This is a genomic window from Geoanaerobacter pelophilus (genome assembly GCF_018476885.1).
Lineage (GTDB): Bacteria > Desulfobacterota > Desulfuromonadia > Geobacterales > DSM-12255 > Geoanaerobacter > Geoanaerobacter pelophilus.
Genome location: NZ_JAHCVJ010000008.1, coordinates 114,394 through 159,933, shown reverse-complemented (window position 1 = coordinate 159,933; position 45,540 = coordinate 114,394). Strand labels below are relative to the sequence as shown.

Here is a 45,540-nt window from a genome sequence, read left to right as displayed (position 1 = left end):
ACTCCGCTTTCCTGCTGCCCCGCCAAACGAATCGCGTTTATAACAATTCAACCCAATCCTGTCAATAAGTTTTTTTCAGCTTTTTTACTAACGAGCAATCAAGTTAACAGCCAATTGACATTTTCTGCGATAAATTGATTACTTGCAAAGTTTTCTAGTCAACTGATCGGTTACGTTTGCCGGCCCGGCAAGGTCTCGTTCGGCTACAGTGCTACCCGATTTCACGATAATGCCGGCAATATCTTCATAACCTGCTCTTGCGATTTCCTCGAGATACTGCTTTTTACAGTTCAGTTTCGCTACAGCCAGATCATACTGATAGTTATTGCTATTACGCTCACGCCGAATAGATACAGACACAAGACCTTTCCGGGGTTTTACATTCGTTTTATCGTAAAAATAGCTGGCATCACCGGTTTCGCCATATTTGACCCATTTTGAGTTGCGCCCCCGTTCAAGGGTACTTTTAATACTATTCCGATGCGCAACGTAATCGACAGATTTGCATATCGCCATGCTGTCACTCAAAGACTTGTTCAGCTCAGTTTTCTGTAAGTAGGCATTGCGTTGCAACTGACTGAGCTGGCGATACTGCATCATATCGAGCGTTTTCTGAGCAGACTTCCCGTAATATGGTTTTACGTCACTATTAACTCGAAAAATCGTCTTCTCATTACTCATATTAAACTTCAACATCTCAAGTTCTGAATTCAATGATTGCAGAGCATTGTCGCTTATCGCTGCCGCCTTTGCGTAATCTGCTGCAATTGCGTCGCAAAGTATCGTTTTTGCCAGAGCCGGTACCCTGCGAGTCGCTGCCCCGGTGTAGCCGGCGAATCGCGGGAATTCCTGAGATAGTAGATACTTTTGGTAGGCATCCCCTCGCGACTTGAATGTTTCATAAGATTCCTGGTGCTCTAGCGCCAGAGAATATTCATGCACAGCCCGGCCATATTCACCATTAACACCGGCTTTGTCGGCATTGAACTTATGTTGAGCTGCGCCTCCAGTATCCGACCCGTTACTGCCCGTCTCCCTATAGTTCATCAGGTAATCTATGAGCTGTGCGGCAGTTACCCCTTTTGGGGCGGCAACATCCAGTTCATAGCCCTTCTGTGAAGCCAGTGAGCGCGCGATATCAGACTCACTCGCACCTTTACCCAACAGACTGACCAGATCAATTGCTGAGGCTATCTTGATTGGGACTGCTTTTTTGTCTGAGGCACTAGCCGGCCACGACATCCCCAAAACCAAACCAAGCACTACCAGTGTCGCCAGTATCTTCATTATCTGTACCTGCCAAACAAACAACTGGTAGCGAAAACCAATTCTCGCTACCAGTTGTAGAAATCCATAACCAACCTTTAATATAAGCTCTCGGTTATTGGAACTTTGTGTCGAAATTGACGCGACTCCCCATCAATAGTCTCATTACAGGATCAGCATCCCTGTATTGATAAATTGTAGCGATAGGATCCTGTATCGGCAGGATTGGAGTCCCCCCAGGAGGATCAAGTCTGAAGTAAACCTTGGCAACTTCAGCACCTTTAACAGTAGCAGCCCCTCTGGCACTAGTGTAACTGCGAAGGGGAAGGAATGCACTGTTAACGATTGTGACCGTGAGCTTGCGATTTACCGTATTGTAAGAACCTGTAATGTCACTTGGTGATAACAAAACTGTCCCCGATGGAGAGGCAAACCCAGTACGCATCTCATAAGTATTGGGGGGGAGTCCTATCGGTGCCGGTGAAGAATAGTTTACCAGTACCCCATCAGGGACATTAATCGTTGTCATAGCATTGGCTATTTTGCTATTACTGACCGAAGACATTTGACCAAACAGATATAGGGTCGTTACCGCTTGGGTGGTTGTTCCCCCCCCACCTCCGCCTCCACCGCAACCGGCCAAAGTCAATGCAAAAACAGAACTAAAAATAACCAGCAAAATGTAGTTTTTCATAAAAAAGGACCCTCCGGAATTATAGCCGCCCCCCGCTTGAGCGGGAGGCGGTTTTATTTTAGAAAGTTGCTATTACCCCCAGCAGATGAAGCAGTATTACCGAAACATCTCCCAGATCGATTCTACCGTCAGGCTGCGACGCCCCCCTTGAATAAGGGGCAACATCAGCATGAACCAGGTCAAGCGGACCGGGAGAGATAAACCCTTTGGCAATTTTCAACGCCTTGATGGCACTGGCTAGATGACTGCTGGTACCGGGGATCAAACCATCCTTGGTGCCTAAGAGAATGGTAGCCGTAATCGGCGGATAGGTTGTGCCGCCACCAAGGTTGGTATCGGTAAACCTAATATACACTGTTTTCAGCCCCTCGCCGCTGGTAAGAGTCCAACTCGGAGTAATGGTTAAGTTCGCTCCGGCAGTGGTGTCCGGCGATGCGAACGGCCCTGACCAAGTACTGCCGTCGTTGGAAAGCCCATAGCTGGCAACACCAGAGGGGTCAGAGACATTCAGGGTCAAAGTGACATTAGTAATTGGCGTCCAGGTGGCGCCACCATTGATCTTGGCACTGGCAGTCAGATCGATGGTAGCCATGCTCCAGACGCTGGTCTTGACCGTTTCCACATTGCCGGCACTGTCTATGGCAAAGTACTTGATGGTAGTCGAAGAGCCGGCTGCAGTATTTATCTGGATCGGAGCGGCATAGACCAGTGAAGCCGTCGTCGGGGTAGTGCCGTCAATAGTATAGTAAATAGTCGCCGTCTCACTGGCCGTCAGACTGACAAAAAGCGAAGAACCATTGGTATAGGTGCCAGGATCAGGACTTGGCGTAGTGATCGGAGCCGTTGTATCCAGGGTTATGGCAGCGGTTATAGGCGGGTACTGGACCCCGGTCGGCAACGATTTGTCACGGAAGCGGGCATAGACCGTGCGCGGCCCATCACTGCCGGTGGTAAGGGTCCACTGCTTGGTTGTAGCATAAGGCTCTTCACCACTCCAGTTGGTGCCGTCGTTGGAAAACTCCATGGTGGCAACTCCGACCGGATCAAAAGCATTGACGTTCAGAGTAACGGCCAGCCCCTTGGCAAACGTAGCGCCGTTGTTGATCTGCATGGTAGCTACGAGATCCGGCACGTGGATGTACCAGGTGTCGCTATGAACCGCTTCTGCAGTGCCGTTCACATCCACAGCAAAGTAGTTGATAGTAGTGGTCTTAGTCAGCGTTATCGGCCCGACATACGGCGGCATGGCGGTAGTGGGCAGACTGCCGTCCAGCGTATAGTAGATACCCTGTACCGGAACAGCCGGGTTAGGGGCAGTAGCGGTCAAGGTAACGACAACCGGCTCAGCCGAGTAGACGGCAGGGACCGGGCTGGCAACCGTCGTCGGCGGATTCGGCGGGTTTATAACCGCGTGGGTTATGGTAGTGCTTGCTACCGGATTCTGGCTCGCACTGGTACGGGCCTCGACGGTAATGGTATAGCTGCCGACAGCAGTTGTGTCAGGCAGAGTATACAGGTTACTGCTGCCAAACGGCTGCACCTCCACCCCATTGACCAGGAACCGGTACTGATAGGCGACATTCGTCGGCTGTGGCGTGGCAGTAACGCTAGCCGCGGCGGTGAAATGGACGTTGGTCCCCACAACATGCCCGATAGGTTTGCTGTCGGTTACGGCCACCCCCGTTGCCGGGAGCCAAGCTCCGGTGGTAACAGTGGCACTGGTTGCAGGCGCGGCCGACTTGGCATTGGAAACCAGGTAATCGTTCAATGCATAGATATTATAAGCATACTGCGTTCCCGGATCCACAGCGGTATCGGTGTAAATCGCTGGCCAACCGGACAGAAACGATATTTCAGCCAGGTCGGCGAAAGCGCCGCCGTTCACCGAACGTTGGACGAGGAAACGACTCGGCGTTGTTTCCGGAGAGCCGTCAGACCACTGAAGCACTATCTGGTTGATATTGGGATTGTTATACGCATTTACGTATCCGGTTTTGCCCGGCACCTGCTGGCCAAACAGGAAAGCCCCGCCCGGCGTTGGCACCGAAGGGTTAGTCCCTGCATTTATAAGTGCAGTAAATGAAGGATTCGGTGGCAATGCCGTTGATGCAGTGAAAATAACCGGTCGCATGAAATCATTTTCTTCATGCCCCAGAATATGGCAATGCCAGACATACTCGTAACCATAGTCAACAGACTTGTTAAGTATTACAACGGCCTGACCGGCGTTAGGGGCTCCGGCAACCCCTTGATTGATGGTAAAGCCTCTTGAGACAAAGTTACCGATATCGGTGGCCGGAAGCATGGCGTTCACCGGCTGCGTTGGATCTACCAGCCGGGTACTGGTCGGCAGAGTAATGGTCGCGGGCAGGGTCTGGTTCTTTGGCCGCAGGGCGACGATGATATCCTCCAACGGATTCATCCGAACGGTTTCCTTCCATCCCAGCTCATTTTCGTCAGCAGGCCGGATGGCGCCGTCCCAGCCAACCCGGTTGATTACCTGCACATCGAACATATGGAAGTGCACCGGATGAGTATCAACTCCGTTATGGGTGACTTTCCAGATCTGGGGATGGCCATCAACGATCATCTCGGTGGCCGGTTCTGCATACCCCATGGGGATAGTGGTCTGGTTGAACTGGCTGGTGAAGGGCAACTCAAGCCCCAAGGTGGCGTTCATCCGACCATACGGGTCCCACAGTTCCTGGATGGCCTTGGACTGGAACGGGATGGTAGCCGGAATCGTGCTCTGGGTATAGTCCCTGTTGAGCGGCTTCAGGGTTATGGAGTAATCCTGAATCTTGGCGTACTGTTCCTGAGGCGTCGCCACTCCCCATGCCGTGGTCGGATAGGTCGGCTCCGGCACCAGCGGTGCAGGCTGGCTGGCTTTGAAGGCTAACGGCAACTCGGTATTAAGTTTGGACAGCAGGGTAGGATTGGGTGCAGGAGTCCCTGCTACCCTGAACTGCATTACAGTACGGGTGTTGGGACCGTAACCGCGCAGCGTTGAAGGAGCCCCACCGCTAGCTGTCTGGTCAGGATTCCCAGTGTAGTAGTCCTGGCGAGGATCTCCGGCAGGAACCGGTGCCGGAGCATCATTATAAAGGATAATATTCTTGCCAATATACTTGGGATCCGAGAAGTCGATGACAACGTCGGCCCGCTCAGCAGACCCCAGGAAGAGGTTTTTCTCCTGGACATTCAGAACGACGATGTCGCGACGGTTATAGTTGTAATTGACCGGCTGGTTTGGATGAACTACCGGATTGGCAATGAAACCACTCTCGTTACCAATCTGGATGATATTTGGCCCTCTCGTCGCGGGGTCAGGCACCCCACCAGCCCGGCCGTCAGTGGGCCAGACTGCCTCGGTAGGATACGGTCCAGCCGGGAAGGTCGGCGTCGGGGCTGCCGTCACCATCTTGACCTCAGTGCCGAGCGGATCGTTCTGGTCGGCAATAAACAGGCTCAAGTTGAGCATCCGGTCGTTGGTCGCGTTCAGTATCCGGAACCGGTAAGGTTTCGGTTCTACCGTCATGTATGGGTAGGCAGTACCGTTGACAACCATGGTGTCCATGAATGCTTCAGGAGTAGTGGACGGATCAGGAATCGTCCGCTTTGACGGATCGACCGAAACCGGGGGCCAGAACCAGGGACCATAGTCCCAGCGGCCAAAGGGGTTGGCACCGGCCGGGCTGGTCGGATCCTGGTTCGGTTCATAGACATGCGGGAACCAGAGATCACCGGGTATCCCCCATTTGGTTGTATCCCACTTGGCGTCCTGCACAGCAATATTCTGAGGAACAAAGGTCTTGTCCTGGATTATCAGAGGGACTCCGTAGCGATACTCGCAGACTGCGGCCCCGCCACCAGGGCAGATATTCGGCAGGATGCCCCTGGTAATCAGGTCTTCTTCAACCGCATCGGTAATCAGGTAGCCCGCAGCCTCGCCGGCATAGACATTCAGTCGAGTGATCCCCAGAGAGTGATCATGGTAGAACATCAGCCGGTTGCTCTGCTGATTGGTCCAGAGGAAGGTCATTGATCCGGCACCCGGGTCGGTAGTAGCGGCAGGCGTCCCGGCGGCAACCGAGTTGCCATTGATATCAAACCACATGTCCGGCACATTGCTCACCGCCGCACCTTTGCGCATTGAAGGTGGAACCGATGTCTCGCCGGCTGGAGTTATCCACTGGTGCGGAGTACCGTCGCTGATCCAGGGAGAGTTGCCGCCATGGAGATGGATGGTGGCCCGGTTCTGGGTGTACTGGATGTTGGTCGAGCAGTTTTCGTTGATCGTCTGGGTATTAGAATAGGGGCTCATCATTGTTGTCGAACAGGTAGTTGTCCCCGCGAGGTCGGAGTATGGTCCGGGACCGGCCCCCATCAAGGTGGTGTCAACCGGGATGAAGAGCTTGCCGGCATTGCCGGTGGGGAGCATGTTGGTGAACTTGACGCGTACCGGCTTGTCTTTGCTAGCGATAATAAGTGGCCCGAGGTACTGGGTGGACATGTTGGCAAAGGAGGCGCTCAGATCCCGGTAGCCGCGCAGCTTGGTCTTTTTGGGTAGATCCGAGTGCATTTTCTGGTTGTACTCAACCAGACCGATCTCGTAATAGTCGTTGCCGGTCGGCAGATCAGCCGGAACCCCAGGGCGACCGGTTATTTTAGAAGCCACCGGGATGTAGTTGCCCAGGTTGTTTTCGTTGCAGGTGCCTATTCCCGGGGGGCTGCTCTTGGTGCATCCAGGAAGCCCCACCCCGGGGAGCTTGTCGACGAACTTGCGCAGGGCAGCTCCCGAAGCGCCACCGGCAGGGCTATTCGCGTAATATGTCCCTCCACCCGGCCCAGCCTGGGCATTGGACCCAAACAGTGTGACTATTGCCGTGATTACCAAGACTGCCCATCCGGAAAACAACCTGTTTCGACTCATAGTCCCCCCCAAGCTCTTGTGTCCATCGTAGATTATTTCAATGCCTTTGCATTTTCTTTCAATGACAGCTGTTTTTCCACTGCCTGTTTGCGGCGAATTTCGCTTTGAAAGTTAATCACGGCGCTACGCAGCTGTTTTTCATCCACCAAAAGCCGCTCGCCGGCCAAACCGTCCTTGAGCCCCTGTATCAGCAGATCCAGGTTGACATCAACCCCCTGGTTCTTTAGATTCCTCGCCGTTTCCACACCAATGCCATAATTCAGGAGGTCCAAAGAGGTCTTCAACTCTTTAGGCTCTCCGGCCGCAACAGGGCTTGCGTAAAGAAGCCACGCCGAAGAAAGCGCCCAGCAAACTTGTAGTAAACGATTACTTCGTACTTTCCGGGCTGCTTGCCTGCTGGCCATCGTTCCCCCTATTAAACTGTCCCTCAATTATTTTCATACGAGACTGCCTTGCTTCATCCATCAATGAAGGCGATGGACGTGCTTTGCCTCGACGCATCATTTTGTCGGCATCAGTTTTATTATCCGTTGGCACGCCGTCCCCTTCGCATAAAAGCTCAACATTGTCATCATGCTCAACAACCTTGCACTTTGTTGCGGCATCTGCCATAAGCGGCGTAATCGCCAAGACCATAGTGACCACAAGCATCTGCAACACAGCCCCGTCTCTCCCAAACTCCTCAAGCTTCATGGCCAGGTCACGCGCTTCTAAATTATAGCGCACAACTCAAACATTTCTTAAAAACAAGCAATTAAACAACCTGTCAGATACTAGTTTTCAGGAGTATCACCGCTGAAAACTAGATAGGCAACCAATCAAATACCTATAAACATCAATAAGCAGATTGTGTGCCTGTGAACCTATCACGCCTAACCAACAGAAATTACAGGCCTTCACTGACTACCAACGTAAAAAGCCATGGCTGACAGTCAAATTCTTTTACTGCCGGCCATGGCCTTTCTTTACAGATGTAAACTATTGTTGCATGATTTAGATGAGGCAACTGCTCATTCCACACGACTTCCGACAACACGCAAATTAAACACTAACAGCAAGTAATTTCCTTAAGTGAGAGCTTATGGCCAACGGCCATTGACTATTTCTTGGTTTGCAGACGCTTATTGAGCGTTTGCCTGGTTATGCCCAAGAGATTTGCCGCAATCCCCTGATTGCTTTTGGCCCGTTGCATCGCTTCCGTAATCAGATAATTCTCGACTTCGCTTATTGTCGGGAAATGGCCGAACAGCTCTTCCAAAGGATTACCGCCAGCAGATTTTTGCACTGGCGTATGCTTAGCCACTCGGGCAATCCCAATGGCATTGCTGAAACTTTCCATGGATAACACCCCGGAATTGTGCCGAGCAACCGCATCATGCACCATAGCCTCAAGCTCACGCACATTACCGGGGAAAGGATAGGTTTCGAGCAGAGTGACCAGTTCTGCCGGCGGAGTGGGCGCTTTCTTACCGAATGATTGAGCGGCAGCTTCAAGAAAATGATCCAGCAACGGGGCGACATCTTCCAACCGCTCCCGAAGCGGCGGAATCACCAGGCGATGGGCGCACAAACGGTAGTAGAGATCCTTGCGGAAGCGCTTTTCATCGATCAGTTTCTGCAGGTCGTGATTCGTCGCCAGCAGCACCCGGGCACTGCTGATACAAGGATTATCAGACCCTACCGGATAATATTCTTTCTCCTGCAACAGGCGCAAAAGCTTGATCTGGGATTGGTCGCTCAGATCGCCGATTTCATCGAGAAACAGGGTTCCCGACGCCGCCTTAGCGACAAGGCCATCCCGAGGGCGCTCGGCACCGGTAAAAGCACCTTTCTTGTGACCAAACAAGGTGTCGGCAAAAACAGTGTCATCGAGCCCTGCCACATTTACCGCAACGTATTCGCCGCTACAGCCACTCAAATTATGCAGGGCCTTGGCTACCAACTCCTTGCCCACGCCAGTTTCGCCACAGATCAAGATCGGCTGCCGCGATGGGGCAATAACTTCCATATATTTGAAGATCGTATGCATCTTGCTGCTGACTGTCACAATGGGGCTGAAGGCCTCCGCATGGTCCAGGGTCTCGGAAAAAAACCGTTCACGCAGCGAATCAAGCTCGCGGCAGATGGCTCGATGTTCAATGGCCTTGCGGATCGTGGCAACCAGACGCTCGGTTTCCACCGGCTTAACCAGGAAGTCGAACGCGCCTTTCTTCATGCAGTTGACAGCAGTGTCGGTCTCATCGACAGCGGTCATGACGATCACCGGCGTAGCAGGGTACTCGTTGACAATTTCCGGCAGCAGATCAAAGCCGCTCAACTTGGGCATGTTCAGATCCAGCACGATTATCGCAACGTCATTAGACTGGAGATAATCCATGACGTCACAGCTATTGCTAAGGGTAAACACGTTTTTGAACCCCTTGCTCGCCAGCAACAGCTGCGAAGCCTTAAGCAGCCGCAACTCATCATCCACTAGTAAAATCGGGATTTCATTCATCAAAAAACCTCTCTATATATTCTATTGTGCCAGCTGAGGACTATCATACACCGGAAGAAGTACCGAGACCGTGGTCCCCTCACCTGGACGGCTGCTAATCTGCATCTCGCCATGATGCGCCGCAACAATCGATTGCGTAATGGAAAGCCCCAGACCGGTGCCTCCGGAATCGAGCCTTGTTGTAAAGAAAGGCTCCATAACCCTCTCCCGAACCCCGTCAGGGATGCCACACCCTTCATCAGATATGGACATACAGACCATCCGTTTTTCCGGAACATAAGAAGCACGGATGGAAAGCCGTTGTTCCCTTACGGTAAGCGACTGCAGAGCATTCATAATCAGATTGACCGCCACCTGTTCCAGTTGCTGAGCGCTTCCTTGTACCGCTGGGAGCGCCTCATCCAGTTCGAGCAGAAAATGGTCGGTGTACTTGTTTATATGGTGGCCAAGGAGAATCATTGCCGAGTTGATGACACTATTTAAATCGACGCGCTCTGTTGTTTCCTTGCCGTTTCTGGAGTAATCCTTGAGGCTGCCGATTATTTTCTTGATCCGCCTGGACCCTTCGTTGATAGCAGAGACCATCTCAGGCAGCGCTGTTTCAAGCCGCGAATAGGGAAGCCCACCAAGGAAGAAATCTCCACGAATTTTCGATTCTTCACGCAACATCGGTTCCAGGTCGTGCACTATCTTATCCAGCATCTGGGCATTGGCCATTATGTAGTTGTTAGGGTTGTTGATTTCATGGCCGATTCCCGCTACCAGCAGCCCGAGAGAGGCCATCTTGTTGGTCATTATCAGCTGGGACTGGATAGAGCGCGCCTCTTCCTCCATGCGCAAGCGTTCGGTAATATCCCTGATGGTGCAGTAAACGGCATGCTCACCTTGCAGCTTTATGACCTTGGCCCGCACCGAGACGTGGATTTCAGAGCCATCGCGCCTCAGGTTCAATACCTGATCCATATTGCACGTCTCTCCAATCTCCAGCAAACAGACCCTGTGAATAAACTTGTGATAATCCTCCCTGGTCTTGAACACATTGAACCTAAGGTCCGTCAATTCCGATTTGCTGAAGCCGTAAAGCCTTTCAGCCGTGGGATTCAGGTCGATAATCCGGCAACTGCCCACTTCAAAGAGGACAATTGCATCCTCTGACTGCTCAAATACCTGGCGAAACCGTTCTTCGCTCTCGGTGAGGGCCTGTTCAGACCACTTTCTTTCATTGATGTCGACAATGGTTCCCAGATAACCGGTCGTGCTCCCGTCCTCTCCTTTCAGAGCAACAGCACTACCGAAGACCCAGTTTTCTTCTCCGCGAGGTGTCTTGAACCGGTATTCGAGCCGAAACTCCCGTTCCCCTTCCACAGAGCGATACCACTCTTGCTTGATCACGGCAACATCATCAGGGTGCAGTGCGGCAAGCCACCCCTTGCCCAAAGCCTGCTCGAAGCCGATCCCGGCAATGCGGCACCACTCAGGGTTGACATAGATGCAGTCACCTTCACAGTCAGTCTCAAAGATCCCGACCGGCACATTGGCCGCAAGCTCCTGGAATCGCTTGACGCTTTTCCTTAAGCCCTCCTCGGCCCGGACATGATCCGTTATATCCCTGAAACTCCAGACCCTGCCGACGCTTACACCATCGATCAACTGAGGTCTGGAGTAGCGATCGATGATCCTGCCGTCCTTCAGGTAGAGCAGATCCCGCGAAACCTCTTCCTTGTTGGAATAAAGGGCATCAAGCCGCTTTACATAGGCTGCAGGGTCAACCATCTTGTTGGCAACAAATGTGACTTTCTGGCTATCGGCTGAGAGCAGAATCTCCTCAGGGATACCGAGCATATCAACATATTGCTTGTTATAAAGATCCACCTTGCGACCCCAACTCACCGCAAGGATGCCATCGGCAGTCGATTGCACGGTTGCATCCAGCAATGCCTTTTCACTTCGCAACGATGCCAGCAGCGGCCGAATTGCAAGCAACCAGATCGACGGCGTGCTCAGCAAAAAAACACAAACAGCATCCCAAAACACCTGCAGCGTACCCCCCACCGGGGTCAAGAAAAGCGGCAGCAGCAGATCCACCGTCAGTTCCGCAGAAATGGTAATGATAATTACCCGGACCAGCAGCGCAAATGCTGTGGGGCTAGAGCCGTTTTTTACAAACCATGCAGCCATGATTGATTACCCATGCAACTTAATTAACATTCATCAAACTGGTTTACAGCCGGTACCGGCCTTTAAAAGCAGGCCGGCGTGAATTATTGCCATAATCGAGTCAAGATACTTGACAGCAGCATCCGGCAGATATTCAAGCAATCACTGTCAGCCTGCAGAAATCAAGCCTTGGCAAAACCCCAACTATTGGCACCCCTTGTGCTCTTTGCATTCCGTAAGAGTAACTTTATACAGTTTTCTTCAGGCTGCAACCCCATGGGTGAAGCTTATCGGTAATGGGGCTACGACAATGAGCAATGGTGCCCAATGAGCCAACAGTCAATTTTTGCCGCGACACTCGGGCTAGCGCCGCCGTGGCAGGTCACCTCCGTAAAATTCTCCAAGAATGAACGAAGGTTGGACATCTTCATCGACTACAACCTGGCGACCATGCTCCCCTGTCCTGTGTGCGGCAGCGAATCGGAAATCTGCAGTGAGAAAATTGAAACATGGCATCACAGCGATTTTTTCCAGAACGATGCCTATCTCCATGCCACGGTGCCAATGATCCACTGCCGACACCATTGTGGCTGTCTGAATGCATCTGTTCCCTGGGACCACTCCAGGTCCCGCTTCGTCCTGCTCCAGGACAGCTCGGCGCCCCCCCTGGTCAGCTAGCGCACCGTGATTATAGCGGCGGCAACGATTAACAACATGTTGCTACTGCCTGACGATATGATAACCTTTTATCAGTTGGAACGACATATCATGGAGCATTAGCATTATGCCGAAAAAGCTTGTTACTTGTGCTTCAGTGACCGTTGCTCTGCTGCTGACAACAATTACCTTGTTGCATGCCGGCAACACAATGCCCGTCCCCACGGCAAAGGACAAGTGTCCGGTCTGCGGCATGTTCGTCAAAGGGTATCCAAACTGGCTCGCTGCCATCCGCCTGAAAAACGGCTCGGCAATATATTTCGACGGGCCGAAGGACCTGTTCAATTATTACCTGAACCCTGGGAAATATGCCCCGGCCACCAAACAGTCCGAATTCAGCGAAATCCTGGTCAAAGACTACTACGCGGTAAAGCCGATCGATGCGCGTCAGGCATATTTCGTTGCCGGGAGTGATGTTTTGGGCCCCATGGGTAAAGAACTGATCCCTTTGGCGAAAAAAGAGGATGCCATCGAGTTTCGCGCTGATCACAAGGGTAACAAGGTTTATCGATTCCAAGAGGTTACGCCAGCAGTTCTCAAAACCCTTGAATAAAAGGCATAGCCGAAACAATGCGCAAATCGACATCGTTCTTACTCGTTACCGCCATGAGTCTCCTGGCTTTTGCCATGTTCTCTCTGCATGCGGATTACCGCATGACTAAAGCTGAGTCGCAGCGCAGTTACCGTTCGCAACTCGTTAAAGAGTTACGGTTGACTGATTTATGCCTCTTCACCGAGGCCCGTTACACCAGGCATCTCTCCATGGCAGACATCCATTCGGCTTTCCAGGACCATCCGGTGGCACTGGAACATTTCCCTTCCGGGGCGCTAACCAGACCGGCGGTAACCTCAACATTCAAATGATCACACCCCTTAACCGCCATAAAAATATCCTGGAGTTCGCCCTGTCTTCTCTTCTCAGGAGAAGGGCCAAGAATCTCTCGCTGCTTGGCCTGTATACCATGGTCGTCTTTGTCCTGGCCTCACTGATTTTCTTTGTCCACTCCCTGAAGCGCGAGGCAGCCGCAGTCCTGAGCGGTGCACCTGAAATGGTCATTCAGCGCCAGATAGCAGGGCGCCACGACCTGATCCCTCTCGAATACATTGAAAAAATCAGCGCCATCCGTGGCGTGGCAACCGTTGAACCCCGCTATTGGGGATACTATTACGATCCGGTCTTTGGGGCCAATTACACGGTCATGGTTTCTGAAGCAAGGAAGCTGACGCCTGGTAATATTATCATCGGCAACGGCGTTGCCAGAACGCAACGAATCTCGGCCGGGGACATGGTAACCTTCAGAAGTGCTTCAAAGAACCCGCTGCTTCTGAATGTCCAGGAACTCTTAAACTATGAATCAGAACTCGTGGCGGCCGACCTCATCCTCATCTCTGGGGAAGACTTCCAGGCGATGTTCAACCTCCCTCGCCACCAGGCAACAGATCTGGCGGTCACCATCAACAACCCTGCCGAGCTGGCGACAATTGCCGCCAAAATAGCGGAGCGCTACCCGGATGTCCGGCCAATCCTCAGGAATGAAATCCTGCGCACCTATGACTCGCTCTTTGACTGGCGGGGCGGCATGATGACCGTCATCCTGTTCTCGGCAATACTCTCATTTGTAATCTTTGCCTGGGACAAGGCGTCGGGCCTTTCTGCCGAAGAGCGGCGCGAGATCGGCATACTCAAATCAATCGGCTGGGAAACTTCGGATGTGCTGCTGCTCAAGTTCTGGGAGGGGACCGCTATCTCCCTGACTGCTTTTCTGCTGGGCAGCAATCTGGCCTATGTCCATGTGTTCTTCCTGTCAGCCCCTCTTTTTGCGCCGGCTCTCAAGGGGTGGTCGGTTCTTTACCCCGAATTCCGCCTGATTCCAGCGATCGACTTTTTCCAGCTCGCCGTGCTCTTCTTTCTCTCGGTGGTTCCGTACACTGCCGCCACCATCCTCCCTTCCTGGATGGCGGCAACGGTTGACCCCGATGCGGCAATGAGATCGTGACCATGATCAGACTCGCCAATGTCGTCAAGACCTTTAATGCCGGCAAGCACAACCAGTTCACTGCGGTGAACGATGTCAGTGTCGAGATCCAGCCGCTGAATCTCACCGTGCTCAAAGGTCCGAGCGGTTCGGGCAAGACCACCCTCTTGTCCCTGATCGGCTGCATGAGTCGGCCCAGCTCAGGCAGGATCTTTCTGCACGGCATTCCTACCAGATTTGCGCCAGACAGCGAGGATTCCTTTGAAATAACCAGCCTGCCGGAAAGGTTCCTGAACGAAATTCGGCGATCGACCTTTGGTTTCATCTTTCAGCAATTCAATCTGATCAAAGGGATTACGGTCCTGGAAAATATCATGCTCCCCGCCTATCCCTCAGGCGAAAACCACGCATCACTAAGAAAAAGAGCAGAACAGTTGCTGGAAATGTTTGATATGCAACGGCAGGGGTCATCAAAAGTGGAGTGGCTTTCCGGCGGAGAACTGCAGCGCGCGGCCATTGCCCGGGCGATGATCAATAACCCATCGATCCTGGTGGCCGATGAACCGACAGCCCACCTGGACAGCAATCTGTCGATGGAGTTCATGAAGATCATCGCTACCTTGAAAGCTGAAGGAAAGACGATCCTGATCGCAAGCCACGATCCGATAGTCTATGATTCCACAATAGCGGATACGATCATTGAAATGCGCGACGGTCGCATCACCAACGCCGGATCTGAGGCATGATCCAGCATCCGGCTATCCTTTCCCTGCTGATGACGTCGGCAATAGTCAGCGCCATGATGCTCTTTGCCGGATGGAAAGGGCTTGTTATCCTATGGGACTGGGACATCAACAGCGGCAGTGAACACCAGTTGCAGCTTGAACGTTCAACCTACCTGATCTCCACCATCCTGGCCTCAGTGCTCTTCTTTCATATAATCTCGTTGTTTTTGTATATCTTCACAGCAGACGACATCCGCACCATGTTTGTCGGTGCGATGTGCGCTGCCGGTTCTTTGAATGCCAACAGCTTCGGCTATCCGGTGCTATTGCTGAAAATCGGCAGTTGCATCTGCGCCGGGATCTGGCTGGTCATCAACCACGCCGATACCCAGGGGTATGACTACCCGCTCATCAAGGCTAAATACGCACTACTGCTGGCGCTGGTACCGTTCATCATTGTAGAAACAGGGCTGCAGTTCCTCTACTTCAGCGGCCTCAAGGCCCAGGTAATCACCTCCTGCTGCGGAAGCCTGTTCAGCGCAGGGGCAGGCACCATCTCTTCAGACCTTGCAGCACTACCCAGAGTGCCAATGATGGTGACCCTGGTTGCGGCTATTGCAGTTACCTGTTTCAGCGGGATTTGGTTCAGAGCAAAAATGAGTGGGGGGTATCTGTTTGCTGCGGCGAGCATGGTGACGTTCATCATTGCAGTTGCGGCGCTGGTCTCGTTCATCAGCATCTACACCTATGAACTGCCAACGCACCACTGCCCGTTTTGCATGCTTCATAAGGAGTACGGCTACATCGGTTATCCCATTTATGCGGTGTTGCTGCTCGGGGCAATCTCCGGTGCAGGGGTCGGCGCCTTGATGCCGGGCCGTAAACAGCCAAGCCTGGCGCAGATAGTGCCGGGCATTCAGCGCACTCTGGCAGGGGTCTCGGTGCTGGCGTATCTCGTTTTCGCCATTATTGCCGGGTATCTGGTGCTGTTCTCGGGGCTGCAATTCACCCCTTGAGATTACGCGCTGAACCGAACCCGGGCAAAACGTCTCTTGCCTACCTGCAGGACATACTCACCTGAACAGGCGAGCTCGCAATTATCGTCCGCTACCTTCTCGCCATTGACCTTGACCCCGCCCTGCTGGATCGCCCGGCGTCCTTCGCCGTTGGAGGTAACAACCCCGGCCTTTGCCAGGACCTTGCACAGCAGCATGGTTGAGCCTTCAGGGACCACATCGACTTCCGGCATCTCATCCGGGGTCTGATTGTCGCGGAACCGCTTCACGAAATGCTCTTCAGCCTGCTCAGCGGCAGCAGCGCCGTGATAGCGGGCGACAATTTCCCGGCCGAGCTGTTTCTTGGCATCCATCGGATGAATCTCGTGGGCCTTGATCCCCTTGCGCAGCTTGTCGATCTCAGCAAGGGAGAGATCGGAGAGCAGCTCGTAGTAGCGGAGCATCAGTTCATCGGAGATCGACATGACCTTACCGAAGATCTCGTCTGCCGGATCGTTGATGCCGATGTAATTACCGAGCGACTTGGACATCTTATTGACGCCGTCCAGACCTTCCAGAAGCGGCATGGTAATGACCGATTGCGGTCTCTGGCCGAATTCGCGTTGCAGCTCCCTGCCGACCAGCAGGTTGAACTTCTGGTCGGTCCCGCCCAGTTCAACGTCGGCCTTCATGGCAACTGAATCGTACCCCTGGATCAGCGGGTAGAGAAACTCGTGGATACTGATCGGCATCTGGTTCGCATAGCGCTTGCCGAAATCGTCACGTTCCAGCATCCTGGCCACGGTGTATTTTGCCGCCAACTGGATCATCTCGGTAGCATTCATGGCTGCCAGCCACTCCGAGTTGAAAACTACCTTGGTCTTTGCCGGGTCAAGGATCTTGAACACCTGCTCCTTGTAGGTTTCGGCATTGCGCAGCACATCCTCGCGGGTCAGGGCCTTTCGAGTCTCTGACTTGCCGGTCGGGTCGCCGATCATGCCGGTGAAGTCGCCGATCAGGAAGTTGACCTCATGGCCGAGCTGCTGGAACTGCCTCATCTTGTGCAGCAGCACCGTATGGCCGAGATGAAGGTCAGGAGCGGTCGGATCAAATCCAGCCTTGATTTTGAGCGGCACCCCGGTATCGATCGACTTCTGGAGCTTTTCCTCAAGCTCCTTTTCCAGCAGGATCTCAACCGCGCCGCGTTTTATCAACTCCATCTGTTCAGCAACAGAACCAGCCATGATAGCCCCCAAAATATATTCTTGCTCAACCGCAGGCGATATTGACCCGCTCTATGGTCAATGCCTTGCCGGTATTCTCATCTACCCCGATCACCACCCCGTTCAGGCGAAGATCCTTCTTAGCAACCTCGAACTTTGACGGCCGCTGGGTAAGGAACTTTTCGATCGGTTCCTCCTTGCGAACACCGATCACCGAGTCAAAGGCACCGGTCATGCCGGCATCGGTGAGATAAGCCGTCCCGTCAGGGAGGATCCGCTCGTCCGCTGTCTGCACATGGGTGTGGGTACCGACCACCGCAGATACCCGGCCATCAAGATACCACCCCAGCGCCGTCTTTTCCGAAGTTGCCTCGGCGTGGAAATCAACGAAAATGATCGGGGTCTCCTGCTTGAGCTTCTCAATCTCACTGTCAGCCGTCCTGAACGGGCATTCCAGGTAATTCATAAATACCCGCCCTTCCAGGTTCAACACCCCGATCTTGACCCCGCCGGCGGTCCTGACTATGGCACTCCCCTGTCCCGGTGTGCCGGGAGGGTAATTGGCAGGCCGTATCAGGCGCTGTTCCCTGGTTATGTACTCCAGGGCATCCCTCTTGTCCCAGATATGGTTGCCGCTGGTAAAAAACTGTACCCCGAGTTCGAACAGCTCCTTGGCGGTCTCAACCGTCAGGCCGAACCCGCCGGCGGCATTTTCGCCATTGGCGATTACCAGATCAACGCGGTAGCGGTCCACCAGGCGATGCAGTTCGCGGGCAATCGCCTGGCGCCCCGGTTTACCGACGATATCTCCGATGAAGAGGATATTAACGGGCATACTCTACGGCGCGTGTTTCCCTGATTACATGGACCTTGATCTGGCCCGGATAGGTCATCTCGGCCTCGATCTTCTTGGCCACGTCCTTTGCCAGCACCACTGCCTGATCGTCACTGACCTGGTCGCTCGATACCATGACCCTGATCTCGCGGCCGGCCTGGATGGCAAAGGAATTGGTTACCCCGTTGAAGGAAGTGGCGATCCGCTCAAGATCCTCAAGCCGCTTGACATAGGTCTCCATCATCTCGCGACGGGCTCCCGGACGCGCCCCGGAAAGGGCGTCTGCAGCCTGTACCAGTACTGCCAGGATGGAGTTCGGCTTTTCATCCTCATGGTGAGCCATGATGGCATGGACGATTTTCGGCGACTCGCCGTACTTGCGGGCGATATCAGCGCCGATCACTGCATGTGACCCCTCAATTTCATGGTCAACTGCCTTGCCCAGGTCGTGGAGCAGACCGGCACGCTTGGCCTGCTTGACGTTTATTCCGAGCTCGGCAGCCATGATGCCGCAAAGGAAGGCAACTTCCAGCGAATGGAGGTAGACGTTCTGGCTGTACGATGTCCGGTATCTGAGACGGCCGATCAATTTGAGTATTTCCGGGTGAATGCCATGGACTCCGAGGTCGAACGCTGCCTGGTCGCCGGCTTCCTTGATCGCCTGCTCCACCTCGGCCTCGGCCTTGGACACCACCTCTTCGATCCTGCCGGGGTGAATCCTGCCGTCGCCGATCAGTTTCTCCAGAGCGATCTTGGCAACCTCGCGACGGACCGGGTTGAACCCTGAAAGGATAACCGCCTCCGGGGTATCGTCGATGATCAGGTCGATGCCGGTTGCGGCCTCAAGCGCCCTGATGTTGCGCCCTTCGCGACCGATGATCCTGCCTTTCATCTCATCTGAAGGAAGCGCCACCACGGAAACGGTCCGCTCGGCAACATACTCACCGGCATAGCGTTGGATGGCAAGCGCCATGATTTCCTTGGATTTCTTGTCTGCAGTTTCACGGGCCTCTTCTTCGATCGCCTTGATTCGCTTGGCAGCATCCATCTTGGCTTCGTTTTCCATCTCCTCCATCAGGACCTTTTTCGCCTCAGCCGCAGTCATGCCGGAGATTGTCTCCAGCTTGGACCGCTGTTCTTCGATGATCTGGCTGACCTTCTCCTCTTTCTGCTGCAGGGCCTGATCCCTGCTGGATATCGACTGCTCGCGCTTGATCAGTTCAGCATCACGCTGATCAAAAAGATTCATCTTTTTATCAAGATTTTCTTCTTTCAGTTGAAGCCTTTTTTCAAGTGCTTGCAGATCCTTCTTCTTCTCCTTGGCCTCTTGCTCGGCCTCGGTTTTTGCCTGTAACACGGCATCCTTTGCCTTTAACGAGGCTTCTTTCAGGATGGTGTCTGCTTCACGGCGGGCATTTTCAACCAGCCTGCCGGCATCTTCCGTAACCGGCTCTTTCTCAACTACCTTGCGATTCATCAAGCTGGCGATGACAACACCAGCTCCGATTGCAACAACAGCGATTATAACCATTAACACGATTGATACTTGCAATGTCCAGTTCCTCCTCTATGTGAATTGACCGGGAAAGCTGATGACTCTCCGGTCGGTTATGACCATATCCATCTGCACGTCGTGGGGAGCAGCAGGTATTGCTTCCACAACCTGAAAGTCGTAGCAGAAACCTGCCATCCGCCCTTGCCCCTCGAGTTCGTGAAGCGCCTTGTCGTAATAGCCCTTACCGTAGCCAACCCTGCGACAGGACAGATCAAAGGCAACCCCGGGAACCAGGAAAAACTCAATATCATTAGGTTGATAAAGATCGCACTCTGCTGTCGGTTCCTTAATCCCGAATTTCCCCGGGCAAAGGGCAGCAGGAGTTGAGACCCTGCGAAATTCCAACCCTTTTTCCGCTACAACAGGGAAAAGCACCCGCTTGCCTGCGGCAAGGGCTGTTGTCAGGAGCAGGGATGTTTCCACCTCATTGTGAACCGGCGCATACAGCGCAATAACTCCGGCAGCAACAAATGCAGGGAGTTCCAAACACATTTTCTGGGCATGAAGCCCCAGCAAAGCCCGCTCCGGGTCAGAAAGACGCCTGCGCTGTTCGAGCATGGCGCGCCGTAGGTGATGCTTGGGCATGGTGGCCCCTGAATTACCGGCCTGCAACAATATGGGAATAGGCCGGGCGATTGTCTGTCAAATCAAAGACAGACGGAAAACTGCCGGCTCTCGGGGAAAGGCTGAGTATGGAAAGGAGGTTACGGAGTTGCCTTGTCAGGCACCGCCCTTGATAAAGACTCTGTCGGACGCGATCCAGTTAGTGCTGGTTTGACTCCTGGCATAATTAATAGTGGACTTGCGGCCACCTATCAGTGAAACAGGGACCAAACCGGCTGCAAAAACCTGCGCCCCTGCTGGAACTGACTTAAAAATCCAATCCATTGAACTCATATATAAAATCTCCCGCGAGAGACCGTGAAACCTACAGCTGGGTACTATCCATCCTGCGTATCAGGCCGGCGAGACGCTCGGCATTATCCTGCTCCCTACGGCCCCAGTCATCCTTCAGTGACATATACTCACCGGCCAGGTTAAGGAGGGCCAGGCTTACAACAGCCTGGGTATCGCCAACTGCGACTCCCTTGGCAACCCCATCCAGCCGGGCATTCAAAAACTGCTCTATCTCGGCGACCCGCTCCGGCGATGCCGGGCTTTTGACGACAAACTCCCGCCCCATTATGGTCACACGATGCGAAAGAACCTGGCCCATCAGAGATTCTCAAGCTTTTTAAGGAGCCCGTCAACACGAGACCTGACCGCATCGCGATCAGACCTCAGCTTGGCATTCTCTTCAGAAAGGCGAAGATTATCATTTTTCAGCGAGGCATAGCTTGCCAGCAATGCCTCTATTCGCCCTTCTAGTGCCGTGATCAGCTCATTATCCACAAAAGACCCCTCGACGGGCTGGAATTCTAATCGACGACCCCGCAAAAGTCAAGGGGATTCTAATAGTTACCCGTTAATCAAAGAGTGCTGCCACAAACTGCGACGGCTCAAACGGACGAAGGTCCTCCGCTTGCTCGCCAATGCCGATAAATCGCACCGGCAGCTGAAACTCGTTGCTGACCGCCACAACGATCCCGCCTTTGGCAGTCCCGTCCAGCTTTGTCAGGACAACGCCGGACACTTCTGCGGCCTCCTTGAAGAGCCGCGCCTGCGACATGGCATTTTGCCCGGTCGCAGCATCAAGCACCAACAGCGTTTCATGGGGCGCACCGCTTATTTCGCGCCCCATGACCCGCCTGATCTTCTTCATCTCTTCCATCAGGTTGACCTTGGTATGGAGCCGGCCGGCAGTATCAACGATAAGAACCTCGCAACCGCGGGCAACTGCTGCCTTACAGCCGTCAAATACCACCGCCGACGGATCGGCACCGGCCTGATGGCGAATAACATCAACCCCTGCCCGCTTTCCCCACTCCTCAAGCTGCTCGGCAGCCGCAGCCCGGAAAGTGTCCCCTGCTGCCAACAGCACCTTCTTCCCCTCGGCAACATACCTGTTGGCCAGTTTGCCGATGGTAGTGGTCTTGCCAACACCATTGACCCCGATCACCATGATCACGAAAGGCTTGGCCACTGTCACATCAAGAGGAGCGGAGTACCGCTGTAACCTGGCCCCGATCTCCTCCTGCAGAGCCTTTTTCAAGGCGGCGCCATCCTGCAGCTCGTTCCGACCAAGCTTGGCCTCCAAGGTGCGGATCAGCTCCACAGTTGTCTGGACGCCGATATCGGCGGTGATCAGAATCTCCTCAAGCTCTTCCAGGGTGTCGGCGTCGATCTGCTTCTTGCCGAGCAGCAGGGTATCGATCCGTGCCACCAGCCCCTCATGGGTCCGGGCCAGCCCCTGTTTCAGCCGCTGAAAAAGGCTCGGCTTTGCCTGCGGCTCCGCAGCCACTTGAGAAACAGGCAGCTCGTGCGCCTGGACAGGCTCCCCTTCGGCTTGAGGCATACTTTTATGGGGTTCTTCAACGGCAACGTCCGGCGCAGCTTCAGCACCAGTCAGTTTGCCCCACAATCCCTTGAAAAACCCCTGATTTTCTTCGGCCATCTCAACAGATCTCCTTCTTAAGCTGATCCACCGCCAACCTTGCCATGCGTTGCGCCAGCCCGGACAGCGCTGAACGCTCCATGGTCATAACCAGGAAGTATTCCGGGCCCACCGGTGCCACCAGGTGCTTTTGATTGCCGGCAGTGATCATAAAATCTTCCAATTCGCCAAGTTGCAGACCGTCATGGAGTTCGCGCAGGCGAGTCAGGATAATCCCTTTATGGGCACCGATCACCTTCATCTCGAACTCGTCGAAATGGCAGAACTGCTCCACCGCCTCACCTTCCCAATCAACCAGGATGGCGCCGGTGGCGCCGGGAACGGCATCGACCAGCTCTGTCAGTATCCTCTTGAAAGGCACATGCGCCTCCTGCACAGCAGAGATAACAAGTTCGACATTTTTGCACGTTTCATGTTGTGTGGCAAGTGTTGGGGAAAATAATCGATGAGTACCACATCCGGTATCCCACAATAGACAAACATGAGGAGAGATTCGGCATCAGGTATCGTTTATACCATGAGCTCGTACTTGCGATCGTAAAAGAGCAGCGCCCTCTTAACCCTCGCTATTATCGTTATTTCGCCGAATGGCTTGGGAATATAATCGAAGAACCCCTTATCGAAGGCGATGGCTTCTTCCTGCTCCGATTTCTGCCCAGAAATGAGAAGGACCGGGATCGATCTGGTCTCCGGCAGTTTTTTTAGAGAGGCGAGCAAGGCGTAACCATCGATCTTGGGCAGCACCTTATCGGTAATGATTACATGCGGATTCTTGGAAATTGCCTCCTTAAAACCTTCCATGCCGTCTGAGGCGGAAATAGTATTAAACCCGTGCTTGTTGAGCAGCATAGACAGCATTTTGACAACCGAGTCATCGTCATCTACAACCAGGATCGTCCGATCCTTCGGCTCTTCCATCTCGCGGCCGTAATAGTGCTTGCAGATCGCTGCCAGAATATCGCGCCGGGTTGCCACAAAAGGAACGATGGTGAGATCCGAATTGATTGCCATATTGGTGACAATCTTCATGTCAGTCGGGTCGGCCATTGCCAAAAAAAGACGATTTTGTTCGAGTTTGAGCGGGAAAATGATATATTGCAGGGCATTCTCAGGGGAAATAATCTTCAGGAGATCTTTAGGAAACGAATATTTCATCAGGTTGTTGACAACCTTGGCCCCGTGCTGCACAGCCAGCACTTCCGCCACCTCTTCAGCAGTGGCAATCTCCATCTCCTCCAGCAGCGTCCCTAACCTCTTATTGTGCCGCTTGGCAACGATCAACATCCGATCAACGGTTTTAGGGGTTAAGATCCCTTTCTCGACAAGGATTTCGCCAATCTTTTTACGCGATTGCATACAGCCTCCCCGGCCATGTTCATGGAACGTAGGCAGAGTATAACATCTCCCGGCAAATAGTCACCGGATCAATTGATATATAGGTATTAATGCCTGAGAGAGCTTACTGCAACCTGACCGAAACGACCTTGGAAACACCGGGTTCTTCCATGGTAACGCCGTAGAGGGTGTCGGCAACAGCCATGGTGGTCTTGGAATGGGTGATGAGGATGAACTGGGAGAAGGCGGTCATTTCCCGGATCATTTCGTTGAAGCGGCCGATGTTGACATCGTCAAGCGGTGCGTCCACCTCATCGAGCAGGCAAAATGGCGACGGCTTGACCAGAAAGATGGAGAAGATCAGCGCCACTGCGGTGAGCGCCTTTTCTCCGCCGGAAAGGAGCGAGACATTCTGCAGTTTTTTGCCCGGCGGCTGGACAATGATCTCAATACCGGTCTCAAGCAGGTCCTCCTCGTTGGTCAGCCGCAGCTCGGCCTGACCACCGCAGAACAGCCGTGGAAATACCTCGCGGAATTTTTCATTCACCAACTGGAAGGTCTCCAGAAACCGTTTACGGGTGGTCCGATTGATGCGCTGGATCGCCTTCTGTAACTCCTGCAGCGAATCTTCCAGATCCGCCTTCTGTTCGGAGAGAAAGGTGTGCCGCTCGTCAAGCTCGCGGTACTCGTCGATCGCCATCAGGTTTACCTCGCCGATCTCATCCACCTGGCGCTGCAGCTCCCCTTGGCGGGCGCGCATCGCCGGTTCGTCGAATTCAGCTTCAAGATCAACCGGCGGCAGTGCGGTGAGATCAATCCGATACCGCTCTTGCATCGAAGACTCCAGGTGCCGGAGCTGCATGGATAGCTCCGCTATCTTGAGTTGCCGCTCCGAAGCGGAATCCCGCTCACCGCCAAGCTGTTCGCGAAGGGTTTTTAACGCGGCTTCCTTCTCCTGGAGAAGTGCGGATTGGGATTCGAACCGGTCGCGCAGCCCGGCATGTGCAGCTTCTGCCGCTGCCTGCTGCTCCAGCAGCAGCTTGAGCGCCGCTTCGCCCTCTGCTATTTCGAGTCTGAGACGCTCCTGATCCTCAACACCCTTTTCCTGGTCGTCATGAACGGTTGCCATCCTCACGGCGATATCGGCCAGCAGGGCTTCAACCCGCTTTACCGAACGCCGGTTCGCCTCGCGCTTTTCCTGCAGGGTGGCAACCAGCACCTTGATGCCGGTCACCCCTTCGCGCAGCACCTCGATCTCTTTGCGCCTAGCGGCCAGGTCGCTCTGCAGGGTCGCTGATTCGGCCTCAAGCCGGGTCTTGTCGCTCTCCAGCTCACGGCGGCCGGAGTCGGCATCTGCCCGCTCCTTTTCCAGCCCCAGCTTCTCCTCTGCCAACTGTTCGTCCTCTACCCCTTTGACCTCGATCCGCTCCTCGATCCGCTGCACATCTTCCTCGCCGCGCAGCAGGTCCTTTTCCAGGGCTACAAACCTGACTTCAGACTGGTGCAGCTCCTGCCTGGTCTTGCGTAGCGAATCCTCGGCAGTCAGCAGCTCGTCTTTCAGGTTGCCCCGGTCTGTTTCAAGAGCAGCAACCTGTTCCCCAAGTTCGGCAACCTTGACGGTCAGCTCCCTGATCTCCCGTTTGGTGTGGATCAGCCCCTCACCACCACCCTCTGTAACCCCGCCGGTGACAATGCCCCCCTGTGCGGCAAGCTCGCCGGTCCTGGTGACAAACGAGAACCGCGGGTAACGCCGGCTAAGAGCAAGAGCCGAGGCAAGATCAGCAGCGAGATAGGAATTGGCCAGGAGCGGCTCGATCAGCGCTTGCTGCTCGACAGTAATCCGTACCAGGCCGAGAATCGGGATTGCCGACTCCGGAGGATTATCAGCCGTGGCGTCACCCCAACCAGGGGTGATGAAACTGCATTTGCCGCCGGATTGACCGGCCAGATGGCTGACAGCAGCCAGGGCATCAGCTTCGTCCCTGCAGACGACATACTGCAGACGCTCCCCGAGCAGCGCCTCTACAGCGGCCTCATACTCGGGATCGGTCTCGACCAGGTCGGCAACCAGGCCGTGAAAGCGCCCTGTGAATGGCTCTGCCTTCATGATGGTCCGAACACCCTGACCGTAGCCGGCAAACTGGGCCTCAAGTTCATTGAGCGATGCCAGGCGCGACCGGGCAGAGCTGAGTTCCTCCCGTACCGCTTGCAGCGACTCTTCCACTGACCGGAGCCTGCTCCCCAGGTCACCGCTCAGAACGACAAAGTCTTCGACGGTCTTGGCCAGAGCCCTTTTCTGCTCTGCCGCAGCAGTGCAGGTGATGCGCAGCTCGGCCACCCGAGCGGCAGCTGAGCCAAGGCGGCTGTTGAGCTCCCCACCTTCACGGGTGCTTCGTTCTATCCGCTCGGCAAGCCTTGCCAGACGGCGATCCGCCTCTCCGAAGCGATTGTTGAGTTGGGAAAGTCGATTCAGTATGGCGATCAGTTCCTGGCGACCGGTTTCCTGCCGCCGGACAAGGGCACCTTCTTCCGCCACAAGCAGTTCAAGCGCCGCAGAGCGGGAGGAGAGCTGTTCCTCTTCCCCTTTTTCCTCGACCAAGAGCGCTCCGTACTGCTCTTCCAATGCTTTGGCTTCAGCTATGGCCTCGGTCTGGCGGGCGCTCAGCGCAGCCAGCTCCTCGATGGACTTGACCTTGCTGCGCTCCCCGTTTTCCAGCTCCTTCCGCTGGAAATCAAGGCGACTGACACACCCCTGGGCATCAGATTTGATCCGGAAGATCTCCTCCTGGGCCGCTGCCAGGGCACGTTCTTCTTCCACGATCTTTAACCGCTGTTGCTCCAGCGAGGCCTCGGCACCGGAGAGCTGCCCGGAAAGTGACGACAGATTGTCGGAGGCTCGGGTGCGCTCCCCTTCCAGCCGGGCGACCACTTCACCGAGCTCACGGTGACTGCGGACGGCAAAAGACACTTCAATGCTGCGCAGTTCGTCGCGCAGCATCTTGAAACGCTCCGCCTTCTTGGCCTGCCGCTGCAGGGAGCCGAGCTGGCGCTTGATCTCGGCAACCACGTCGCCGATCCGGAGCAGGTTCTGCCGGGTACTTTCGATCTTTTTCAGGGCAACCTGTTTGCGGGACTTGAACTTGGTGACCCCGGCAGCCTCCTCGATCAGGAAGCGCCGCTCTTCGGGCTTTGCCATCAGGATCATGCCGATCCGACCCTGTTCGATGATGGAATAAGCCCGGGCGCCGACGCCGGTATCCATGAACAGTTCATTGATATCAAGCAGCCGGCAGGGAGTTTTGTTGAGGAAATATTCACTGTCGCCGTCGCGGTAAAGGCGCCTGGTTACCTGAATCTCACTGTAATCGAGGTACTTGGCCGGAACCCGGCCGTCCTCGGTGGAGAACACCAGCGATACCTCGGCCATGCCGAGCGAGCGGCGGTTTTCGCTCCCGGCAAAGATAATGTCCTCCATGGCCCGGCCGCGCAGGTTCTTGGCGGACTGTTCCCCCATTACCCAGCGAATGGCATCCACCACGTTGGACTTGCCGCAGCCGTTGGGACCGACCACTGCCGTAACCCCGTCCGGGAACTCAAGAACCGTGCGGTCTACGAACGACTTGAAGCCGATTATCTCGATGCGTCTGATTTTCATGAAGGGGGGATATTAGCAGAGGGTAAGACGAGATGCAACTTGCCTGATACAGCCGCTTACTCGCCGACGGTAAAAAAGAAGGTGGCCCCTTTGCCTTCGGCGGCTTCGGCCCACACCCTGCCGCCGTGACGATGGATGATCCGTTGCACCGTTGCCAGGCCGATGCCGGTTCCTTCAAACTCACTGGCATCATGCAACCGCTGGAATACGCCAAACATCTTTTCCGCGTATGCCATGTCGAAGCCGATGCCATTGTCTTTGACAAAACAGGTCTTTTCATTGTCACGTACCGCGGTGCCAATTCGGATTACTGACTTATCGTTTTTTGCACTGTATTTCCAGGCATTTTCCATCAGGTTCTGCATCACCATATGCATCAGCGCTGGGTCACCGGTCACCACCACATCATCTTCAATTTCGAAACTGACATTCCGTACCGGTTCGGTCTCTTTGAGCAGTTCGGCAATATCCGTTGCCAGGGCAGACAAGTTGACCGGGAGATGGTTGATTTCGGCCCGCGACACCTTGGACAGGTTGAGGATCTCATTGATCAGGATCTCCAGTTTCCCCCCGGCATCCGAGATTCTCCGGAGAAGGAGTTCTGCCTCAGTGTCGAGCTTGTCGGCATGATCCTCCATCAAGATATTGATAAAGCTCTTAATGTGGCGAACCGGGGCTCGCAGATCATGGGAGACTGAATAGCTGAAGCTCTCAAGCTCCTTATTGATGGTTTCCAGCGAGAGCGCCCGGCGATTCAGATCTTCGTTGAGACAGATAATCTCTTCCTGGGCTTCGGCCCGGTTCCTGATTTCCACCTGAAGCATCCTGTTGGTTGCTTCCAGTTGCGCAGTCCGTTCGGCGACCCGTATTTCCAGTAGTTCGTTGATCTCCCGGAGCCGGCGCTCTTTCTCGTCCAGACCTGACATCAGGCTGTTGAACACTGTAGCTAACTCCCGAATCTCGTCGTTGGTCGAAACTTCAACCTGCCGGTCGTGGTGATCTTCGCTATGAATCGTTCGAATCTGATCGGTAAAGGAGATCAGCGGCGCGATGAGCTGCTTCATTATCAGCCACAGCACGCCACCGATCATGACCCCGCCGAGCAGCACCAGTGACCAGGCAAGGTAATTTGCCCGGCGAATCGGAGCCAGCGCCTCGCGTTCCGGATAATTGGCCGCCAGAATCCAATCGACGGTCTTGAGCTTCCTGAAGGCGCTTATCATGTGCATGCCCGAGGTGTCTATCGACTCGCCGCTACCTTCGAAACCCTGCACGGCCTTGTCATAGAGCCATTCGCGACCAGGGGGGAAGGCCGTCATGATGCTGTTTTTGACCGGGTGCATGATCACGATCCGGTCTTTGGTAGTAAGATGAAAATAGCCATCTTTGCCGATTTTGGCCTGGGCCAGGGATCCGAGAAAATTTGGTTTCATCAGATCAATGCTGCCGGCAAAGACCGCAATTAGCCGGCCGTTATCGCCGAAAATCGGCACAGTAAACATGATTGCCGGGTGATGGTGGGACATTGAAGAGACAAATGGGGGTGAAATGACACTTTTTCTGGTAGCCACAGTCCGAATCATGTATTCCCGGTATGAAAAGTCCATGCCGGTCCGGCTCGGTCTCTGGGTTGTCTCGGCGATCATCCTGCCGTCCGGGCCGAACAGAAAGACCCCGTTGTCAAAAATGGAGAGCAGGGCAAGGTTGTTGTCCAGGAAATCTTCACTCCTGGCAGGATCCGATACGATCTTGGCCGTTACCCGCCGGGCCGCGCTGATCAGGGCATCCTGCGAGAAGATCATCTTCTGGTCCAGTTCTTCGGCAATTCGACTCACCAGCATGAACTGTTGCTCTTCAACGCTCTGCTCGACAGCCCCTCGGTAGTGATTGAGTGACAGGTAGACAATTCCCGGCGACATCAGCGCAAAGAACACCAGGATATACAGCACCATTTTTGTCTTCAGGCTTACCGGTCTCAATCTCTTAACCACCACCCTATACTAGTCCGTTGAAATACGCAGTCCTGCAAAGAGACATGCGCTTGTCAGGCAGCAAGCTTGAACTGCGACACCAACGTGTTCAACTCTTCCGACAATCTTGACAGTTGCTCTGCTGCCTGGGCTGACTCCTGCGCCCCTTTTGCCGTCTCGCCCACCCCCACGGTAATATGCTGAATGTTACTGTTGATATCTTTGGTGGTTGCGGTCTGTTCCTCGGCAGCAGTGGCTATCTGATTTACCTGCGTCGTCACGCTATTGATCTGACCGAGGATCTCCTGCAGCGCCTCGCTGGACCTGGCTGCCTCGGTGGTCCCTCGCTCCACCTGATGCACGCCCTCTTCCATCTCGCCAACCGCGTCCTTGGTCTCTTTCTGGATGGCGCGGATCATATCGCCGATTTCGCGAGTTGCCTTGGTAGTCCGCTCGGCAAGAGCTCGGACTTCATCGGCAACAACAGCAAAACCGCGCCCCTGTTCTCCTGCGCGGGCTGCCTCGATTGCGGCATTAAGTGCCAGCAGGTTGGTCTGATCAGCAATATCCTGGATTGTCCCGACAATCTCCCCGATCTGGTCCGAACGGCTACCGAGATTTTCAATTGTCTTGGCGGTGCGCATAACCCGTTCGGCAATATGGGACATGATCTCTATAGACTGTTCAACCACCTCGGCACCGTTCATTGCCACGGTATTTGCCTGCTGCGATCCTTTGGCAGCCATCAGGCAGTTGCGGGCAATGTCCCCTGAAGTGGCCGCCATCTGTTCTCCGGCAGTGGCAACAGTGACTGTCTGGCATGCCATCTCTTCCGAGCCGTTTGCCATCTGTTGAGAAGTTGCCGAGAGCTGCACTGCTGCGGAAGCCACCTGAGTCGAGTTATGCGCAACCTTGTAGATTATCCTGTGAAGCTTGTCGACAAAGGAATTGAAGGCCACAGCCACATCGGTCAGCTCATTCTTACCTGATACTTCTAACCGTTTGGTAAGGTCCCCTTCACCATCAGCTATGTCGCGGAGCATCTCCAGCATCCGAGATAACGGTCTGGTGCAGGAGCGCGAAATAACTATTCCCAAGATTACCCCGCAGACAATTGCCGCCAGCATCAAGATGAGCATAAAGGCAAATGTGTTGTGGTATTCGGCAAGGCTCTCTTTATAAGCGTCTTCGGCCTCTTTCAGGTTAAAGGCAACTATTGTCGCTACTGTTTCTCCCGGCTTTATGTAAAGCGGGGCAACAGAATTGGTCGCATAACCGGTTGCAGCGGCCCTTTCTTCTGCTTTGCCGCTCAGTGCCGCACTCTGGGCCATTTCAGCAAGCTTGAGACCGTTTACATAATAGGCCTCGAACCCCTCAGTGAATTGTTTGAGTAACTCTTGCTCCTTGGGTTCCAGACCGGACCGGGAAAGTCTTGCTATTATCCCCCTGATATTTTCGGCCCGTCTTGCCATATCATCGGCTTTTTCCTTCAATTTCCCTGGGTCAGTAAGTGCCAGCATGTACACAAGATTAAGGCGAATCTGGAGAAACTGCTTGTCCATATCAGACAGCATCGCAATATGCGCCTGCCCTTCATCGGAAACCTTTAGATCATGATTCGCTCGTTTCAGACTGGACAAGCCGGCTGCGCCAACCGCAACCAGTGCCAAGGAGAAAACCGCAATAAGAATCATTAGACGAGTAGCAATACGAACATTTGAAAACATGCAAATCCCCCAACAGGTTAAGGATCAGGTCTCCACATAACTCTCTAGTCAGGCCTGTCAGACCAAGGGTATCACTGTAATTAAATATAACTAATTACATTTTCTTACATGTCCTGACCACACCTTACGAGGTAACTGCAAAGATGTATGAGGTGATTGATTTGCTGGGGGAAATGGCAGAGATTGAATTACATCGGAGGATTAAGAAAAACGGAAAAGGAGGAGCCGGTGCCGAGGATGCTGGTACAGGTAGCCGTGCCACCGTGGATTTCAGCGATCTTCCTGACGAGGTGCAGCCCAAGTCCGGCGCCGACAACGCCTGAAACCTGCCACGTGCGGTAAAATCTTTTGAATATCCGTTCGAGCTGGTCAGGAGGGATGCCAATCCCCTCGTCGGAAACCTCGATGCAAATGCCGTCATTGCCCAGCCCATAAGCTCGGAGTCTTATTTCTCCACCTTTGGGCGAGTATTTTACGGCATTGTCGAGCAAGTTATCGATCATGACCTTGGTCAGCATGGCGTCACAGGTAAACTGGTCAGGGAGTTCGGCAAGAGAGACATTTATCTGATGGATACGGGTAGCAGCCTGGGCATGGTTAGCAGCATTTTTGACAATCAGGCCGATGTCGTGCAGGCACATATCCGGAGACCAGCCACCGGAGGCAAGCCGTTCGTCGGTGAGGCAGCTGTCGATAAGGTTGCTCAGCCGCGCAGCGCCGCCCCGAATTCGCTCCGCCTGTGAAGAGCAGGGAGAATCGGGGGGAGCACTGAGAAGTATCAACTGCGCAGCGCCGTCTATTACGGCCAGCGGAGTGCGGATCTCGTGAGACACCAGGCCAAGGAACTGCCGCTGCTCTTCGTTCATCATTCTCTGGGCTTCCAGGGCTACCCGGTCCTGTTCCGCCTGCTTACTGGCTGTTATGTCGGTGATCATCACCTGCTTTGACATGATCCCATCGGCATTGCGAATCGGCACGTTTGAGATGTGATACCAACGGCCATCCTTGGAACTCTGGATCTCCCATTGGACATTTTCGCCATTGAAAACCCGCTCGTTGACACACCAGGGACAGACCGCCTCGAAATTGTGAAGGGCCTGGTAACAAAGCTCTCCGGTGGCATCATGCCCTATTCGTTCAATCATCTGCCGGTTCATAAACTCAATCCGGCGTTCCTGGGAACAGATATAGATTAAACCGTCAAAGGCGTCTATCATCGCCCGATAACGTGCTTCGCTCTTGCGCAGGGCTTCCTCTGACTGCTTCCGCCTGGAAATATCACGTACCACGCAGACATGGCTTACATAAGCACCGGTTTCGTCGCGGATCGGCGTGACGCAATGCTCGGAAAAGAAGGTGGTGCCGTCTTTGCGCCTCATGCTGAATTCGGTTTCGAAGTACCCCTTTTCCCGATACCCCTTCTGCATCTCTTCACCGAAGATACGCGACATCTCCTCAGAAATGTGGAGCATTGGGGTATACTTGCCGATCACCTCTGCCCGGGGGTAGCCAAACATTTTCTCAACCGTAATATTGCAATCAAGGATCTTCCTGGTGCCGGTTTCGACAATGAACACCGTCTCGTTGAGGCTTGACAGGGTTTTTTGCATGAGGTTGCAGGTATCGATCAACGCCCGTTCAGCACGCTTCCGCTCAGAAATATCAATAAAAACCCCTTGCACGACATTGGTATCACCAATTTTCGTCAGTGAGCTTCTGATCAGCACCGGAATTACCTTGCCGCTCCGGCTGACCACCTCAGCTTCCATATCCCCCTGTGGTTCAGTTAAGCTTGTTGCCTGCGCAAACAGAGAGGCCACCTGTTCCGTACTATCGAGAGGATGCAGGGAGGTAAAATGTTGACCAATGATCTCATTGCGGGGTGCTTCCAGCATCTCCTCAGCCGCACGGTTGCAATTGACCAGGATGCCTGACTCGGCATTGACCCAGAAGATGGCATCAACAGCCCCTTCAAATGTCAGCCGGAACATCTTTTCTATTTCCAGCTGCAGCTCTGCTGCCTTTGCATGTTCGGTAATATCGGTGTAGATGCCGATTATCCGGCCCAAAGCGATGTGAGCACTGACGATGACGTGTTTGACCGCACCGTCCTTGCAGGTAACTTTTGCCTTGAATGGAGATGGGGTTGTGCCGCGGACCAACCGGGGGATTTTTTCCGAATACCACGAGGTTATTTCTTGCCGGTAACCGGGGTCCGGATATGCCTTGGTAAACCAGTCATCGATTGACCTGATTTCCTCCAGGGAATAACCGAACATTTCGACAAATGTCTTGTTGAGATACTCGCAGGCCCCCTGCCGATTCACCCACCGTATGCCAACCGGCATGAAGTCCATCAGTGCGAGAATGTCCCTGAACATGACATCTGAGTCGGTTTTTCGGCGATGAGGGCTCATTTCAAACCGTCTCGACTTCGGCAAGGAATGCGTAACCGAGATTGTGCCGGGCGCGCACCGGCAGTGCCGATTCGGGGTCAACGGTGCGCAGCTTTGCCCGCAAGCGGCTGATCATGGTTTCGAGACGCTTGTCGGCATAAAGGTCATCGGGCTGTCTGAGAGCCTCAAAAATCTCCCGGCGCGGCACATTCTCACCCGGCGTGGCAAGCAGCTGCCGCATCAGAATGCACTCGTGGGCAGTCAGCAGCACCTCTATTCCCCGAGGCGTTGTAAGTTTGGAGATCAGGGGTTCAAAGCGCCAAAGAGCTCGATCTGCCCTGAATATACGCCTGGCAAGGCTGCGCAGTGCCGCGTCAAGCTCACGGATATCAACCGGTTTGACATAATAGAGATCAGCGCCAGAGTCAAGACCCTTAACGCGTTCGTCCAGTTTGCCTCTGGCCGTTATAATTACAATTCCGCAGTTGCATGCGCTACGCAAACGAGTTGAGATCTTGATGCCGTCCTCGTCCGGTAATCCCAGGTCCAGAATCACGATATCCGGGGAGGCAATGGCCAGTTCAGCATCCAGCTCTCTTCCGCTTGCGGCGCCACGGACAGCATGGCCGAAAAAGCGCAACCCGGAAACCAGGATGTCCTTCAGCTCAGGATCATCTTCGACAACAATAATATTGAGCTGGCGTAATGGTGATGCTTTTGGCATTTTCACAGTAATTAATTTTCCGTAAATAGCGTCGTGCACTAACAGGTTAATGTATACGGGATTATATTGCATTATGCGATTATTATAAGCAGAAAATACTGACAGTTTCTCACATTAAAATATAATGGCCAGTGTCTCTGCTGCAAAAACCCTTGCTGCAAAACTGACGGTATGATAAACGGTTATAAACTACCAACGGAGGATACAGCCATGGATATCAAGGTACTCCCGCTTCCCGAGGAGAGCAAAAAGAGCAAATTCACCGATGAGTCTAAGCTCGGTTTCGGCAAGATCTTTACTGACCGGATGTTTATTGCTGAATGGAAAGTCAATCAGGGCTGGGTGGATGCCCGGGTCCAACCATATGGTCCGTTCTCGCTTGACCCCGCAGCACTGGTCTTTCATTACGCACAGGAGATCTTCGAAGGTCTGAAGGCTTACAAATGGCAGGATGGCTCTATAGCCCTCTTCAGGCCGGAAATGAACGCCCGCAGATTTAATATTTCGGCGGACCGTCTCTGTATGCCTGAAGTCCCGGAAGAGCTTTTCCTTGAAGGGGTCAAGCAGCTGGTAAGCCTGGAGCGGGACTGGATACCAAGCGCAGAAGGCACGTCACTCTACATCAGGCCAACCATGATGGCAGTGGAGCCGGTGCTCGGGGTCAAGCCGTCCGACCATTACTACTTCTACGTCATTCTCTCGCCAGTTGGTGCGTACTACGCATCCGGGTTTAATCCGATAAAAATCATGGTGGAAGATAGCTATGTCCGCGCCGTGCCTGGTGGTACCGGCGAAGCCAAAACCGGTGGCAACTATGCCAGTTCGCTGAAAGCAGGGCTCGAAGCCAAGAAAAAGGGATATGACCAGGTACTCTGGCTCGATGGCGTAAACAAACGCTATATTGAAGAGGTCGGCGCAATGAACATGTTCTTCGCCTACGCCGATAAAGTGGTTACCGCGCCGCTGGCAGGATCGATACTTAACGGCATCACCCGCGACTCGGTCCTTAAATTGTCCGACAAGCTTGGATTTTCGGTAGAGGAGCGGCCGATCGACGTAAACGAGCTGATGGCAGATATCCGTTCCGGAAAGATAAAAGAGGCTTTCGGCAGCGGCACCGCCGCAGTCATTACCCCTGTCGGATCTTTGTGCTATAAGAATGAGTCCGTTGACGTTGGTAACGGCGGAGTTGGCAGCCTCACCCAGAGGTTGTATGACACACTCACTGGCATCCAGTACGGAAAGATTGCTGATCCTTTCGGCTGGATCCAAAAACTTGGCTGAACTTGCTTGAGGGGGCCTCATGGCCCCCTCGTGACCACTATCCAAACAATGAAGAGTCCACCGGCTGAATTAAATCCACTCTGCGTATCATGCCGCAAGCGCTGCAAGCAACCGTGCCATGCGCTGATTGCATCCTGCCCAAGCTACTCGCCTCTCCCTAAAGATCTCAGGTCCCCCTGGGTCCAGATGGAACTGAAATTCAGCAGCCAAAAATGAAAGATGGCAAACGCTCCATAATTGTTGATACATCGCGATGCACCGGTTGCGGCAGGTGCGTTAGCGCCTGCAGTTCCAGGCTGATCACCCTTGACACTATCGGCAGCCGCAAGGTGGCCTGGGTAAAGTTTCCCGAGCGGTGCTCATTATGCGGACGGTGCATTACCGAGTGCCCAATCGGAGCAATGGCCGAGTATCCCCCAAAGGCCGCGCCACAATAAAAACGGCTGCAACGATAACTCGCTGCAGCCGTAAAAAAGCGATATCCTGTTAAATCTTAGTTATTCCGCCAAAGCTCCTTACGCTCAGCTTTAGCAAGTTTCCCATCAAGCATCGATGCCTTTGCCACAAGAGTCTGCGAATCGTTGTGCTTTTTAGCCGGTCGTGCCTTATATCGTTCGGTTTCAACGCTAATTGTATCTGCGGCAAACTCCCTGAGCGTTGCCTTACCGATCACCTGAAGTTCGCTGCACCCTGTCAAGACCACACACCCTAATATACATATCGCAAGCTTTTTCATGGGATGCCTCCGTTTTACTGTCAGTACATACGGAGACATTTCCGAAAATCATGCCACATACAATTTTGCATAACACCTCAAATTTATTAACTATATTTCTCTTAGCCGCTTCGGCCACTGTTCGGATATTGAACAGCAATTCCGGCCTCCGGTTGAAACTAATTCAATTCAAAGGCCTTTTGCTATATCCGCAGCCAGTGTGCCAAAGTTGGACAGAGGCAACCGGGCAAGCCTTGACACCCGGACTGTCCGCTATTATGTTTCAGTCATGAGGAAAGGAGTTAAACCATGATCAGACCGGAAAAGATGACCATAAAAACCCAGGAGGCCCTTTCAGCTGCTCATGAAAAAGCAGCTTCAAACGGCAACGGAGCGATAGAGCCGGAGCATCTTTTTCTGGCCCTCATGGATCAGGAGGGTGGGTTGGTTCCTGCGCTCCTGCAAAAAGTGGGGTTGACTGCCTCATCATTAAGGAACAAGGCTGACGAGGCGGTTAAGAAGCTGCCAAAAGCCAGTGGCGATACGGTCCAGGTGCATCTCTCATCAGGACTGAATCGAATCCTGAATGCGGCACAGGCTGAGGCAGACAAGATGAAGGACAGCTTTGTCTCGACCGAACACCTCCTTTTGGCTATCGTCGCTGACAAATCCAGCAACCCGGGAAGACAGCTCATCGAAAGCGGGGTGACAAGGGAAGCGATCCTGTCCGCCCTGCAAGAGCTGCGCGGTGACCAGCCGGTTACCAATCAGAACCCGGAAGAAACCTACCAAGCGCTTGCCAAGTATGCACGAGACCTGACTGACCTTGCGCGCAAAGGGAAACTCGACCCCGTAATAGGCAGGGATGACGAAGTCAGACGCGTGATCCAGGTACTGTCCAGAAGAACCAAGAACAACCCGGTCCTTATCGGCGAACCTGGGGTCGGCAAGACAGCAATCGTCGAAGGCCTTGCGCAACGGATCGTTGCCGGCGATGTACCGGAGGCGCTCAAAGACAAGCGGTTGCTGGCTCTTGACATGGGTTCGCTAATTGCCGGTGCCAAATACCGCGGGGAATTCGAAGACCGGCTGAAGGCAGTGATCAAGGAGGTGGAGAAGTCAGACGGGATGATCATCCTGTTCATTGACGAACTCCATACCCTTGTCGGCGCAGGAGCCGCAGAAGGGGCCATGGATGCCTCGAACATGCTTAAACCGGCTTTGGCGCGCGGTGAACTGCACTGCATCGGAGCAACTACTCTCAATGAGTATCGAAAGTATATCGAGAAGGATGCCGCTCTGGAGCGCCGCTTCCAACAGATATACACCGGCGAGCCAAGCGTTGAAGACACCATAGCCATCCTGCGAGGGCTCAAGGAAAAATATGAGAACTTCCACGGGATCAGGATCAAGGACAGTGCGATAATTGCTGCGGCAACTCTGTCTGATCGCTACATTACCGACCGGTTTCTCCCTGACAAGGCCATTGACCTGATTGACGAGGCGGCATCAAGACTCAGGATCGAAATAGACTCAATGCCGCAGGAGATTGACGAGGTCGAGCGACGGATTATCCAGCTGGAAATCGAGAAGCAGGCGTTGCTCCGTGAACAGGATCAGCACGCCCAGGAGCGGCTCAGAAAGCTCGCCGATGAGCTGGAAGAGCTAAAAGCACAGTCCGCTGGGCTCAAGTCACACTGGAAGCAGGAAAAAGACCTGCATGCCAGGATCAGTGAACTCAAAAAGCAACTCGAAGAGAAGCGGGAAGAATCCAAAAAATGCGAACGGGAAGGCAACCTTGCCCGGACAGCGGAGCTTCGTTATGGGGAGATCCCTGCCATAGAGAAAGAGATCTCAGAGCGAAATGATGAGATGACCCAGAGGCAAAAAGAAGGGAAAATGCTGCCGGAAGAGGTTGATGGCAATCTGGTGGCCGAGATAGTTGCCAAATGGACCGGCATTCCGGTCAACAGGATGATGGAATCTGAAGCAGAAAAGCTGGTAAAAATGGAAGAACGATTGAAAAGCCGGGTGGTCGGCCAGGACGAAGCGCTGATTCTGGTGTCGAATGCGGTACGTAGGGCACGAGCCGGATTGTCAGACCCAAACCGGCCGATCGGCTCCTTTATTTTCCTCGGGCCGACAGGTGTCGGCAAAACCGAAACGGCCCGCGCCCTGGCATCGTTCCTGTTCGACGATGACCAGGCCATCGTCCGTATCGACATGAGCGAATATCAGGAGAAGCACACTGTTGCCCGGCTTATCGGCGCCCCTCCCGGCTATGTCGGCTACGAGGAGGGAGGCCAGCTGACAGAAGCTGTCAAGCGTCGTCCCTATTCGATAATTCTGTTTGACGAGATTGAAAAGGCCCACCCGGAGGTATTCAACGTCCTGTTGCAACTGCTGGATGATGGCAGGCTGACCGATGGCCAGGGCAGAACAATCGATTTCCGCAACACGGTAATCATCATGACCAGCAACCTCGGCTCCCAGTGGATACAGCAATACGGGACTGAAGAGTATACCAAGATGCGAACAATGGTCATGGAGACCCTCAAGGAGCACTTCAAGCCTGAGTTCCTTAATCGGATCGACGAAATAGTCATTTACCATGCCCTGCCATTGGAAAGGATCAAACAGATTGTCGGTATACAACTGCAGGGCCTGGAAGAAAGACTGGCTGAACGTAACCTGAAAATGGTGGTAACCGATAAGGCCCGCGAGTTTGTCGCGCACGATGGCTATGACCCGGCCTTTGGCGCACGCCCATTGAAGCGGACCATCCAGCGACGGATCCAGGACCCGCTGGCACTCATGATTCTGGATGGGAAATTCCAGGAAGGAGATACAGTCAAAGTAGATATTGATATGCAGGGGCAAGGATTGGTGCTGGCAAAGAAACTATAAAACGAAAAGGGGCGCAGTTGCGCCCCTCCCCAAAAAGACATTAGTGACACACTAAGTAATTATTTTTTCTCCTGCTCCCTCGACTTGAGAACAAAGTCATATAGGTCGCGACAGAGCTGCAGACGCTTGCGAAAAACCTTTTTAGTGCTCTCGTCCTGGGCATCAATTACTGGCTTGAGCTTGTCGCATCTTGCCACAAGAGACTTCAGCTCTTCGGTTGGCAGTGCCATCGAATTCTCGGTTTTGTTACAGATATCTTCAAACTCTTTTTTCCAGTCATCACCGGCACACATCCCTGCGCCGGCCAAAGCCAAGGTCAGTACTGCACAAAGCGTAAGCTTTATAAAGATTCTGTACATTCTTAAACGCCCTTTCTGATGCCGGGATGACACCGTTTGCAATCATCCATCGGGAAAGCCACGTTAACGTGACAAACCCCGCAGTATTCGCCCTTGAGGATTTTTGCCATGGTGAACTTGGTGCCTTTTCTCTTGATATTGAAAATCTCAGGGTGACAGTTGTTGCAGTCAAGCCAAGCTGTGTGGGCCCTATGCGGAAATATGGACGGCGGGATCATGTTCCACTCAGCATCAAGACTCAACTTCTTGTCAAACTGGATATCCTGAGATTTGGTCTTGAGATAGCGATTCGGGAAGATGAGACGCACCTTCATGGCCTCAACCCAATCGATCCTGTTACCATAGTCGGTACGAGGGAAGTCGAACCGGGAAAAGATTGAGAACTTGTCGCTATTCGAGTTGATCTCCCCGGTATGGCAACGCTCACAGTTCTTGAGGTGGCCAAAAGCGGTCTTGCCGTTATGGCAGGCACCGCAAAACCGTCCTTTTCTGCTCGCATCCTCAGTTATTTCCGTCGAATTGACCTCCATATTGAACTCAAGTTCAGTATGACAAACCCTGCAGGTATAGAGCGTACGGTGGCTCCAGTGCGAAAAGAACACCGGTTTAACCCCTTTTGCCTTGGTCCCCCGGCTTATGAGCAGGTTGCCATACTCCTCGGGTGGAGGCAGCGGTGGGAGGTCAAAATAGGCCCAGGCAGCAACCGGAACTACCACCAGCAGCCCGATGGCGATCAACCAGCGGATTATTGTAGTGGCTTTGTGTGGCATCTCTGGCAATCGGTTTGCGGGAAGGCTACCGTATCATGGCAGACTCCGCAGTATTTCCCTTCGAAAAGCTCTATCATGGTGTATTTGGTTGCGCCCTTCTTCACACCGACAAATATCTCCGGATGGCATACCTCGCACCCGTTCCAGACAGTATGTTTTTTGTGGGAGAAGATGATATCAGGCATCCCTTCCATTTTTGAGCCAATGGAAAAATCTTTCTGCCCCGGCAACTGCAAACGCTTGACCGACACCCCTTCAATATAGTCGATGAGCTTGATCTGCCCTTTCTCTTCTGCCAGCTCCCAGTTAATGCCATTGCCGCCGCGCTCTTTGGGGAGTCGATCAGCAAGCTTGTAGAATTCTGCCTCTTTTTTAGAGTTCGGGTTCGCCACATGACACCGTTCGCAGCGCTTCAAGTCGCCACGCGAAAATTCCTTGGCACATGCAGAAAAGACCTTTCTGTCCTCGACGATCATCTTGTCGTTGTGGCAGACGCCACAGAAATAGCCGCGCATGTTGTCGGCAGCCTTGATCTGGGTATCTCCCCCCTTCATGGCAAATCCGATGTCAACATGGCACAGGCGGCAGGTAAACCGTGCCCGATGCGACCAGTGATCAAACTCAACAGGGGCAAGACCAACCTTTGAGGAAAAGTTGTTTATTACCACTTTGCCGTAATCAAAAGGCTTGGGCTTCTTTTTCTTTGTTCCGGACTGAGCAAAGGCCAGTCCTACCAGGCAAAGGAGACAGATGACTGCCAGCAGAAACCGTTTCATATACACCCCCATCAAAGTATTGCTAATTACGGCGGACAAACATAGTAAGCCACTCACTGATACAGTGTCAATGGCAAATAAAAGTTTTTTAACAACGCAGTCTTATCAGCAAACAGTTCTGTCTTGTCCTTGATTTTCCGAAGAGTTTGCGATAATAAGACGCAACCCATTTAACTTAGATAGGACTTGCTTCATGCCAAACAAATCAGTTGAGCTTTCAGCTCCAGCCAAAGTTAATTATCGCCTTGATGTCCTAAGCAAAAGGCCTGACGGCTATCATGACCTGAGAATGATCATGCAGAGAGTTGACCTCTGCGATACGATCCGCATCAACCTGACCGGCTCCACAGGGATTACGGTAACCTGCAACCGCAATAGTGTGCCTGACGGACCGGAAAACATCGCATGGCGAGCCGCCAAGGCAGTGCTGGACCTTTCCCAAAAGCCGGTCGGCGTTGCAATCGACATTGATAAAAAAATCCCGGTTGCAGCTGGACTCGGGGGAGGAAGTAGTGACGCGGCAACCGTGCTCATGGGGCTTAACAACCTGCTCGAACTTGGACTTAGCACCGAACAACTAATGGAGATCGGAGTCACTCTGGGAGCCGATGTCCCTTTCTTTATCTTCGGAGACACTTCGATTGCCGAAGGTATTGGGGAAAAACTCACCCGGATCGAAAAGATACCACGACCGTGGATTGTGTTGGTGAACCCCAATGTTCATGTTTCCACTGCATGGGTATATAAAAATTTGCAATTGACAATAGGAAAAGATGTCAATACAATGCCTAACTTCTTTGACAACATTGCAGAACTCTGTGCCGTTCTTGGAAATGATCTTGAATCCGTCACCATATCCCGCTTTCCGGTGATTCGTGACATCAAGAACCTTCTCATACAGTACGGGGCAGCGGCCTCCTTAATGTCCGGCAGCGGGCCAACAGTGTTCGGTATCTTCGAGGACGAAGCTGCTGCCCGTGAGGCGGCAAAGAAAATTGCCACTGAGCACAACTGGTTCACAGCGGCTGTCAAAACCTTGTAATACTGTAATATAGCATTCATCAATAGACTAAGTTACGGCTTAGCTCCTTTTGTTGGGGCGTCGCCAAGCGGTAAGGCACCGGATTTTGATTCCGGCATTCCCAGGTTCGAACCCTGGCGCCCCAGCCACAACTTCTGGAACGACAGTATCAAGCGCCCCCAAAAGGGGCGTTTTGTACGAATCGTCAAGGTATCTGCGACCATGGAAGACAAAATCAAGGTTTTTTGCGGTAACTCAAATCCTGTCCTGGCAGAGAAGATCTGCAAAAGTCTCGGCGTTCCTCTTGGCTCTGCAAAGGTCAAGACTTTTTCTGACGGCGAGATTATGGTTGAGATTGGTGAAAACGTCCGGGGCAGAGACGTTTACCTGATCCAGTCGACCTGCGCACCTACCAACAACAACTTGATGGAACTGCTGATCATGATGGATGCTGTCAAACGGGCATCTGCAGCAACCATCACTGCCGTGATTCCGTATTACGGCTATGCGCGCCAGGATCGCAAGGTGGCGCCACGCACTCCGATTTCCTCGAAGCTGGTTGCCGACCTGCTGACCACTTCAGGAGCAGACAGGGTTGTAACGGTTGATTTGCATGCCGGCCAGATACAGGGCTTTTTCAATATCCCGGTGGACAACCTCTATGCGGCACCAGTAATTCTCAGCCACCTCAAATCGCGTTTCCCCGATAGCAATGAGATCGTCATGGTTTCTCCGGATGCCGGGGGGACAGAGCGCGCTCGAGCCTTTGCCAAACGGCTTGGCTGCACACTTGCTATTATCGATAAACGACGCACCGGACCCAATGTTGCCGAAGTAATGCACCTGATCGGTGAAGTGCGCGATAAAACAGCAATAATCCTTGACGACATGATCGATACAGCTGGAACGCTCACCCAGGCAGCCAAAGCCCTCAAGTCTCACGGCGCCAGGGCAATTCATGCATGCGCTACCCATGGCGTCCTCTCTGGTCCGGCCATAGACAGGATCAACTCATCAGATATCGAGGAACTCATTATCACCGATACTGTGCCGTTGGGCGATAAATCGCTACAGAGTAACAAAATTAAAGTACTTACGTCGGCTGAGCTCCTTGCTGAGGCGATTCGTCGTATCCATGAGGACGAATCAGTCAGCTCACTATTTGTATAAACCAAACCGATAATCAACCGTCCAAGATTCCAACTGGAGGATTTTATGGCACAGAACGAAATTACACTTCAACCGAGAACACAGAGCGGCAAGAACGGCTGCCGTCAGCTGAGAGCACAGGGACTCATCCCTGGGGTCGTCTACGGCAAAGGGATTGAGTCAACTTCAGTCACCCTGCACCCGAAAGAGCTGGGCGCTGCACTCTCAGGCCAGAGCGGCCAGAATACCCTGCTCACCATCAAAGGGTGCGGAAGCCTCGATGGCAGCTTGGTGATCGTAACCGACCTTCTCAAGGACCCGATCAAACGCAACGTAAAGCATGTCGATTTTCACAAACTTGACATGGCTGACAAGATCCGCGTTCATGTCCCTGTCAAACTGGTTGGAACTGCTATCGGCGTTAAAGAGGGTGGCATGCTGGACTTCCCGACCCACTCACTTGACATCGAATGCCTTCCCGGGCAGATCCCGGAAAGCATTGAAGTGGATATTACCGATCTCACTATCGGTCACTCCATCCACGTTTCAGACCTCAAATTGACACAGGGCGTTAAAGTTCTGCTCGACGGCAGGGCATCCATAGTAAGCATCCTTGGCAAAGCCAAGGAAGATGCACCGGCAGCCGAGTAATAACGATCGAGCCCGGCAGCAGGGAATAAGATGTCAGGCAAACTGCTTGCCGGGCTGGGTAATCCCGGCACCAAATACCTCTGGACCCGCCACAATGCTGGTTTCATGGTAGTGGATCGTCTTGCGCACCATGCAAATGTCGCCATAACCAAGAAGGCATTTTCAGGCCTTTACGGCGAAACGACTTGCTGGGGGGAACGTCTCCATCTCCTTAAACCTCAGACATTCATGAACCTCTCCGGCCGTGCTGTATCTCCTGCATTGCATTATCACAAGCTGACCCTTGACGACCTGATTGTCATCCATGATGACCTTGATATCCCCTTCGGCCAGATAAAACTTAAAAAGGGCGGCGGGCATGGCGGACATAACGGCCTCCGCTCACTGCTTCAAGAACTTGGCAGCGGAGAATTCACCAGAATCAGGGTCGGCATCGATCGCTCTAAGTTCGGAGATACTGCTGATTATGTCCTCTCCCCGTTTTCTAAGAGTGAGATGGCGGAACTCTCAACCCTTTTAGACCGTATTGTAGATGCGATCGAAATGCTGGTCTCAGAAGGCCTCCCCAAGGCAATGAGCATTTACAACAACAAGGATTTACTGGCCGGATAAAGAGTGGCTGGTCAATCACAGGAAGGACATATAAATGGCCCTGAATTGCGGCATAGTCGGCCTGCCAAATGTTGGGAAATCGACTATTTTTAATGCTCTGACATCGGCAGGAGCCGAATCAGCCAACTACCCATTTTGCACCATTGACCCGAATGTCGGCATTGTCCAGGTCCCGGATCGCAGACTCGATCAACTGGCTGAGATAGTAATCCCCCAAAAGACGTTGCCGACAACAATCGAATTTGTAGACATTGCCGGTCTCGTCAAGGGCGCCAGCCAGGGTGAGGGGTTAGGGAACCAGTTTTTAGGCCATATACGCTCCGTAGATGCAATTGTCCATGTTGTCCGATGTTTTGAGGACGAAAATGTAGTTCATGTCAATGGCTGCGTTGACCCAGCCGGAGATATTGAGGTGATTCAAACTGAACTTGGCCTGGCAGACCTTGATACTGTTGAGAAAAAACTACTGCGGGTAGAGAAACAGGCCCGGAGCGGAGACAAGAAAGCCAAAGATGAGGTTGACTTCTATATTCGCGTCAGAGATCTGCTTGGCGAGGGGAAACCGGCACGCGGCATTGCTGAAAGCGACGAAGAGATTGTATGGCTGCGCGACCTGCATCTGCTTACAGACAAACCGGTACTCTATGTTGCCAATGTCGCTGAAGACGATCTCGAAGGCAAGCACCCAGCAGTGGCTAAAGTAATTGAGATAGCATCACGTGAAGGCGCCCAAGTAGTACCAATCTGTGGCCGCATTGAAGCAGAGATCGCTGAGCTGGAAGGTTCGGAAAAGCAAGAATTTCTTGCAGACCTCGGATTGAAAGAGTCAGGGCTGGAGCGTCTTATCAGGAAGGCTTACGAACTGCTCGGCTTGATCACCTACTTTACAGCCGGGGTCAAGGAAGTTCGGGCGTGGACCGTTATTCGTGGCTCGAAAGCACCGCAGGCTGCGGGCGTGATTCATTCGGATTTCGAGAAAGGCTTCATTCGTGCAGAGGTCATAGCTTTCGATGACTTTATTGCCTGCGGCGGGGAATCAGGTGCCAAGGAAAAGGGACTGCTTCGCCTTGAAGGTAAAGAGTATCTGGTTCAAGATGGCGATGTCATGCATTTTCGTTTCAACGTTTGACAAGATGCCGACATATTACCCAATATGCAAAATGGGCGATCCAACGATCGCCCATTTCCATATCCTATAAACGTACAACTCACGCAACAGCTGCCACTACTCGCTCCAGCGAACGGCGGCTACTGATAACCCCCCTCGCAATCCTCAAACTGCGCGCTACTGAAACCCACTCACCTTTATCAAGATAAGCAGATATCAAGCCCCCTTTGATCAAACCATCAAGACACGACTCA

General features: G+C 53.3%; 40 protein-coding genes and 1 tRNA gene (1 of these 41 only partly in view). 15 read left to right on the top strand and 26 right to left on the bottom strand.

Annotated features, from left to right (window positions below; all coding sequences use genetic code 11):
- Positions 1–138: 138 nt before the first annotated feature.
- From KI809_RS17485 to KI809_RS17455, 7 genes are all read right to left on the bottom strand, one after another.
- Positions 139–1,287, bottom strand: a complete 1,149-nt coding sequence (locus KI809_RS17485; protein WP_214172881.1) for a hypothetical protein — start codon at positions 1,285–1,287, stop codon at positions 139–141.
- Between the two features lie 94 nt (positions 1,288–1,381).
- Positions 1,382–1,960: a hypothetical protein gene (locus tag KI809_RS17480; protein WP_214172880.1), complete on the bottom strand. Its 579-nt coding sequence runs from the start codon at positions 1,958–1,960 to the stop codon at positions 1,382–1,384.
- A gap of 58 nt (positions 1,961–2,018) precedes the next feature.
- Entirely contained in the window at positions 2,019–6,893 is a 4,875-nt protein-coding gene (locus KI809_RS17475; RefSeq protein WP_214172879.1) for a chitobiase/beta-hexosaminidase C-terminal domain-containing protein, read from the bottom strand.
- A gap of 32 nt (positions 6,894–6,925) precedes the next feature.
- Positions 6,926–7,177: an FKBP-type peptidyl-prolyl cis-trans isomerase N-terminal domain-containing protein gene (locus KI809_RS17470; RefSeq protein ID WP_214172878.1), complete on the bottom strand. Its 252-nt coding sequence runs from the start codon at positions 7,175–7,177 to the stop codon at positions 6,926–6,928.
- An 82-nt stretch (positions 7,178–7,259) separates the two neighbouring features.
- Complete coding sequence (locus KI809_RS17465; RefSeq protein ID WP_214172877.1) at positions 7,260–7,553, bottom strand: hypothetical protein; 294 nt, start codon at positions 7,551–7,553, stop codon at positions 7,260–7,262.
- Positions 7,554–7,992: 439 nt separating this feature from the next.
- A complete protein-coding gene (locus tag KI809_RS17460; protein ID WP_214172876.1) occupies positions 7,993–9,390 on the bottom strand; it encodes a sigma-54-dependent transcriptional regulator in 1,398 nt (465 codons plus the stop codon).
- Positions 9,391–9,411: 21 nt separating this feature from the next.
- Positions 9,412–11,568 (bottom strand): PAS domain-containing sensor histidine kinase, encoded by a 2,157-nt coding sequence (locus tag KI809_RS17455; RefSeq protein ID WP_214172875.1) that lies wholly within the window; start codon positions 11,566–11,568, stop codon positions 9,412–9,414.
- Positions 11,569–11,874: 306 nt separating this feature from the next.
- Here KI809_RS17455 and KI809_RS17450 point away from each other — a divergent pair, with 306 nt between their 5' ends.
- The 6 genes from KI809_RS17450 to KI809_RS17425 all read left to right on the top strand — a co-directional run bounded on the left by KI809_RS17450 (position 11,875) and on the right by KI809_RS17425 (position 15,981).
- Positions 11,875–12,225 carry a transposase family protein gene (locus KI809_RS17450; protein ID WP_214172874.1) on the top strand — a complete coding sequence of 117 codons (351 nt, stop codon included), beginning with the start codon at positions 11,875–11,877 and terminating at the stop codon, positions 12,223–12,225.
- 106 nt (positions 12,226–12,331) lie between these two features.
- Entirely contained in the window at positions 12,332–12,817 is a 486-nt protein-coding gene (locus KI809_RS17445; protein WP_214172873.1) for a nitrous oxide reductase accessory protein NosL, read from the top strand.
- Between the two features lie 17 nt (positions 12,818–12,834).
- Complete coding sequence (locus tag KI809_RS17440) at positions 12,835–13,128, top strand: hypothetical protein (protein WP_214172872.1); 294 nt, start codon at positions 12,835–12,837, stop codon at positions 13,126–13,128.
- Positions 13,125–14,261 carry an ABC transporter permease gene (locus KI809_RS17435; RefSeq protein ID WP_214172871.1) on the top strand — a complete coding sequence of 379 codons (1,137 nt, stop codon included), beginning with the start codon at positions 13,125–13,127 and terminating at the stop codon, positions 14,259–14,261. Before KI809_RS17440 ends, KI809_RS17435 begins: the two co-directional genes overlap by 4 nt.
- Before the next feature lie 2 nt (positions 14,262–14,263).
- Positions 14,264–14,986, top strand: coding sequence for an ABC transporter ATP-binding protein (locus tag KI809_RS17430; protein ID WP_214172870.1), 723 nt, complete (start codon positions 14,264–14,266; stop codon positions 14,984–14,986).
- Positions 14,983–15,981: a hypothetical protein gene (locus KI809_RS17425; RefSeq protein WP_214172869.1), complete on the top strand. Its 999-nt coding sequence runs from the start codon at positions 14,983–14,985 to the stop codon at positions 15,979–15,981. The genes KI809_RS17430 and KI809_RS17425 overlap by 4 nt, the downstream gene beginning before the upstream one ends.
- A 2-nt stretch (positions 15,982–15,983) precedes the next feature.
- On the opposite strand, the gene tyrS is transcribed toward KI809_RS17425, so the two are convergent.
- The 14 genes from tyrS to KI809_RS17355 form a co-directional block, all read right to left on the bottom strand.
- Positions 15,984–17,204 (bottom strand): tyrosine--tRNA ligase, encoded by a 1,221-nt coding sequence (gene tyrS, locus KI809_RS17420; protein ID WP_214172868.1) that lies wholly within the window; start codon positions 17,202–17,204, stop codon positions 15,984–15,986.
- A 25-nt stretch (positions 17,205–17,229) separates the two neighbouring features.
- Entirely contained in the window at positions 17,230–18,018 is a 789-nt protein-coding gene (locus KI809_RS17415) for a TIGR00282 family metallophosphoesterase (RefSeq protein WP_214172867.1), read from the bottom strand.
- A complete protein-coding gene (rny, locus tag KI809_RS17410) occupies positions 18,008–19,549 on the bottom strand; it encodes a ribonuclease Y (protein WP_214172891.1) in 1,542 nt (513 codons plus the stop codon). Before rny ends, KI809_RS17415 begins: the two co-directional genes overlap by 11 nt.
- Positions 19,550–19,585: 36 nt before the next feature.
- Positions 19,586–20,158: a 5-formyltetrahydrofolate cyclo-ligase gene (locus KI809_RS17405; protein WP_214172866.1), complete on the bottom strand. Its 573-nt coding sequence runs from the start codon at positions 20,156–20,158 to the stop codon at positions 19,586–19,588.
- Positions 20,159–20,501: 343 nt separating this feature from the next.
- Positions 20,502–20,789, bottom strand: a complete 288-nt coding sequence (locus KI809_RS17400) for a cell division protein ZapA (RefSeq protein ID WP_214172865.1) — start codon at positions 20,787–20,789, stop codon at positions 20,502–20,504.
- On the bottom strand, positions 20,789–20,965 hold the full coding sequence (locus KI809_RS17395; RefSeq protein WP_214172864.1) for a cell division protein ZapB: 177 nt from the start codon (positions 20,963–20,965) through the stop codon (positions 20,789–20,791). The genes KI809_RS17400 and KI809_RS17395 overlap by 1 nt, the downstream gene beginning before the upstream one ends.
- Before the next feature lie 73 nt (positions 20,966–21,038).
- A complete protein-coding gene (gene ftsY / locus KI809_RS17390; RefSeq protein ID WP_214172863.1) occupies positions 21,039–22,127 on the bottom strand; it encodes a signal recognition particle-docking protein FtsY in 1,089 nt (362 codons plus the stop codon).
- Position 22,128: 1 nt separating this feature from the next.
- On the bottom strand, positions 22,129–22,488 hold the full coding sequence (locus KI809_RS17385) for a roadblock/LC7 domain-containing protein (protein WP_214172862.1): 360 nt from the start codon (positions 22,486–22,488) through the stop codon (positions 22,129–22,131).
- A gap of 149 nt (positions 22,489–22,637) precedes the next feature.
- A complete protein-coding gene (locus tag KI809_RS17380; protein WP_214172861.1) occupies positions 22,638–23,483 on the bottom strand; it encodes a response regulator in 846 nt (281 codons plus the stop codon).
- A gap of 103 nt (positions 23,484–23,586) precedes the next feature.
- A complete protein-coding gene (gene smc / locus KI809_RS17375; protein ID WP_214172860.1) occupies positions 23,587–27,117 on the bottom strand; it encodes a chromosome segregation protein SMC in 3,531 nt (1,176 codons plus the stop codon).
- Positions 27,118–27,173: 56 nt separating this feature from the next.
- Complete coding sequence (locus KI809_RS17370; protein WP_214172859.1) at positions 27,174–29,069, bottom strand: sensor histidine kinase; 1,896 nt, start codon at positions 29,067–29,069, stop codon at positions 27,174–27,176.
- A 92-nt stretch (positions 29,070–29,161) separates the two neighbouring features.
- The gene (locus KI809_RS17365) at positions 29,162–30,814 is read right to left on the bottom strand and encodes a methyl-accepting chemotaxis protein (protein WP_214172858.1); all 1,653 of its coding nucleotides are present in this window, start codon (positions 30,812–30,814) and stop codon (positions 29,162–29,164) included.
- A 188-nt stretch (positions 30,815–31,002) separates the two neighbouring features.
- Positions 31,003–33,231: a PAS domain-containing sensor histidine kinase gene (locus tag KI809_RS17360; RefSeq protein WP_214172857.1), complete on the bottom strand. Its 2,229-nt coding sequence runs from the start codon at positions 33,229–33,231 to the stop codon at positions 31,003–31,005.
- A gap of 1 nt (position 33,232) precedes the next feature.
- Positions 33,233–33,934 (bottom strand): response regulator transcription factor, encoded by a 702-nt coding sequence (locus tag KI809_RS17355; protein ID WP_246559489.1) that lies wholly within the window; start codon positions 33,932–33,934, stop codon positions 33,233–33,235.
- A gap of 210 nt (positions 33,935–34,144) precedes the next feature.
- Here KI809_RS17355 and KI809_RS17350 point away from each other — a divergent pair, with 210 nt between their 5' ends.
- Both KI809_RS17350 and KI809_RS17345 read left to right on the top strand, forming a co-directional pair.
- Positions 34,145–35,218: a branched-chain amino acid aminotransferase gene (locus KI809_RS17350; RefSeq protein ID WP_214172855.1), complete on the top strand. Its 1,074-nt coding sequence runs from the start codon at positions 34,145–34,147 to the stop codon at positions 35,216–35,218.
- Positions 35,219–35,430: 212 nt separating this feature from the next.
- Positions 35,431–35,655, top strand: a complete 225-nt coding sequence (locus KI809_RS17345) for an ATP-binding protein (RefSeq protein ID WP_214172854.1) — start codon at positions 35,431–35,433, stop codon at positions 35,653–35,655.
- Between the two features lie 56 nt (positions 35,656–35,711).
- On the opposite strand, the gene KI809_RS17340 is transcribed toward KI809_RS17345, so the two are convergent.
- Positions 35,712–35,954 (bottom strand): hypothetical protein, encoded by a 243-nt coding sequence (locus tag KI809_RS17340; protein ID WP_214172853.1) that lies wholly within the window; start codon positions 35,952–35,954, stop codon positions 35,712–35,714.
- Positions 35,955–36,242: 288 nt separating this feature from the next.
- Between KI809_RS17340 and clpB the strand changes: the two genes are divergently transcribed.
- The gene (gene clpB / locus KI809_RS17335; protein WP_214172852.1) at positions 36,243–38,840 is read left to right on the top strand and encodes an ATP-dependent chaperone ClpB; all 2,598 of its coding nucleotides are present in this window, start codon (positions 36,243–36,245) and stop codon (positions 38,838–38,840) included.
- A gap of 59 nt (positions 38,841–38,899) precedes the next feature.
- Here clpB and KI809_RS17330 read toward each other — a convergent pair whose 3' ends face one another.
- Genes KI809_RS17330 through KI809_RS17320 form a run of 3 tightly spaced genes read right to left on the bottom strand, consistent with a single transcriptional unit; the run spans position 38,900 to position 40,745 of the window.
- Entirely contained in the window at positions 38,900–39,199 is a 300-nt protein-coding gene (locus tag KI809_RS17330) for a hypothetical protein (RefSeq protein ID WP_214172851.1), read from the bottom strand.
- A gap of 2 nt (positions 39,200–39,201) precedes the next feature.
- Entirely contained in the window at positions 39,202–39,969 is a 768-nt protein-coding gene (locus tag KI809_RS17325) for a c(7)-type cytochrome triheme domain-containing protein (protein ID WP_214172850.1), read from the bottom strand.
- Entirely contained in the window at positions 39,945–40,745 is an 801-nt protein-coding gene (locus KI809_RS17320) for a c(7)-type cytochrome triheme domain-containing protein (RefSeq protein ID WP_214172849.1), read from the bottom strand. The genes KI809_RS17325 and KI809_RS17320 overlap by 25 nt, the downstream gene beginning before the upstream one ends.
- A 193-nt stretch (positions 40,746–40,938) precedes the next feature.
- Between KI809_RS17320 and ispE the strand changes: the two genes are divergently transcribed.
- The 6 genes from ispE (at position 40,939) to ychF (ending at position 45,307) form a co-directional block, all read left to right on the top strand.
- Positions 40,939–41,787 carry a 4-(cytidine 5'-diphospho)-2-C-methyl-D-erythritol kinase gene (gene ispE, locus KI809_RS17315; protein WP_214172848.1) on the top strand — a complete coding sequence of 283 codons (849 nt, stop codon included), beginning with the start codon at positions 40,939–40,941 and terminating at the stop codon, positions 41,785–41,787.
- Between the two features lie 53 nt (positions 41,788–41,840).
- Positions 41,841–41,915 (top strand) — tRNA-Gln (locus tag KI809_RS17310).
- A 73-nt stretch (positions 41,916–41,988) separates the two neighbouring features.
- Positions 41,989–42,936: a ribose-phosphate pyrophosphokinase gene (locus tag KI809_RS17305; RefSeq protein WP_214172847.1), complete on the top strand. Its 948-nt coding sequence runs from the start codon at positions 41,989–41,991 to the stop codon at positions 42,934–42,936.
- A gap of 45 nt (positions 42,937–42,981) precedes the next feature.
- Positions 42,982–43,566, top strand: coding sequence for a 50S ribosomal protein L25 (locus tag KI809_RS17300; protein ID WP_214172846.1), 585 nt, complete (start codon positions 42,982–42,984; stop codon positions 43,564–43,566).
- Positions 43,567–43,596: 30 nt separating this feature from the next.
- Entirely contained in the window at positions 43,597–44,178 is a 582-nt protein-coding gene (pth, locus tag KI809_RS17295) for an aminoacyl-tRNA hydrolase (RefSeq protein ID WP_214172845.1), read from the top strand.
- Between the two features lie 34 nt (positions 44,179–44,212).
- Positions 44,213–45,307, top strand: a complete 1,095-nt coding sequence (gene ychF, locus KI809_RS17290; RefSeq protein WP_214172844.1) for a redox-regulated ATPase YchF — start codon at positions 44,213–44,215, stop codon at positions 45,305–45,307.
- 79 nt (positions 45,308–45,386) lie between these two features.
- Here ychF and KI809_RS17285 read toward each other — a convergent pair whose 3' ends face one another.
- Positions 45,387–45,540, bottom strand: partial view of a GSU3473 family protein gene (locus tag KI809_RS17285; RefSeq protein WP_214172843.1) — the 3' portion only. The gene runs 47 nt beyond the window's last position; 154 of the gene's 201 nt are visible here — the last part of the coding sequence; the start codon falls outside the window, past its right edge — the gene reads right to left on this strand; the stop codon is at positions 45,387–45,389.

Coding starts and splice junctions, on each gene's coding strand:
- KI809_RS17305 (WP_214172847.1), top strand. CDS start 41,989: ATGGAAGACAAAATCAAGGTTTTTTGCGGTAACTCAAATCCTGTCCTG.
- KI809_RS17440 (WP_214172872.1), top strand. CDS start 12,835: ATGCGCAAATCGACATCGTTCTTACTCGTTACCGCCATGAGTCTCCTG.
- KI809_RS17480 (WP_214172880.1), bottom strand. CDS start 1,960: ATGAAAAACTACATTTTGCTGGTTATTTTTAGTTCTGTTTTTGCATTG.
- KI809_RS17475 (WP_214172879.1), bottom strand. CDS start 6,893: ATGAGTCGAAACAGGTTGTTTTCCGGATGGGCAGTCTTGGTAATCACG.
- KI809_RS17330 (WP_214172851.1), bottom strand. CDS start 39,199: ATGTACAGAATCTTTATAAAGCTTACGCTTTGTGCAGTACTGACCTTG.
- ispE (WP_214172848.1), top strand. CDS start 40,939: ATGCCAAACAAATCAGTTGAGCTTTCAGCTCCAGCCAAAGTTAATTAT.
- KI809_RS17405 (WP_214172866.1), bottom strand. CDS start 20,158: ATGCCCAAGCATCACCTACGGCGCGCCATGCTCGAACAGCGCAGGCGT.
- ftsY (WP_214172863.1), bottom strand. CDS start 22,127: ATGGCCGAAGAAAATCAGGGGTTTTTCAAGGGATTGTGGGGCAAACTG.
- KI809_RS17450 (WP_214172874.1), top strand. CDS start 11,875: ATGAGCCAACAGTCAATTTTTGCCGCGACACTCGGGCTAGCGCCGCCG.
- KI809_RS17320 (WP_214172849.1), bottom strand. CDS start 40,745: ATGAAACGGTTTCTGCTGGCAGTCATCTGTCTCCTTTGCCTGGTAGGA.
- KI809_RS17380 (WP_214172861.1), bottom strand. CDS start 23,483: ATGCAATCGCGTAAAAAGATTGGCGAAATCCTTGTCGAGAAAGGGATC.
- KI809_RS17355 (WP_246559489.1), bottom strand. CDS start 33,934: ATGCCAAAAGCATCACCATTACGCCAGCTCAATATTATTGTTGTCGAA.
- KI809_RS17365 (WP_214172858.1), bottom strand. CDS start 30,814: ATGTTTTCAAATGTTCGTATTGCTACTCGTCTAATGATTCTTATTGCG.
- KI809_RS17460 (WP_214172876.1), bottom strand. CDS start 9,390: ATGAATGAAATCCCGATTTTACTAGTGGATGATGAGTTGCGGCTGCTT.
- KI809_RS17430 (WP_214172870.1), top strand. CDS start 14,264: ATGATCAGACTCGCCAATGTCGTCAAGACCTTTAATGCCGGCAAGCAC.
- KI809_RS17435 (WP_214172871.1), top strand. CDS start 13,125: ATGATCACACCCCTTAACCGCCATAAAAATATCCTGGAGTTCGCCCTG.
- clpB (WP_214172852.1), top strand. CDS start 36,243: ATGATCAGACCGGAAAAGATGACCATAAAAACCCAGGAGGCCCTTTCA.
- KI809_RS17300 (WP_214172846.1), top strand. CDS start 42,982: ATGGCACAGAACGAAATTACACTTCAACCGAGAACACAGAGCGGCAAG.
- KI809_RS17360 (WP_214172857.1), bottom strand. CDS start 33,231: ATGAGCCCTCATCGCCGAAAAACCGACTCAGATGTCATGTTCAGGGAC.
- smc (WP_214172860.1), bottom strand. CDS start 27,117: ATGAAAATCAGACGCATCGAGATAATCGGCTTCAAGTCGTTCGTAGAC.
- KI809_RS17415 (WP_214172867.1), bottom strand. CDS start 18,018: ATGCCCGTTAATATCCTCTTCATCGGAGATATCGTCGGTAAACCGGGG.
- KI809_RS17340 (WP_214172853.1), bottom strand. CDS start 35,954: ATGAAAAAGCTTGCGATATGTATATTAGGGTGTGTGGTCTTGACAGGG.
- KI809_RS17325 (WP_214172850.1), bottom strand. CDS start 39,969: ATGCCACACAAAGCCACTACAATAATCCGCTGGTTGATCGCCATCGGG.
- KI809_RS17345 (WP_214172854.1), top strand. CDS start 35,431: ATGAAAGATGGCAAACGCTCCATAATTGTTGATACATCGCGATGCACC.
- tyrS (WP_214172868.1), bottom strand. CDS start 17,204: ATGGCTGGTTCTGTTGCTGAACAGATGGAGTTGATAAAACGCGGCGCG.
- KI809_RS17455 (WP_214172875.1), bottom strand. CDS start 11,568: ATGGCTGCATGGTTTGTAAAAAACGGCTCTAGCCCCACAGCATTTGCG.
- KI809_RS17350 (WP_214172855.1), top strand. CDS start 34,145: ATGGATATCAAGGTACTCCCGCTTCCCGAGGAGAGCAAAAAGAGCAAA.
- KI809_RS17445 (WP_214172873.1), top strand. CDS start 12,332: ATGCCGAAAAAGCTTGTTACTTGTGCTTCAGTGACCGTTGCTCTGCTG.
- KI809_RS17485 (WP_214172881.1), bottom strand. CDS start 1,287: ATGAAGATACTGGCGACACTGGTAGTGCTTGGTTTGGTTTTGGGGATG.
- ychF (WP_214172844.1), top strand. CDS start 44,213: ATGGCCCTGAATTGCGGCATAGTCGGCCTGCCAAATGTTGGGAAATCG.
- pth (WP_214172845.1), top strand. CDS start 43,597: ATGTCAGGCAAACTGCTTGCCGGGCTGGGTAATCCCGGCACCAAATAC.
- KI809_RS17370 (WP_214172859.1), bottom strand. CDS start 29,069: ATGGTGCTGTATATCCTGGTGTTCTTTGCGCTGATGTCGCCGGGAATT.
- KI809_RS17400 (WP_214172865.1), bottom strand. CDS start 20,789: ATGGGCCAGGTTCTTTCGCATCGTGTGACCATAATGGGGCGGGAGTTT.
- KI809_RS17425 (WP_214172869.1), top strand. CDS start 14,983: ATGATCCAGCATCCGGCTATCCTTTCCCTGCTGATGACGTCGGCAATA.
- rny (WP_214172891.1), bottom strand. CDS start 19,549: ATGGTTATAATCGCTGTTGTTGCAATCGGAGCTGGTGTTGTCATCGCC.